Below are 57,671 nucleotides of genomic sequence, written 5' to 3' on the forward strand. Positions count from 1 at the left end.
CTTAGATTTTTGCGCAAGGGCTTTTTTGAAGTTTTTTATGAAAAACACCTCAACAGGTGCTTTTTTACGCGAAACGGGTAAAAAAGCCGCTTTTATGGCTGATTTACCCGTATTTTGATGTGTTTTAGTCGCAAAGGAGATATTCAAGAAAACCTAGCTTTTGCCTGCTAACGCCTTAAAGCTGTCACTTCTACTTACTTAACTACATGCTAAAGAAGCGTGTTTCTTGCTTAATGCTCACTGGCGCACCATTTATGCTGGTTTCAACATTGATATCAATATTTGTCACACTACGAGATAGCTCTGCTGGGTCTACTTCAACACTCACTGGCAAGGTAAAAATTTCCCCACCTTGAATCGTGATCGTATCAGGACCAATCCACTTAGCATTATCAATACCAGTGACACTCAACTTATATTCATTAACGTATTCTGTCTTATTGAGGATCTTCAAGGTGTAAGTGTTTTCGACATTACCATCCATATTCTCTCTATATAACGCATTACGATCTCGGATGACATCCATACGTACAGGTGAAATCGTCGCACTGGCATATATGAATAGTAGGATCATGACTGTCAGTACAACCCCATAACCCACAAGCTTGGGTCTCAGTACTTTTTCTTTGATACCCGCTAACTTATTCTCTGTGGTATAGCTGATTAAGCCTTTTTCATAACCCATACGCTCCATCGTGGTATCACATGCGTCAATACAACCACCACAGTTTATGCACTCATACTGAAGACCGTTACGAATATCGATCCCCGTTGGACACACTTGCACACACAGGTCGCAGTCAATACAGTCACCGAGTCCCATCTCTTTTGGATCTGCTTTACGTGAACGTGGACCACGTGTTTCACCTCTTGTGGCATCATAGCCAACAATAAAAGTATTTTTATCAAACATGGCCGACTGGAATCGCGCGTAAGGACACATATGCAGGCACATGATTTCACGCATCCATCCCGCATTACCGTATGTGGCCATAGTGAAAAATAACACCCAGAAATAAATGCTTCCGTCTGCATTAAGCGTAAACACATCAAGGTACACTTCTCGTGTTGGGACAAAGTAAGAGACAAATGTCATTGCTGTCAGTAATGACACTAGTACCCACGAGGTATGCTTGGCTGTTTTGCGCCAAATTTTGTTGAAGCTCCATGGCATCTTATCTAGCTTGATACGTTTATTTCTTGCGCCTTCAAACTTCTCTTCAAACCAGATAAAGATGAATGTCCATACCGTTTGCGGGCAAGTGTAACCACACCAAACTCGGCCTAAGTAGGTCGTGACAAAAAACAATCCAAATGCCGCTATCATGAATAATGCGGCAAGTAAGGTTAAATCCTGCGGCCAAATAGTAAGACCAAATACATGGAATTTTTGTTCAGCGAGATTAAACCACACAGCTTGGCGGTCTCCCCACGGGATCCAAGGCAAGATAAGGAAGAACAACATGGCAACCCAGCCCATACGGCGGCGAACATTGGTCCATAGACCTTCAACGGCGCGAACATAGATACGATTACGAGGGTTAAAACGATCCGCTTTACTGGCGTCGGGCTGATGAATCTTAATGCGCTTTTGCTTCGCAAAATCATTTGGTTTTGATTCTGTTGTCATTTTACAGCCTTACTACATTAACATTACATAGGAACTAGAATAGTATATACCTTTCTAACATTAACTCGGACAAAAAAATGAGAGGTTGGATAGGTTTAGCTATCATCGCTGGCATAATTTATTATTTCGCCACTGAAACAGATAAGCTCGATGAACCCATTGAATTCATCACAAATATGTTCACTCAGGCCGAACGCAAACTTGACTCAGTGACTGGGACTAAAATCCAGCGAGTTGATAAGCGCATCCCTGCAATCAAGGCAGATTTATCTCGCAGGCTAAATGTTGCTGAACTGGCGGAGTTAGACAATATTCTCAAAAGTAACTATTCATTAGAGGACTTTACTCAAACGTACTGCAGTGAATCTAATGCTCAGCATGAAATCTTCACTCGCGATAATTTACGGTATATCTGTGACCAACTTTAATGGATTTTATGGTTTCAATTGACCTGAGATTCAAATCGGCCTAGCCTTTCTGTCATATTTTGATAGAAGGCTAGATACGATATGACTCAGCAGGTTTCAGATATTTTTGACCCAACACTTTGGGATGTTGTTGAAGGGTTCAACTTTGATGACATCACTTACCACAGAGCAAAAGATCAAGGCACTGTACGCATCGCCATTAATCGCCCTGATTGCTTAAACTCCTTTCGTCCTAAAACCGTTGATGAACTTTACACAGCCTTAGATCATGCCCGTCAGTGGTCAGATGTAGGTTGCGTATTAATTACCGGCAATGGCCCATCTGCAAAAGGACAATACTCGTTCTGTGCAGGTGGCGATCAGCGCATTCGTGGTAAAGACGGTTATAAATACGAAGGTGATGGCGAGCATCAACCAGATGTGGCCAAAATGGGACGTCTTCATATTCTAGAAGTTCAACGTCTCATTCGTTTTATGCCAAAAGTGGTTATTGCAGTTGTACCAGGTTGGGCTGTTGGCGGTGGCCATAGCTTACATGTTGTTTGCGATTTAACGCTTGCTTCAAAAGAACATGCAATTTTCAAGCAAACTGACCCTGATGTTGGTAGCTTTGACTCTGGTTATGGTAGTGCTTACTTAGCCAAAATGATTGGCCAAAAGCGCGCGCGTGAAATTTTCTTCCTCGGTTTTAACTACAGTGCTGAAGAAGCCTTTGATATGGGTATGGTCAACCGTGCCATTCCACATGCTGAGCTTGAAACAGAAGCGTTAGCTTGGGCTAAAGAAATTAACAGCAAGTCTCCAACAGCAATGCGAATGCTAAAGTATGGCTTTAATTTGCCAGATGATGGTCTTGTGGGTCAGCAGTTATTCGCGGGTGAAGCAACGCGTTTAGCTTACGGTACTGATGAAGCACAAGAAGGCCGTGATGCATTCTTAGAAAAGCGCGACCAAGACTTTGGTAAGTTCCCTTGGCACTATTAGTTAGTGCGCTTTAGTTAGTGCGCTTTAGTTAGTGCGCTTTAGTTAGTGCGTTTTAGTTAGCGCAAATAGTTCGCCTTTCATCTTATTCAATGGTGTGTGATTAACTTAGCGTCAATAACAAAGCAAAAGCCTATCTCGCGATAGGCTTCTTTGTTTGTGCAGCTAATTATCAATGCTTACTAGCTGTACAGCTCTGTGTTTTGCAATGGTTCGCTTGAGCCGATTAACCTTATCGACAATATCCTCATAATAAGACTTTACAATCCAAATGATAATAATTATCATTTTCATAAGTTAACCATTTGGAGAATTCATTATGAAAAAGACAATATCATTTGCACTACTACACTTTGGCGTTGCATTTAGCATCACTTACTTATTAACTGGCAGCTTAGTGATTGGTGGCGCAGTGGCACTTATTGAACCTGCAATCAATACTGTGGTTTTTTACTTCCATGAAAAAGCGTGGAAGCGAGCGGAATCTAAACAAGTTCAACTCGCTGTGTAATATCAGTCTTTTTTAGGTGTTTGAACTAAACCAAGCTTATCTGCCAGTGGTCCAATAGCACCACCTTGAATGAATACAGAAAAGATCATGATAAAGAACACCATATGAACGATATTAATTGCATCAGGAACACCAGCTGCTGCTGGGATCAAGGCAAATACAATTGGAGTCGCTCCTTTTAAACCGATCATAGAAATGAACAATCGCTTACGCCAACTCGCTTTCGGGAAAGGTAAATAACAAAGCTGTACAGCCAAAGGTCTAGCCACCACAATGAGTAATATCGCCGGGATGAGCGATGCCCAAAATACTGTCATCAGCATCTGCGGGAAGATCTGCAATCCGAGAACAATGAACATCAACGCCTGAGCCAACCAAGACAAACTATTAAAGAAGTGAAGGTTGACCTGCTGCCCACGCTTAATAAAGTTACCAATCACCACACCTGCTATATAAGAAGCCAAGAGTATATTACCGCCTAAAAACTCAGCCCCATAAGTGGCAATAATAAAACTTGCAAGCACAAATACCGGGATTAAGCCGTATTCTGACAAGCTAATACTGTTCAGTAACCACACCGCTATACGAGCAACAATAAGGCCGACAACAATCGCCACAATGACTTGGGTAAATAAGGTAATAGAAAGTGATGACAGAGAAACAGATTGAGAAGACGATAACACCATCTCTGTCAGTACAATCACCATGAGCATCGCGACAGGGTCATTGGTGGCCGACTCAAACTCCAATATAGTATCGGTCTCTTCTTTAAGCTTTAGCTTTTTAGACTCAAGAATAGAGAACACCGCTGCTGCATCTGTGGAAGACACCACCGCAGCAAATAAGAGGCACAACAAGAAGTTAAAGTCGAGTAGCACATATAAAATGCCGGCAAAGATAATGGTCGTAAATACCACACCGAATGAAGCCAACATGCCACCTTCTTTGTAGGCGACTTTAATCTTATCGGTAGAAGTATTTAATCCCCCCACAAACACAATGACATTTAGAGCAAGACCACCTATCCACGCTGTTTGTGCTAAATCATCATAAACGAAATCAAATTCGCCATTACCTAACGCTAAACCCACTCCCATAAAAATGAGCAGTGAAGGGATACCAAGCGTACGAGAGGGGTGATGAAGCAAAATGCCAATTACGATCAATGCAGCCATGCAAATCATAATTAATTCCGTGGTCATAGCATCTCCTATAAATGTCTAATGTAATTATGCTCTAGCGGATACACTCCATTCGAATGAATTAATAAAAATTAAGTGGGTTAAATTGAAATATGTAAAACAAGGTTAGCTTCTATTAAAAGAGTTTTATCGTTAAATCGAAAAAACCTTCACTGTCATAAAACCTTCATAAAAAAATTATGTTGTAACATCTCCATGCAATATACACCAAAACCGTGACCCCAAAGTTAATTTAGACTTAACTTAAACTTAACCCCAGTACAAACCCCGAGCTCACATCCAACTGCATTAGCCCAAAACACCAAGTTCTCAGCGCGTTTAGCCACCAGCAGCAGCCTTAAGGTTTCGACTAAAAACACATAACAAACTTATCGTGAAATTATGTTCACAAACAATTAATAAACAATAACTTAACATTGTTTCAAACGGAGAAAGCAGCACGATTTTTCCCTACGCCGGCACTGTAATTTTACTGTCATATTCTTCTGACTTAATGCGCTTGCCTCAATCAAGGCACTGACATTTTTGTTGAACGAACATTGAACATTAACCCGATATTGAACACTCACTTTAAAAGAGTAGGAATCACAATGAAAAAGATCATTGGCTTATTAACTGCAGTTGGCATGATGACTGCGCCCGTTGTTAACGCTGGCACAGTGACCGTTTCAGGTTCAACCTCAGTTGCACATGTAATGGAAGTATTAGCCGAGAACTATCAGCAAACTGCCGGTAAATCTGTAGAAGTACAAAGTACAGGTTCATCTGCTGGTATTCGTGCAGCAAAAGACGGTACAAGCATGATTGGTATGTCTTCACGTAATGTAAAAGAAAACGAGCTAAACGCTAGCACTAAAGAAGTTGTGATTGCGCGTGACGGTATTGCTGCTGCGGTTAATAAAGCAAACCCAGTTACAAACCTGACTCAAGAACAAATTTCTAAAATTTACCGTGGTGAGATTACAAACTGGAGTGAAGTAGGCGGTGAAGCACGTCCAATCGTTGTCGTGACTCGCGAAAATGGTTCTGGTACTCGTGGTGCATTTGAAGAAATCATGCAACTACAGCGCACAGTTAATGGCCACAAGGTCACAGCTATTATCCCTAGCGCGCAAGTAGGTAACGGTAACGGTATGATCAAAACTATCGTGGCAAACAACCCTTATGCCATTGGTTATATCTCACTAGGTTCAGTTGATGACTCTCTACGTGCATTGTCTGTAAACGGTGTAGAAGCAACAGATAGCAACATTGCTGCTGGCGACTACCAAATTGCACGTCCATTCATTGCATTAATCAATGATGACGCGCCAGAGTCTGCACAAACTTTCCTTGAATACATCATGTCAAATGATGGCCAGCACATTGTGGCTGAAGAAGGCTACATCCGCGTTCAATAACGCTGAAGTCCCTAGCTAATCGGCAAGAAGGCTGTGCGCCTTCTTGCTCGTATTTATTTATAAGAGGTTATCAATGGAAGCGGCAAGTCATATAGCAGTCGGCAGCGCGCCACTCAAACCAGCCAAGAAAATGGATTGGATTGAATTACTGTTTCATGGATTATTTTTTGTCAGCGCCATGGTCGGCGTTGTCTCAGTTATCACCATTGGTTGGTTTGTTTTCTACGAAGGCTTACCAGCATTTAAAGAAGCAGGGGTGATTAACTTTGTCACAGGCAAGGAATGGCTGCCGCCAGCATTGTATGGCATTTTCTCAATGATCATCGCCTCACTAATTTCTACTGCAGGTGCAGTATTGATTGGTGTACCGGTGGCAATTTTAACAGCAGTATTCCTCGCGGAAATTGCACCTAAATGGCTAGCAGACATTGTTAGACCTGCGGTGGAACTGTTAGCAGGTATTCCTTCTGTGGTTTACGGTTTCTTTGGCTTAATTGTCATCGTACCGGCCATTGAGTCTATCTTTAATATTCCAGCAGGTAACACATTACTGGCGGGAATTATCGTGTTGGCGATTATGATTTTGCCAACCGTTATCACGATTTCAGAAACCTCAATTAGAGCGCTTACCCCTAGTTATAAAGCAGGGGCATTAGCTTTAGGCGCTTCGCATATATACAGTATTTTTAACGTGTTATTACCTGCTGCCAAAAGCGGTATTTACACAGGTGTGGCCTTGGGTGTCGCACGCGCCATCGGTGAAACCATGGCAATCATCATGGTCATGGGTAACGCCCCAGCAATGCCAAACTCATTGCTTGAACCCGCACGTTCATTAACCGCTAACATCGCAATGGAAATGTCTTACGCAACAGGCATTCACGCAAACGCACTTTATGCCACTGGCATCGTACTACTGGTATTTATTGTGTTATTGAACAGCGGACTTTTATACCTCAACCGTAAAAGAGGCCAAGCATAATGAGCCTATCTAATCAACAAACCAGACAACGCAAAGACACCGCGCTATTAGCGGGTGTATGGGGTGCAGCAGCCATTACCATCGTATTTTTACTGTGGGTTGTTTGGCACATTCTATCTAACGGCTTAGCGCATGTAACTTGGGAGTTCATTACTGGTGCCTATACTCGCATTGGTGAAGCTTCTGGTATTTGGGCAATGATAGTATCAACCGTGTATATGGTTGCGCTGTCATTATCGATTGCCGCGCCCATTGGCATCATGACCGCCATTTACTTAACTGAGTACGCTAAGCCAGGCAGTAAGCTGGTCACGGCTATCCGTTTCTGTATTGAATCGCTCGCAGGTATTCCGTCGATTGTTTATGGCTTATTCGGTATGACCTTCTTTGTCACCGTATTAGGCTTAGGCTTCTCTATCCTGTCAGGTGCGTTAACACTGTCAATGCTGATTCTACCCGTAATTATTCGTACTACAGAAGAAGCATTGCTAGCAGTACCCATGGCCTTCCGTGAAGGTGGCTATGCACTGGGTAGTTCAAAAATCTATACCATCTGGCGTCTCATTTTACCGAACGCCTTACCGGGTATTGTTACCTCTATCATTTTAAGTACAGGCCGCGTGATTGGAGAGTCAGCCCCTGTATTTTTAACGGCAGGTATGGTGACACAAATTCCACAAAGCGTACTGGACTCAGGTCGTACCTTAACCGTTCACTTGTACAAACTGACTCAAGAATTATTTACCCAGCATGAATGGGATCAAGCTTATGCCACCGCCACTATCTTGATCGTACTGGTATTAGCGTTAAACCTCACAACCAAAATTATTGCAGCTCGCTTAGATAAGCACTCACATTAAGGCATTGAACATGAACAAGCTTGAAGTTAACAATCTCAACCTTTTTTACGGTGAAACCCACGCGTTAAAAAATATCTCAATGCCGATCCCTGCTCGCCAAGTGACTGCATTGATTGGCCCATCAGGTTGTGGCAAGTCGACCCTGTTACGCACACTCAACCGCATGAATGATTTAGTCGCGGGTGTAAAAATTGATGGTCAAGTGACCTTTGAGAACGAAGATATTTACGCAGACATTGATGTCAAACAACTCAGAATGCGTGTGGGCATGGTATTTCAAAAGCCAAATCCATTCCCAATGAGTATCTATGAAAACGTCGCCTTTGGTTTAAAAGCCCAAGGTGAAAAAGATAAGAAAGTCATCAACCAGACTGTCGAAGAGTCACTACGTGGCGCGGCACTGTGGGATGAAGTCAAAGACAGATTACACACGCCAGCGTTAGGTTTATCAGGCGGTCAGCAGCAACGCTTATGTATTGCCCGCGCCATTGCCATGAAGCCAGAAGTGATCTTAATGGATGAGCCAACAAGTGCACTCGATCCAATCGCTACTCATAAGATTGAAGAGTTGATGGATGAACTGCGCAAAAAGTTCACCATTGTCATTGTGACCCACTCAATGAATCAGGCTAAACGTATTTCAGACAAAACCGCGTTTTTCTGGATGGGCGAACTGGTTGAACATGCTGATACACACACCCTATTCCACCACCCAGTAGATAGCCGTACACAAGGTTATGTCAGTGGTGAATTTGGATAAAGCATAACGGAATGCTATAAGGTCATGGACGACCAACGTCTCCTCGCCCCCTGTGCTTCAGCCCCTCCTTCACATCTTTCCCCTCAATCACTCATACTTTATCACTTGGCTTCAAATGCCCGATAGTTTCAGCCCAACACCTACAGGCCTATATCAATAGCTCAGCTTAAACGCACCTTGCTGATTAAACTCTTTCCAGTGTTGTATAGGGGTAGACTCAATGCAAGTATTGAATGCCATAGGCGTAAATCACCGTGTTTGTTTCAGCGAAGGCCATATTGAGCTGAAGCTAAAGTGGCAATGTTAGAGTGTGGTTTGAGGGTAAATTCGATACTAGGAGAGGGTGTAATGTGGAAGCGCCAAAGGTTTGAATTTCGCTATTGACGCCAAAGTCTCTTGTTATAAGCCATCTTTAGCACCATGCGTAAACAGTAAAAATTTAGGGGCGTATCCTGTGAATGTTACATAACCTGATATGTAGCCCATTATCAAAATCACAGCTGTGAATAACCAAATAAAATGGTCATAGGGTTCTGTGAAAGCAATGAAGATAATCATAGGGACAAGTAAAAGGGTCGATATAAAAATAAAGCCAGATAACACTCTAAATGGGGTTCTGGCTTTTGCTAATTGTTCCCTCGAAATACTCATACTTTCCTTGGCTTATAACGCCTCAATCAGAGGCAAAAAATAGTTGGTTAAAATTAGCGACGCAGGAGCAAAACCAACTGTTTTTTGTCCTGCTGAATTGACTTGTTAGCTTTCGTTGTGCTGAACAATAAACCGTGCTCTTTCATAAAGTTCATCAAAAGTTATTATCTCAGGATTAATTGTATTCTTACGAAACAATTCAAATGATCTAAGCTGGTCTTTGTTTACACCATGCTCACCTGAGAATTCCTCTAGACTACCAATAACTAAGAATGACTTAGGTTGATAATTAAATATCTCTTCGCCTGTTGGATTACCTGTTTTATCTTCTAAGCTAATTTTATTCGACAAACTATCAATTGCTGAAGCCACTGTACCTTGAACTTGAGCAACAGCACCAGCGAGTTCTTTAGATGGTGCCCAACAACCAGCCCTATAGGGCTTTGTATCGAGTAACTTTGTTGTATGTATTTTAATTTCCACAAAGCACAGATTAGAAATAATACCTTTAGTTTTCATTAAGGCATCAACTCGCTTACCGTGTTCCGTAACACTATGCCCTTGAACAACCTGCTCCAATTTTTTATCGTCTAACCCAGACAAAAACAAATAGCCCAAACCATAGCCGAAAATCCATTCATTTTTTCAAAATACTTTTGCCATAACCCTTCATCTTTAGTTTTCTTTATGGCTTTGAGCTCTGAGAAATATTGAGGATCATTTAATAGCCGCTTGAACACTTCAATCTGTTTTTTACGGTAACCGACAGATACAATATCTTTAGTTGTTACTTCTGAGCGAAGCACTTCAGTAAAAAGTTCATGATTATCTTCTAATAAACTTTTGGCCTGTGAATCCGACAAAACAATTTTGTTTAATTCTTCGTCTGTTATGTTTACTGAACCACGGCTTTTAAAGTTTATTGATTGAATGTTTCTTATGAACTCAACTAGCTTTCCAATTTCATCACCTACAAATGAAAAGCTAGCATTATGTGGTTTGTCAGTAGCTACACTGTAACCTTGGATGCTTAAAACGAATATGCCTTTTGTATCTTCAAAGAATTTAGCTGTAATGTATGACTTGGCATCGGTTTTATGACGGATTACAACTTCGCCTTTTATAGTTCCAAACGCGTAAGAATCTGGAGAATCAATTACTTTTGATGCGATTCTAACTTTTCTATCACCATTAAATTGGTTCAGGCTTGGACTGATATATGTCTTTCCTTCGATCGGGTTTTCATAATTATCCATAACTAGATTTAAGACTCCATATTCGAAAGAAACCTAACATTTGTATATTGCGTATGCACACTTAATGGGATTAATACACATGCGCGTTAATTCTAAAGACATTGAAATATGCGCACGGTTAACTATCTGTATTTCATTAAGTTAACAGAGAATATGCCAACACACCATCTGGTATATTGCTCAGAGCGTGACAACTTGTAGAACTCATATTTTCAATATTGATTAACGTCGTGGCGTTTATTAAATCATATTTTTTCTTATTTAACGTCGTGGCGCTTCGCCCACACCCGACGAAAGGGAAACAACAGCATTTCCCTTTTCGCTGATTTTCATAATAGCCTTGCCGTTCCCGCGAAGTGCTTATCCTCATGCTACAGAGTTAATTCACTAGCGCCTCATAATCGCCATCTGATGTATATGGATTTACGAATGTCGCGTTGGCATGGATGCCAAGGAGCGACCATGGCTCATCTGAAGCTATGTCGGCGTCGATAGGTAGGACACCTGAATGTCATGAAGTGCATGGATGCACGAGAATGACCTGCCTCCATCACGTGAATTAACTCAACGCATTCGGGCACTTCCAAGGGAATAAGTTGAACCTGCAGGCGCATCTTTAATAGCTAAGTAAACTACCTTTCGTTGTTCTCAATTGATGAGAAATTAAATTGAAGTTGCAGCCTACAATTATTCCCCGTTCCAAGTTGCTGAAATACGCAGATGAAAATACCGTATAACCATCATGGATGATGGTTAAAGCTCAGGGGCACATGGATGTGCCATCTGAGCTGTTAGGTATTTTTATTGGAGTATGAAGCTTATTCGCTTTGAAAGAATAACTTGGTTGGGGCGCTGAGGGATTGTTAAGGGAGGCAAGCGGTTCCTCCCTTGGCTCGGGTGTGGGCGAAGCGCCACGACTTTATTTATTACAAATAGGCCAAACTCAGTTTGGCAGAAAAATAACTCACACCATCATGACAACAATAAACCATATATAAATAATAAGCTTCTTGTTCGGGTATGGGTTGAAAACCCACGATGTTCTTTACCGTATACTAATACCCAAACAGAATTTGGAAAGAATACAAGCAGAGCTAACTTGATGGGAAAAACGGCTTCACAATACGCCACTTCGCATTGCCACAACGATCAGACACAACACCCCAATAAAAACAGCGCCGCGCCAGAAATACCCTTTACTAAAGTTACCACCATCCTCGTTATTGGGCGTATTTTTATCATCTGATTTGAGACCATTTTGCTGCATTTTGTTATGCATATATGCCGCAATCATCAAGGTCAGTAATGGCACAAGTACGATGAAAATAACCAGCTTCACAATATCACCTTTTTTGGGAAGTCATTTAAGCTAACATAATTAGCTCGCTTTGCTTGATTCGACAAGTAGCAATGCCACACTGCCTGAGCTTACTCACAACTTAGCGATAAATTAGCCAACAAGTCGTTGCAAAAATAATCTTGAAAGATCAACAGCCCCTAATAACTCAACCTTTGTGCATCTTGCTCACTAAAGTCTTTAACCGCTTTTCGCGCTAAATAACGAAACGGGCCGGCTTTGATGATCTCTTCAAAGGGTTGAATCGCAAATGCCCAAAAAATGGAGGCATCAAAATACAAAATTAGTAATGCACAAAGCGGGATAGAAACCACCCATTGGCCTGTGAAGTTAATTTTAAATACTGAAGTGGTGTATCCCATTGCCCTGAGCACATGACCATGCACAGTGTTATAACCACGCACTAATGGCAACAGAATATATATTGGGGCAATGACCGCCAGCGCTTGATAGGTTTCTGGCGTCATCTCAGGGTAAATGTCTGCCACCCAAAAGCTCAGGATCCAGAAGAACATCATAGTGAGCACTGATATCACCACCGCCAACTGGATGCTGACATTCACATTGTCTTCTAGATCTTGCAGCTGCCGAGAACCAATAGCTTGGCTAATACTGATTGCCGAAGAGTGCGCCCATGCCGTAATAAACTGACCGCCAGCACGCATCCATGGCAGCATTAGCGTAATCGCAACGTACGCATTAATGGATAATTGCGAATACAGCAATTGATACACGCTCACCCCAATCGACAACATGGTGACATTGACAGCCACAGGGAAGATTTCAATGGCGTGTTTACGCATATTGGCCAGAAAACTAGTTGGACTCTCAGTGGCAGTATTGATCCGCAGCGACAACAAGGCAGATTGATTTTCTAACTTAAGAACACACACACCTAAGAAGATGAAGCGTACGGCAATGGCCACAATGCTACCAACTGCGGCGCCAACCACGCCAAGTTGAGGTGTCAGCGACACGTCACCAATTGTCAGGCCATAGATAAATGCATAGGACAACGCCGCATTAATCGGTAACTCAATTAAGTAGCCTTTAAAGGCAATTTTGGTTTGGCCAAGGCTATTAAATAAGGCGATCAGCACTTGCGTGACGGCATTAAACAGCACCACGTATTTAGCCACGGCTAAATAACGTAACACTTGCTGCTGCAATGCTTCATCAGCCGTAATTAACGCCACGATGTCAGATTCAAATAACAGCAGTATCAACCAAAATCCGGCCGCGACCACAAAGTTAATTGCCATCGCAGACCAACAAGCCTGTGTGAGCGCCTGTTGGCTTTGGGAGCCTACGGCACGACTCATCACCAATTGCGAGCCATTGGCTAATGCCATTTGAATGCCCATGATAAAAGCAACAATGGTGGTGGCGATCCCCATCGCAGCAAGCGACACTTCACCTAATGGCGAAACCAACAAGGTATCTATCATCAACATTGACTGCATTAACAACGCATTCAACGCTAACGGCCAAGCAAGTGCAATGTTCCGACGAACATACTTACTGTGCCAATATTGGCTGAAAAAGTTGTCTTGCTTAATCATGTTATTTCACTCTTGTTGGTATGGTGAATGTTCATTTTCTCTCTAATCTATTCAAAGATCAGGCTGAATTCCTGTAGTCACCCGGAGCATTATGTTGCAATAAATACCCATTTAATCATACCGTTAACTCGTCGGTTTTAATATGCGAAAAAGCCTGAGACAGGCTCAGGCTTATATCACTAACCGCTAATCAACCGACTCATCTGGGTATCAACACTAGCTAATATGCATTGCACCGCTAAAGGTGATTGTTTCGCCATTGATACTGATGCTGGTTTGCGTGTCTTGGGTTACGCCAGCTTTATTGCATACCAATACCTGCACCTGCTTACCGCAAGTGAGTTTTAACGCGACAGCTGAAGCCTCATCGTTATGGGTAAGCACAGTCACACTTGCCACTTGACCACGGGCATCGGTACTCGCCTCAATTGCTTCATTGAAGTAGCCATGGGTTTCGTACACGGTCGCAAATAGATGATCTTTCCCTTGCTGACGCAAGATAATTGCCGGTTCGCTGCGCAGGTTAAAGTCAGGGTCATTTGCGCCTGTACGGGCAAAAATCACTTCACTTCCAGCTACTGCACTGCTCACCATAGAGTAATAGCTTTGGCCATGTAACCAGCTGACTAAACTGCCCGCTTCCACTTTGCCACTTGCCACATTCCACAGGTGTTGGTAACCCGCTTTGTCGCCCAATGGTTTTAGCTTGCTCTCGGTTTGGTATTCAAAATCAGTGCGAATAATCTGACCACTGTGGTGCATCACATAATCATAAGTGTGCTGTTGTTGGCTGCTTAAACGGAATAGGTCTAAAACAACTGGCTTGGCAATACCTTCAATATTGAACATCAACACACTGCGTTGTTGATCAACACCTGGGTAATAGTCACGCACAAATGCGCTCATACCTTGCTGGCTTTCGCCTGCAACAAAGAAGTGTGCTTCACCCCAGCGGGCTTCAGCTGTGGCTGTGTCGCCCGCATTTTGGCTTTGTTGATCTACCACAACGGTATTATGTGCAACCGTTTGCTTAGCATAACTTTTGTTTTCAGGAATATAGCGACCACCAAACTTTGGCTCGACATTCACCCAGCGACCAAAACCATAGTCATGAGTCACTTCTTGGCCATGGTTAAACAGACTTAAATGCAAACCATCAAAGTGACCATGATCTAACGCAGAGTGTAATTTGTGGTCACTGCCGTGCTGACCATACCAAAGCAATGCCATGCTATCGTCTTGGTTAGAATCACGGTGACGTAGAATAGAGATACCACCGCGGTCGCCATCTGCGCCGTCGGTATGTTGTAAACTACCCCAGTTAAATCCTGCTAGTTCACCCGCATTAGCCACGCCATCAGACAATGCTGCGCCTGAACCATGTACCCATACTTTATCTTGGTGCACAGCCATCGACATTAAGTTGTCATCTTTCGCATAACGCTTGAAGCACACACTTGTGGCAATCAACACGCCTTCGTCTTTAATGTCCATGGTTTTCGATGAATCATTTAGCGCAGGTAATACACCATTTGGAAACGCAGTCGACATCACTGCATAAGTGGTGGTTTTAATCACCTGATCTTTCAGCTCATAAATACCAATGTCTGGCTGACGACGCTCAATGGCCTCAGCAAACAAGTAGATTGGGCGTAATGAGAAGCGATGGTAATAAGGGCCTTCCATGTAATAACCATCAGGCGAGAACAATTGTGTCAGCTGAGCAATGAAGCCACCAGAAACACTGTCGCCTTTTAGGCCATACAAGGCTTTATCAACACTGGCTTGGTCATTAATGGCATAGCCACAAATACCCACACCAGCCACAGCCCATAAGCCATGGTTATGCACAATGTCGAAGTCGTGGGCATAAGTGTCCACAAACAGGTCGATCATTGGACGGAATAAGTCGCTTTCAATTAGATTGATTTCAGCATCTGTCAACTTATGGCGAATGCACGAATAGGCGCACGACGCATATAGCATCCACATATTTTCGTTTAGCGTTTGGTGGAAAATACGCCCTGGTGGGTTTGAATCACGGCTGGTGTTCAGCTCAAAGCTGGTATACACCTTGGCATATTCAACCAACATGGTTTTAGCATACTCAAGATAACGCTCATCTTCGGTAATAAGGTATAAACGACCCGCTAAATCCAAATGAATATAGTTTTGCTTGTGACGGTTATGCTCATAACCGCCCGCTTCACCGTGACCCGGAATTTCGATGCCAATCGGTAAGTAGGCTTCAAGTGCAGCCACTTCTGTGGCAATTGAGCGGCCCATCAAGCTGTCAGTATTTAGGTGAGTACGTAATTGAGCTGCTTCTTCAAAGCTCATTAATAAAGGCTGATAGCTCATGATTAACCTCTTTGTTCAACAGCAAAGTAACCTTGCCATTGGAATGTTTGATTATCGAATGTGACACTGTTGCTGGTTTCTGCAGTAACACCGACTTGGTTGCTCACCATAACGATTAAGCTAAAGTCATTGGCAACAACTTCAATCACAGAACCTTGTTCATTGCTACCAATGACCTTAACCGCTGTAATTTGACCGCGGGCCTCTGTGCTCGCTTCAATGGCTTCATTAAAGTAACCGTGGGTTTCTAATACGTTAGCAAATAAAGTGTCTTTTGCTTGGCGGCGCAGTACCAGACCAGGCTCACTGCGTAAATTGAATGATGGATCATTTGCACCTGAGCGAGTAAAGAACATTTCATCATCAGCACAACTTGCGCTTAACCAAGTGTAATAACTATTGCCTTGTAACCAGCTCACTAAAGAGGTGTTGGCTTCATTAGCCACTTTACCTTGACCGACATTCCACAAGTGTTGGTAACCAAAGTTGTCACCTAAGGTGTCTAGCTCACCATGGGTTTGATAGTCAAAGTTAGTGCGAACAATCTGACCTTCATAGTGAATCGCGTAATCATACTGATGGGCTTGTTCACTGACTAAACGGAACAAATCAACCAGAATCGGTTTTGCTAGCGATTCATGCTTAACCAACAATAAGCTACGTTGCTGATCAACGCCGTCATAGAAGTCACGACAGAACGCGCTAACGCCTTGAATATCTTTATCATCGCCACTAAAGAAGTGTGGTTCACCATGGCGGCTGTCAGCTAATTTCACATCAAAGTTGTTTTGACATAACTGGTCTACTGCGACTGCGTTGTGGGCAATAGTTTGGCGCGCGTATGACTTGTTTTCATCAAGGTAACGTCCACCAAATTTAGGCTCAACGTTCACCCAGCGGCCAAAACCATACTCACGAAGCACTTCTTGACCGTTATTGAAAAAACTAATGCCTAGGGTATCAAAGTGACCATGACCCATACCGTGCTGACCATAGTTCATCACTAGCTGGTTAACATCGCCATTGTCAGATTGCATGCGGATAAAGGCTTGTGCACCACGATCGCCATTCGGGCCTTCGTTTAGCTCGACACTCGGCCAACATGGATTTAGCTCAGCTTGGTTATTTTCAAAGGCTTCTGATAACGCTTGGCCACAACCATTTAGCCAAACAGTATCTTGGATTTTTGCCATGCCAAGAATATCGTCATCGATACCATAGTGCTTAGCGTATAAGCCTAGTGCGACCACGACACCCGCATCACAAATATCCATTGTTAGCGAAGCATCATTTAACGCAGGGAATACGCCATTTGGATAAGCTGTTGCGAGCATAGCTTTAATGGTTTTACCAATGACCTGACCATTGAAGTTAAAGATATCTAGCTCAGGGCGGTGACGGTGAATCGCTTCAGCAAATAGACATAATGGACGAATAGCATATCTATGGTAGTAAGGGCCTTCCATATAATAGCCAGATGGCGCGAACAACTTACTGATCTGTGCAAGGAAGCCACCTTCAATGTCGTCGCCTTTCAGGCCGTGAATCGACATTTCAACGTATTCAGGCTTATCAAGCGCAATACCACACATTGCCACAGCGGCAACAGCCCAAATACCGTGGTTATGGATACGGTCAAAATCAAAGCTATATTGGTCAGTGAACATGTCGAGCATTGGCTGGAATAAACCATCAATGATGGTTTGTTGCTGCTCAGCTGATAAGTAATGACGAATGCAGCTATAACCTAAGCTGACATTTAATAAGAACACATGCTCATTAAGAATTTGGTGGAACAAGCGACCCGGAGGGTTGGTATTTAGCTGTTCGTGGAAACCAAGTTTCAGGTATTTATCGGCATAAGCCAATAAAAGGTCAGCGGCATATTTAGCATATTTTTCTTCACCGGTGACAAGGAAAAGGCGACCTGCTTGGTTGATGTATTGATAGTTTTGTTTATGACGGTTGTGAGCATAACCGCCAGCCTCACTATGACCCGGTACCTCTACACCCAGAGCAATAAAGGCATCGGTATCGGCAATTAACTTAGCTAAGCTTTTGCCCATTAAGCTATTTTTACCTAGCTCGTTGGCAATAGATGCGATTTCAGACTCTTCAAAAAGTACCGCTTTTATGGCTTGCGACATGTTTACCTCAAAACTGGAAACGAAAACTTACTCTAAAATAATACAAATAAAACAAAATTACAGTAAATATCGAATAATAATAGAGCTAGATCACTTTCATTTTTTGCTAATTCAGCCAACTTCTGCAATATTTAAAATCATGAAATATCGGTTAAAAAAATTTTAACCTTACAAATCAGCAAGATGCGAAATCTGGCTATATCGTATGACAAAACTAATTAGAAGCAGATCACAGATATGCGAGATTTGTATTACAAATTAATATAGAATATGAGTAAACTAAGGTCATGTTAGTTTACGACTGTTTCAATTGCACAGTGAGCAAGTGTTCAATTGCAACAAAATAATTAAATACGGCATCAAAGCCTAGCAGTTTCAATAGTAAAGCCGAACGCAAAGGAGATGAGAATGAACCCATTTTATGAAGATGATAAAACGCCATGGGAAGAATTAGGTGATGGCTTATACCGCAAAATCATTGGCTATACGCCTGACTTAATGGCAGTTTTTGTCAAGTTTGATAAAGGTGCTATTGGCCACCCACATACTCATGATATCCATGATCAGATTGGTTATGTTGCCGCTGGTAGTTTTGAAGCTGAAATTGATGGCGTGAAAAAAGTACTTAAAGCCGGTGACGCATATATTGCACCTAAAAATGTATTACATGGCGCAGTCGCACTTGAGCAAGACAGCATTTTAATCGATATGTTTAACCCTGCTCGTCAAGACTTCCTGTAACACTGGAGAGAAGCTGATATGTCAACATTAACCGTCGCAGTTATCGGCGAGTGCATGATCGAGCTGCAACAACATAACGATGTTTTGGTGCAGAGCTTTGGTGGCGACACCTTGAATACTGCTGTGTATTTGTCACGTTTAAACCAAGATAAATCAATGCGTATCAGCTACTTTACTGCCTTAGGTAAAGACCCATTCAGCCAGAATATGCTACAGCACTGGCAAGATGAAGGCATTGACACACAACATGTGTTGCAGATGGACAATAAGTTACCTGGGTTATACGCCATTGAGGTGGATGACACAGGTGAGCGTCAGTTCCATTACTGGCGCAACGACTCTGCTGCAAAGTATTGTTTTGAGCATGCGCCAGAGCAATGGTTAGCCACGCTCAGTCAATACGATGTGCTGTATTTATCAGGCATCACTTTGGCCATTCTCACCGACGAGAGTCGTGAAGTACTTTTCGAAACCTTAGCTAAGTGTCGTGCCAATGGCAGCAAAGTTATTTTTGATAATAACTTCCGCCCACATTTATGGCAGTCACACGCTCAGGCAAAGTCAGCCTATTTAACCATGCTCGGCCTCACTGATATAGGTTTACTGACCTTTGAAGATGAACAAGCCGTATTTGGTGACACGCAAATTCAAACCTGTATCGATCGCAGTTTAGCTGCAGGCTTAACTGAAGTTGTCATTAAACGTGGTGCACAAGAGTGCATGGTAATTACAGCTGAACAACAGCTAAGCATCCCAGCAACCTTGGTCGAAAATGTCGTGGATACCACTTCAGCGGGAGACTCGTTTGCCGCAGGTTATATGGCAATGCGACTTCGCGGACAATCATACTCGCAAGCTGCTGAGGCAGGCCATCTTCTAGCTGGCACAGTGATTCAATATAAAGGGGCAATTATTGACATTAGCTTAATGCCAACCATTACGCCTGTTGTTAAACAAGCAAGTTAAGCCTTTGTATCACAGAACCGCTAAGTACAAATTAAGTCCAAATTTAGATGTAAAAGGAACCAAAATGAGCACGCTAAACGACAAACTAAAACAGCTTAAGGTTATCCCTGTGATTGCCATAAAAAATGCCGATGATGCGGTAAAGCTCAGCCAAGTTTTAGTTGAAAACGGTATGCCATGTGCAGAAATCACGTTCCGCACGCCCGCTGCAGCCCAAGCGATTGCCAACATGCGTGCAGCTTATCCAGACATGTTAATTGGCGCAGGTACAGTATTAGATTCAGCAACAGTTGATGCTGCTATCGATGCTGGCGTTGACTTCATTGTGAGCCCAGGCTTTAACCCGAATACGGTTAAATATTGTCAACAACGCGGCATGCCGATTATTCCTGGCATTAATAGCCCATCGTTAGTTGAACAAGCGTTAGAAATGGGTCTGGATACAGTGAAGTTTTTCCCAGCCGAGCCATCTGGTGGCTTACCTATGCTTAAAGCATTAACCGCTGTTTACCCTATATCGGTGATGCCGACAGGTGGAATTTCACCAAGCAATATCAACGACTACCTTAAGCAAGATGCCGTTGTGGCCTGTGGTGGAACGTGGATGGTGCCTGGCAATCTGATTGATAACCAGCAATGGGACGAAATCGGTAAGCTAGTACGTGAAGCGGTGGCTTCACTAAGTTAATACAACAGTTAAGCTGTTTTAATTCAAGAGCAACTCTCAACGAGTTGCTCTTACATATCTAAACAGAGATACCACAACCTTATTTATAACAATAAGCTCATTTTAATGGGCACTGCAATGCCAAATGATTCTCGCTCCCCGAAATGGAATTTAGGGATTTTTTAGTGATTATCTATCGCTGTTTTAGCACGAGTATCGCCTTGTGCCACTCAGTTATCACGTAAACGTCCAACCTAATAAAGCTTCATCGGTTTAAACAAAGAGAAATAGTATCAGTTACGAATTATCTGTTTGAACGGCCCTTTGGCTTTTCCAAAAATCTGCACCCACAATGCCATCAATAACTCAGCGGTCGCTACCGCATCTACAGAGGCACTATGTCCATGATATTCAGGTAAACCATAGCGTTGACGCACTGCTGCTAGCCGATAATCCCCTTGTTCCGTCTCACGATTAAGTGTCATTGATTTTTCTATCGCTAAGGTATCAACCCAAAGCAGAGGCATAGGCGGTAAGCCGTATTTCTTCTTAATATAGTGATCAATAAATTGCTGCTCTACTTGTTTGCCATGCACTAACAAAATTTTACCCCGCATTTGTTCGAACAAATGGGTCATGACAGTATCAAGCTTTCGGGCATTGTTGAGCATTTGCGGCACAATATGGTTAATGACCACAGTTTCAGGGCGAACAACACCTTTTATGTAAGTATGTTCAACACTATTTAAGTCAATACTCTTACCCACCATAGTGACATAGCCGACACTCAGAATATGGTCCTTCTGTGCATCTAAACCACTGGTCTCAATGTCCATCGACAAATACGTTTGTCGCTCAACGGCATCATTAAGCTCAGGTAAGGGCTCTAATAACAGCAACTTCAATACTTCTGGCATGTCAGGATGCGCAGCAAGGTAGGCGCTGCGCGCTCTAGCAAGCCTAGATAATGGGTGAAAATAGTGTAATAACTGAGTCAGCATTTATCACTCGCTAAAGCGCAGCTTGGCGGCTTCTTGTAGGTTGCTGATGATACGAAAAGCATCTTTCAAATGCTTACGCTCAAATGAACTAATGGCACTGGGCTCAATATGATTATTAGGCTGTAAGCCTTGACGCAGCGCATTAAGTTGATGGTTATAGCGCACTTGCGTTAAAAACAAAAAGGCTTCAATGGTGTCTTTATAATCTTCTTCGCTTAACAAGCCTTTGGTCACTGCATATTTAAACCTATCTTGAGTACCGGTTTGATTACAGCCAACGGCTAGTCCATAAATCCTAGCTAAATCAACAATCAAGGTCAGTGCATATTTTTTAATGTTCAATACCCGAGTGTTATTACCACTTTTTTCTAACACCAGTTTGTTGAAGATCCCTAACGGTGGCTGCACACGGATAGCATCATTCACTAATGAAGGTAAGAATTGGCTTTCCTCAGCAATTAATTGATGCAGATGGTCCTGCAACTGCTGTGAAAACTGATTATTGCCATGGATACTGCGCACTTCAAGGAACACGCTCACATTCATCAGCATGCCATATTGTGGATTAGACACCCATTTCTGATAAAACTGTTTCCAAACGCTCAGTGTTTGGCACCACTTTGCATTTGACGCCATGTAATGACCTGAGCAATTATCAAAACCGCATTTATCCATGCCGTCGGTAACAAATTTGCTCAGTTGGCTAAAGTAAACTTTGTCGGCTTCAGTAGCAGTATCACTGAGGATAATGGCACTGTCTTGATCTGACATCATATGGATTTCATGGCGTGCGTGAGACCCTGCAACAATCCAATCATAATCACACGGTGGTTCACCAAACTCTTGCTCTGCCATTTGTATCAAGCGGCGGTTATAAGCATCCATGATCATTGCCATCACCTGACCAATAATATCTGCATTGACATTGCCTTCAACCAGCGCCTCAAAAATAGCCTGACGCTCGGAGGTCAGCGAAGGTAACTCCTCAAGGGTGTTGGTATATTTGACTTTTTCAATCAAAAAAATCGCTTGCATACGGTGCTTTTGCACGAGGTTTGAGGTGGTTAACAAACCTAAAACCTCATCACCTCTCACAACTGGTAAGCTGCGAATACCATATTGCATCATCAATGACGCCGCTTTTAAAATCAGATCGTCGGGGTCAATGGTCAGCACTGGCGTGGTCATCACATTCTTAATGGGCTGGTGAATATCTAACCCATCAGCAATCACTCGCTTGGTCATATCCCGATCGGTGATTAAGCCAACAATTTTACCTTGTTGTTTAATGACTGCTGTGGAGCTTCTACAAGCATTACGCATTTCTTTTGCAACATCTTGCACACTCATATCGATATCAACAGTGGCCACCAAACCATTGGCGACCTCAGATACCTTTTTAAGAAATAAGCCCTTTTCCTTATTCGACCAAACCACATTTAGCGCCGAGCGCAAACGTAACTGTGCGCCCGCTGCGACACTCTCATTAAATTGAGGGTACTTTTGAGTCAGCTTTAACAGCTTGGCGTGGGGGATCAAATACAGCAGCGTATTTTCAATTGCGGTCGCGGTGTAACCATCTAATACCTTTTTCAATGGCGCGAGAAAGGTAAAACCAAAGATATCTTCAGGGCCAAGCTTAGAACGTAACACACCATCTGGCTTACGTTGCTCCATTGAGCCGGTACGCACAATATAGAGATACTTTTCACTTGAGTCTTCGCTGAAATGGATCTGCTCACCTCTACCTAAATAAGTGATGCTAATACAGGCAGCCACCTCTTTGAGCACATCGGCAGGCAGTTGATCAAAAGGGTCAATTTGACCGATAAAATCAACAATATTGGGAATTAAGGATTCATCCATGATGGCAACTCACAGCAAAAGTTTTATTTGTATGATTTATATCATAGCCTATTTTATAGCAAAAAAGGCAGAGCTAGATCTCATACAATTTAAGCAACTCACACACTCCATTTTATATTCTGGCCAGCATGAGAATAACGCCAACAAAAAAGCCAACCTCATCAGGTTGGCTTATGGATTCTATGTGGGTTTCCCCTATAGATTGAGATACTTACTTAATGGCTTCTAACTCATGATCACTGGCAGTCAATAACTCCAAACTTGCCTGACGGGCTTTTTCGGCATTACCAGCCATGATGGCCTCATAGATATCTCTATGCTCTTCAATACATGTGGTACCACGCTTTGATGCATGGTGGAAAAAGCTTTTGAACATGGTTGAAAGTACATTGGCAAACGGTAAGAAGAAGCTATTACCGGTTGAGATGAAAATCAACTTGTGAAATTCGAGGTCAACATCAACCCATTCATCCTGATCAAAGCCTTTGGCAATACTGTCCATTTTTTGGAATAGCTCTGATAACATCATGCGCTGTTCTACCGAAGCATTACGGGCTGCAGCCGCACATGCTTCAGGCTCAATAGCCTTACGCAGCTCCAAGAACTCCACGTAAAGATACTCGGTCTTTTCCATGTCGATGAGCCAATCAAGCAATTGAGAATCAAGATAGTTCCAATATTCTTGAGTACGAACACGGGTACCCACTTTTGGTTTAGACTCGAGTAAACCTTTAGAGGTGAGCAACTTAATAGCCTCACGAAGTGCTGTGCGACTCACACCGAATTGAGTGCAAAGGTCCATTTCTCCTGGGATAATTTCCCCTTGAGGAAGCTCGCCTAAAATAATGCTGCGAGCCATTTCACATGCAACTTGCACATGTAAGCTGCGTTTCTCCCCGCCAATCGGCGTAAATTTTGTGCTCATACGGTGAATACCCAGTTAAGATTAACTTGTTAATTAATACAAAAGACCCTGTTTGCACAAAGTTTACACAGCCAAAGAGATGTAAATTCCTTGAGTTTGTAACCTACCTGATACCGAAATTTTGCAAAAACCGGCACTAGCTTGCGACTTAAATTCTGGTTTCTACCAGTATAAATACAAACGCTTTTATTTTTTACATCAATAAGTAAGCGCCTGCCAATCAGGTTAGCACGCTTTAGGTTAGCTTGTCTCTTGCTCTCATCTTTTTTAAAAGCATAAACCACTTTCCCGATGGTTTATGAGCTGGCATAGCTATTTATACCAGTAATAATATTTATGAACTTATAATAGCCCGAAAAATAGTTCAAAACCTACTTTCAGCTCACACTTATTCTCTATGGCGATACATTGTTTCTCATGCTGTTAAAAAAAAAGCGCTGCCAGCTTAACTCTATTGAGTGGCTAGACAGCACTTTTCGGTGAGGTTATATAAGCTTACCAGCTATATTTGTAGCCAATCTCAACTGCATTATCACGCTTACCGTACCAATCATAACCACCGTTATTGTCATACATGTGGCTATTCTTCAGCATCTCAGTTTTCACCTTGTACTTCGCATAAATGGTGTTTTTCTTAGCGTATGGGAAACGATAGTTCACGGCAAACTCATGCTCCCAACTGTGTTGCTTATTGTTGTTGTAGACGTGCTGCTCTTCGCCGTTGCTGTTTAGGTTAGAAGAGATTTTGCTGTAATGAATCAAGTTATACACAAAGCGGAAGTCACTCCAGCGGTAAGTTAACCACATGTCGTAACGCATCTCTTTGTTCTTGTCATCACGGTAGTAGCTATCTTCCGGATTATCTTTGATCGTTAAACGGTCAAGGTGTTGGCTATAGCGAGCGCGGAACTTCACTTGCCATTCACTATTGAATTTATAACCGTAGTAACCACCAAACCGAACACTGTTGGAGGTTTCTTTGGTTTGATAATCCAATACTGGACCAGCTTGATGCTCTCTATTATCACCCCAACGGAATTCATAGTCCGTTTTAAACGTTAGCTCATACTGTTCAGGGGCGAAACCTACTTCTGTTTCAGGCTTGCTGCGGTCATATTCCCACACCTGTTCAACACCGAACTTAAAGCCATTGCGCATACGGTGACCAAACTCCACTTTAGGTCGGTCGGTACGGCCATCAAGGGTTTTATGCTCCCATTTTATTGCAACACTACTTTTACCAGGGCGAAGGTAGTCATCATCACTGGCCACAGAGTTAAAACTTAACGCGCCTAATACGGCAACTGCTAGGTACTTTTTCATGTATTTATTCCTTGTTAATTCTTAAGTTGGTCAGTCATTATTCAGCTGATTCAGGGCCAACATCAGCTTCAGTGAGGATCACTAAGCCCGATGCACCTTTATCAGCGACATTGCCGCCAGCTGTTGCTAGGAATAATTTGCTACCTTCGGCAGATTCAGTTAACTCGGCTTCACCATTACCTAATAGGTCACGTTCGCCAGCTACTTCGTCGTAGTTACCATTAGAAGTCAGATCGGTTACTGCGAAAACGTTACCAGACCAAGTCGATTCGGTGCTGATAAGACAATCATCACGTACGCCTTTATCACTCGATGTCACACCATCAACACCATTGGCAACTAAGTTGTCATTTAAATGCACAACTGAATCATCAGTACAGGCTCCAGACTTACCAAAGATAAAGCCTTGCTTTGCACTCACAATAGTGTTGTTAGCTACCGTAGATGGCGCTTTATCTAAAGTGTCAATTTCTTTATCTAATACTGAAATCGCGCCAACTTCATTACCCGTTTTAGAGCGAGAGTGGTTGTACACATAGTTGTTAGTCACAGTGTGACCTTTAGAAATAATACGAATACCAGCTTCATACTTACCGCTATCATCACCCGCACCATCATTAATCATAATGTTGCTGTCAGCGGTGTTGTTTACACCGGCTTCAAGAGACACAAAACCGTTTGAGCTGATGAAAGTATTTTTCTCAATGGTATTGCCACTGGTACGCACATAGATCATACGGCGAGACGCATTCACGTCAGTGAATAGGTTTTCACTGATAGTAGTGTTTGTCACATAGTCAGTTTTAGATGAGCTTGAAGTACCTAAACGGATACCAAAAGCATCGTTAGTCCCACTGAAGGTGTTGCCCACAGCGAACTTATCGAAATGGTTATGGCTAATCACCACATCTTTATGCGAAGAACTCGTACCTTGCACTGTGATGATTGAGCCTTTTTCATTTGGCTTATTGGCAAATAGGTTATGGATGATTTGCGTACCTTCACCACGGACCATGATCCAATCAGTGTGGTCACCATCATGACCATTTGACGCTAGGTTTTCACCATCAATAGTCAATTGTGATAACACAACACCTGCTGGCTTACTTTCAACAGTATCGTATTCAGTACCCATAGAACTTGAGGTACCGACATTGATTAATGTTGTGACCGAGCTGTCTTTACACGTTGGTACGACATCTTGGAATGTGATGTTGTGAAGTTGCATGTTGTCATTAGAGATAACAATACAGGTATCGCCACCAGTAATGGTTGCAGCATCACCAAACTCTGAACCTTCCTGACCATCATAATCGGCATCACCACCAATTAAGATAACCGGTAATTCGTTATCTAATACTAGCGTGCCCATGTCAGCAAAGCTCACGGTATTGTCTAGCATGATAACCAGACTACCATCTTCATTTACGTCAGTTGTGTTATCGATAAAGCTTCTTAAATCAGCGATATCACCACTAAACACAGCATCTGGCTCAAGTTCACCTACTGGCGGCTCAGGCGGATCGACTGGCTCTTCTCCACCGCTACCGGGTTTATCATAAAAATCACATGCTGATAGCGTTGTTACAGCGAATACAGCACTAATAAATAATGATAATTTATTAAGTTTCATACAACGTCCTTAGTCTTTATTTTTATATATTTAAAAGTTAATTTTTGATTATTTTTGGATGGTATAGCTCGCACCTACATCCGCCATGGTTAATACTTTCAAGCCCTTTGCACCGACATTAAGGTCAACCGCTTCTAACAAACCATTCTCAGCAACTTTTAACTCTGGTTCTTGGGTGCTTACGCCGTTAAAGCTTGATAAGTCAACATTTTGAAGTTCACCAAAATAGACTTCGTTCTCATAAGTCGGGTTAACTAACTTGGCGACTTCATCATTGCCTTTTACAGCGAGTGTTTTCTTGATTGTGGCGTACGATAGGTTGTTACGGAACTGGGTGTCGACCGCTGCAAACACGGTAGAGACCTTGGTATTGTCATACAGGCTGACACGGTGTTTTTTGTCTGAATACAAGATGTTTTGGCGAGAGTTAATCACAGTGTTGTTTTCAACGATAACCTTGTTTGGTGTTGCCTGCTTGTTTAGACCTTTGCCTTTCACTTCAGTGCTGAGTCGTTCACCATTTTGTACATCTGTGATGCCTGTGTTGATGGCAATACCACCACGCACATTACCCGTACCCATTACCCGTTCAATGTAGTTATTACGAATGATTTGGCCTTCGTCATATAAGCGGATACCACCTGAATAGCGCTTACCGTTACCAATAATCACGTTGTCTTCGACAAGGTTATTCACACCGTGGCGAATCGAAATCATTGATGCACTATTGATCACCGTATTACCACGTAACACGTTTTCGCCTGACTTAAGAGAAACCAGCTCAGTCTCTCCATCACACTCGTAGAAAAGGTTTCCTTCAATGGTTGTTTTAGAAGGGAAAATTGAACTTTTTGAATCACCTACACGAATCGCTTCCCAGCTATTTGAGTTGTATCGAATCGCATCGCTAATTTCGAACTCTTCGTAGCGGTTATGCTTTTGGTCGTAAAATAGGTTGCCTTTAATAAGGTGATTATCGGCTGTCTCATCACCCTTGGCTTTTTGAATACCGATTAACGTGCCGCGTTTGTGTTTACCCTCAAAGGTATTGTTTAGCAGCTGGTTGTTCTTACCGTACAAAGACAACCACAAATATTTTGGATATTCATCTCGCTTACGATCAGGCTCGTAGGCGTATTTGTCGTTAAAGAAAAAGAAGGTTGAATTTTGTAGGGTATTGTTATTACCGCGGAAAGTAATGCCGCCCATTCGCTCAGCAGGACCACCCTCTGAGAACACAACACCATCAATCGTGATGTTATTACCCATTAAATTAAGCTGCACTAAACCCGTAAACCAAGTTTTACCCGGCTCTTTCGCTTTAATAACTACGTTATTAGCAGTAATGCTAAGTCTGCCAAGGTCAGCATATTTACCTGGCTCAATGATTAGCTCAGCACCGTCAGCCAAGTTTAACAGTTGATTTTTTAGCTGAGCACTGTCGACAGCTTTAATAGAGTTCGCTGCAATCACAGATTTATCGTGAGCAACCAAATTTTCAATGGATACTTTATTTACTTGCGTTCCTTCTGGCGCTTTAGCGTACTGATCTGTTGGCGCACATCCAGCCATTAAACCTAAAGTTACTAGTCCTGCAATCAAGCTAATCTTCATCAATCTGCCCTCTTATTTGTGTTATGTTATTTTTTAATTTTTGTAAGATTATATCTGTGATATGGCGCAACTTTTAATAAGCTTTTCTATTAATATTTTGTTTACACATGAAACAAAACGAAATAACCATATAAAAACAACAACTTAAAAAGCTGATAAATTTAACTCAAAATTTTGTGATTCCAATTTTTGATAAGGATCACATTTTAAATTTCATTAAACAAGCAAAAATTTGAATTTATATTGTATTATTTATTAACAATTTTATATACAAAAGTATGGTTAAGATGAGACGAGTTCAACGAAGAATACTTACCTGTGGATTAATCATAATATTGACAGCCTGCGGTGGCAGTTCTGGAGGGCAACCCCAAGAACCTGAACCTGGTGATGACGAATGCCAAACATGTGATTGGAATATTGAGCAGTGGAAATTAACTCTACCTGTTAGTCGCGATGACTTTTACGGCACTGGTGGTGATTCAGCAGCAGAGCTCATCCCAGCAGACTGCAGTGGAAAACAGCGTCTATCAAATGAAACAGAGTTAGACTACTTCTGGGTTGATCATCACGATGAGCGCATGTACTTCCAAGTCAACCTCGGCGATGAGGGTGCGACCACCACTAACTCTTCTTATGTACGGTCTGAGTTAAGAGAGCTATATAATTACCAAACGGAAAACCGCTGCAGTAGCAGTAACCAAAACTGGCAATTTGCCAATCAACACTCGCTTAGCGGTACGCTCAACATTGAGCAATACCCACAGATAAGTGGCATTGATCCGAAAGTGATTGTGGGTCAAATTCATGGCTATCAAATCAAACAAGCATTAATCAAACTGCAGTGGGATGGGCCAAACAAGCCTGTGAGAGCCATTTTCAATGACACATTCTTGCCGAATAACCAAAGCTGCGACCATTGCCAATCCTTTAGCGTTTCATTAGGGACAGTTGACGCCAATAACACTTGGTCTTATGACATAGTTGCCGATCAACAAGCCGTCACCATTAACACCCATATCAATGGTACAACCCAAAGCCAGCGCTTAGCGTGGGGCGAACCTGTATTGGCGAATGACGGCAATTACTACACGCTAGATCCAAGTTGGCTTCAAGAGCGTTATTACTTTAAAGCGGGGATTTACCCTCAAATAAAGCCAGATACCAGTTATCAAAATCAGATATTCACTGTGTACTTTGACCAAATAGCGATTAACCACGAATAACCATTAGCGACTAATAGCCATAAGCAACAAATTAAATAAGCATAAGTACCGCCGCTAACCCAGTGTTAGCGGCTATTAGAAAACAGGTTTTAATCTAGATCCCGTTTTGCAAACAAAACACTGCATGTATGACAAATTACCAAGTTGGTCAACAGTAACAACTTCATGAGAAGAGTCGATCTCGAATTCTCAACCAACAAAAAACCTTTAAAACCCTAACTTAACAAGGGATTATTACGATTCAATCCAATTTCATATGGCACAAGTCGACAAAGATCACGACAAGTATGTTGCTAGCGCACGCCCTTAATTGTATTATTTTATATAAATAATGAACAATAACGATACGCAAAATGAGGGATTAGACTGTGACAACATTGAAATTACGACCTCTTGCTTTCATCATAGGTGCACTCACCTTCTGTCAAACTAGCTTTGCGGCTGAGTTTGTATTTTTAGATGAGCAACAATTACAAAAAAATCGCACGCTCCTACATTCCGCTAAAGCCAGTTCAGGCATGCAGCAGGCCTATGAACGATTGCTTCAGGAAGCCGATACCGCCATGGCGCAGACACCATTTAGTGTTGCTCACAAAGGCATGACACCACCCAGTGGTAATAAGAATGACTACCTCAGTATTAGCCCTTACTGGTGGCCTGATGAAACCAAAGCTGATGGCTTACCTTGGATACGCCATGATGGCAAAACCAACCCTGCATCCAAAACAGAAGAAACTGACTCTCGCCGTATCGGCAACTTTACCCGTTCAACTCGTGCGTTAGCACTGGCCTACTATTTCAGCCAAGACGACAAATATGCCAAACAAGGTGTCGAATTTGTGCGTACTTGGTTTATTAATGAAGCCACCAAAATGAACCCTAATGTCAATTATGGTCAAGGTGTACCTGGTCGAGCAGAAGGCCGACGCGGCGGTATTATTGATACACGCACATTGGTAGATCGTATGCTCGATGCGATTGCGATTCTATCCAATTCACCTTATTGGACCGAACAAGATGAGCAAGCCATTAATCAATGGTACAGCGACTATTTAGACTGGTTAATTGTTGATGATTTATCTGGCGGACCAAAAGGCGAAGCACAAGCGGCTAACAACCATGGCACTTGGTATGACTTTCAAGTCGCAGGAATTTCCTACTTCCTAGGTAACGAGATCCTTACCAAGCAAATGGTGCAAAAAGGCAAAGTGCGTGTTGATACTCAATTTGAAGCCGATGGTTCTCAACCCCATGAAATTGAGCGCACCCGCGCTTACCACTACCATTACTTTAGTTTAGTTCCGCTTGTAGGTATTGCTGAGCTAGGTGAAAAAGTGGGTGTAGATTTGTGGCATTATCAAAGCCCAAAGGGCGGCTCATTGACCCAAGGTATTCAGTTGATGGCGCAATATCATGATCCTCAAATCAAATGGCCTTACTCACAAAAAGACAAGCGTCGCCGAGTAGAACGCATGACCAGCATGTATTTAAAAGCCGGTGATGCGCTGAACAAACCTGAGTGGACGTCTTTAGCTGTAGAGACCGACTTTAGCCAGTTCACCGTAGAAAAGAACCTCGCAGAAGTATGGGAACAGCGCGACATTGAATTGCTATACCGTCAGTAATCATAACGAATACTCAATATCAGGTTGAGTACTCAGCCTGATACTTCACCTTATTGCAAACAGGAGACACTATGTCACACCGTTTATTCACGTTAAGCACTGCATCAAAACTGATGATGAGCCTTGTTTGTCTGGCCACCAGCTCTGCGGTGATAGCCAATAGCGATACCTTAGCAAAGCAGCAGCAAGCCTATAAAGAATCACTTATGAGTCAACTCGACCCTAGCGCGGCCCCTGCACGTAATTTTGATTTGTCCTATTGGAAAATCACACTTCCTCTACCAGATCACAAACCTTCTCGCCAAGGTAGAGTCATGGAAATCATGGCCGATGAACTCAATGACCCGATTCGTCCTTACACCAATCATTTTTGGTTTTATACCGACCCTAAAACAGGGGCGATGGTCATGGCGTCACCGAATACCGCACCCACCACCCAAAACAGCGCCAATGCTCGCTCTGAATTAAGAGCCTTGATTGATAAGGATGACCCTTCAACAAAGTTTGGTGATCCTAAAAACAACTTTGTCATAGATGCACACCCACAAAAACAGCAATATGGCGCCGTAGGTGGCAAACTAGCTGCAACCTTATCAGTTGACTGGGTCAGCACCAGCGGTGACGACAGTAAATTCCCTTCTCACTCAGTTGTTGTCGGGCAAATTCATGGTTCGAGTAAAGTTGAGCCATTAAAAATCTATTACCGTAAGTTACCTAACCATGAACATGGGTCATTGTTTTGGAACTATGAAATCTTCCCTGAAGATATTGATCAGCGTTATGACATTCCCATTGCTATTTGGGGCGCGCCCACTTTAACTAGGCAAGATGCAGACCCTGTTGAAGGTATCAAACTCGGTGAGCTTTTTAGCTATGACGTTGATGTATCAGGCAACATCATGACCCTAACTTTTGTTAAGAACCCAGGCACTGACGCAGCAGAGGTTAAAACCTTTAAAACCGACCTCAGCCAGCCCTACCCAGATCAACCACTTGACCAAGGTTACGCCAACGATTGGATGTACTTTAAAGCTGGGGCATACAACCAATGTAACCAAGGCACTAGCCACCCAACTTGGGGCACGGGTTGTACTAACAATGGCGTAGAAGCAGGTGACTACACCCAAACCAGCTTTTACCAGCTAGAGATTAGCCACTAAATCTGACTAACAAGTTTCTCATCGCACCATGCCAAAGCCGACTACAAAGTCGGCTTTTTATTTTGCCACTCCCAGCTTCACACCATCAACTTTCTATTCAAACCATAAGTTTGATACTAACAACACAATAAGCTCTTGTAAGCGTCGGCAAAATGACCTCTATAACACTAGTTTACATTTCTACATATGAACTCAAAGGCAACCTGTGCTCAACAAACTAACTGCTATGCTTACTTTAAAGCATGCATTACAGCAGGTTTAAGCCTGCGACTGAGCCTAATAACCATTACTTGAACCAGCCTAGCTGCTAAAGATATGGGAAAGCGTCAATAAAGGATAAATTCACGATGAAGCATCATGATAACCAAGATACACTCAGCCGATTTGAAGCCATGGACAGAGCCTTTATCCAGCTGTCTCATTTGGAGTCGGCATTAGGTCAACACCCGGTTATTACCTCCGATCCAAAAGCAAAACAACTCTACGATAACGCGCTGGAAAGTTTAGCGGTGTTATATCAGCGTTTGAGCGTACTTAACAATGAGCAACAACCTGAAGATGATTAGCAGGTCATTGATTAATAGATAGGTTGACCATTGAAGACGCTACGACTTCAACCAGCCACAAGACAAAGCCACAACAACGCCGCACATAAAAAAAGCCACTTGCAAGAACAAGTGGCTTTTAACCGCGTTTAGTTGTTAACGGTTATTCTTTCACAGTGTGTTAATTCGTTGGTTCGACTTCTAATGCATCGTCATCCACCTTGTCATCCACTGCCTTAATCAGCAATAGACCCACAGATAATACGATGGTGCCACACAGTACGAAGATGAGTCGGCCAGTCAATGGGTTCGGCAAGAAGAACATGGCTGTAATCGCGATACCTGCCACTGAAATCAGACTACCTAACATCTTACGTTGCTTGTTATCTAACTTCTTCTGTTCATCACACTCAGACACGAGTGGCGTTGCTAAGTTATCAAAGAACTTATCAACATCCTTTTGGCGCTCATCTGTCAATGGTTTGTAGAATAAGGTTGAGGCGCAGAAGAAGCCTGCTGTAAACACTAAGTGTCCAATCAAACCAATCGCCACTTTAGCCTCTGACCATTCACGCGCTGTCAGTTCGTTGTCTAGGCTGAATGCAGATTGAATGATTTCGGGTGTGATAACAAAGCCAACCACGAATGATACAAAACCACCGACAACCAAGGTTCCCCATGCTGCCCAGTCAGGTGTTTTCTTAATAAAGAAGCCACAGAATGCTGGAATCGTCATTGGGAAGCCAATCAAGGCACCCACATACATCATAGTATCGAACAGACTTAGGCCTTTAAGTGAGTTGATAAACAACGCCACTAAGATAATCGCGATTCCAAAGAAGGTTGAGGTTAACTTAGATACTAGTACCAACTCTTTCTCATTGGCTGTCGGTCTGACAATCGGTTCGTAGAAGTTTTTAACAAAGATACCTGAGTTTTTGTTTAAACCTGAATCCATTGAAGACATAGTGGCAGCAAACATAGCAGCAATCAGCAGTCCCACCATACCAGCAGGCATGTAAGTCTCAACGAAATATAGGTATGCAAAGTCTCCAGACTTATTACCTGCATCTGGGTACGCTAGCGCTAAATCAACACCTTGTCCTGCGATAAACCAGCTAGGCATGAACCAAATCACCGGGCCAATCGTCATCAGTACACAAGCCAAAAGTGCGGCTTTACGTGCGTTTTTAGAGTCTTTAGCAGCAAGGTAACGGTAAGAGTTCAACATATTATTGGTAATACTGAACTGCTTTAAGAAGATAAATACGCCCCACAGTGCAAAGATACTTAAGTAGTTGAGGTCACTACCAACAATGAATGATTCTGTTGGGAAGTTTTCAATAATGTTGCTAACACCGCCGCCATGAATAATCGCTGCAACGGCACAGGTGACCGTCACAGCCATAATCACCAACATCTGTAAGAAATCAGACGCGATAACGGCCCATGAACCACCAGTCACCGACATCACCAATACCACTAAACCCGTTAGGATAATGGTTGTCGTCATATCAAAGCCAAAAATGCCTGATGCAATAATTGCCAGACCATTTAGCCAAATACCTGCAGTAATCACACTGTTTGGCATACCTGTCCAAGTGAAAACTTGTTCGTTGGCTTTACCAAAACGCATCCGAATTGCTTCAATAACTGTCACGACACGTAATTGTCTAAATTTGGGTGCAAAGTAGAGGTAATTCATTAAATAGCCAAAGGCATTGGCTAAGAACAAAATGGCAACGGCAAAACCGTCGGTATAGGCTTTACCAGCAGCACCGGTAAAGGTCCAAGCACTGAATTGGGTCATAAATGCTGTCGCACCCACCATCCACCACAACATGTTCCCGCCCCCGCGGAAGTAGTCACTGGTGTTTGTGGTGAACGATCTGAACATCCAACCAATACCAATCAGGAATAAAAAGTATACCCCTACGACAATCGTGTTTAGTTCCATTGTTCAACCTTAATCTTATACGCTTTAGTCGACTATAATCTAAAAGCCTCTTTTAATTGTACTACAATATAGCAAATGTGTGATCGAACGCATAACACTATTTTCATTAGAGCGTTATCAATCAAATTGAAACTGTGTTCTAAAATAAAGACACTCTAAAGAAAACAAAAATAAACTTTAAAAAACAACACCATAAATAACACCTCACACCTATAACTGTTTAGTTTAATATAGTGTTTTTAAATATAAGATAAAGATAAATGAGGCTAAAATTGAATAAGCGAAATCAACAAACCACCTTAATTGTAGTATTATTTAATAAAAATGATCTGTTTTTGACAAATCAAACTCTTGGGTGCCGTAAAATGGCTTTCATTGACAGCTAATAATTTACTTAAGCAAAACATCACAGCACCTCCATCACCTGAGAGCTTAACGAAAGCAACCTATATATCATGCTCACCTGATAACAGCGCTTTATCAAAGCCACCGATAACGGGTTTCAGCAAATTAAAGGCGAGAATTTATTAGGATACAAGCGGTGTACTAAATCTTTACGACAGTAAAGTACTTTCAGCACAGAAATAGCAACAATCATGTTTGAACGTTACTGGGCTGGTTGATGTGGCAGAAGAGGCCAAGCAAAGCGCTGGCTTATTGAAGGTGTTGCTAAGATAGAGTTGAGAACAATGAGAGTATTAAAGCAATACTCTCTCATACTTAGTCCACAATACAATATTTTCAATCAGCGGTATAACCCATACCGCGCTATGATCATCTTTACTGAGGCGATAAAAGAATAATTCATCATCTTGAATATTGTGCTTACGAATTTCGCGATAAAAGTACATGGCTGAGTCACTCACATTCTCAGGCCGAATGAGGTTCTTTTGTGCCAATTTAACGTGAAATGCTTCAACTTGAATATCGCCTATTTTCTGACGATATTGTTCAAACTCACCACGAACTTTGTACTTAATAGGCGTGGTTAAACAGTCTTGATCCGTCAAACAAGCTGAAAAATAAAACTTCCCTTGTACGGGCTTTTCATAAATCAGCGAGATACCTATATCAGCACGTACCAGAAGTTGATCAGCGACAGGAAAATAGATATCACCATGATAATGGTGCTCTTCAATTTCACTGTTAGGCAAGCCATGGGCAGGGATTAGCTCACGGTTGTATCGAATACGGTTCTCCATAACCTGCCTTAACGCATCAAACTCGTGCATATCTAGCTTGGCTGGCCTTTTATTATCTATCATTGCCAAATTAACCAGATTCTTTCCTTTGCAATCCTCGTTTTCGGCATTGATACAAACCGCCATTGAATAGAGCTGATTATCAGCCATGGCATAGCCGGAAAAATCAGTCACGTTTGATAACGCCTGACCACTTGGCAAGATATGCTGTTGCCACATTGACGCTTGTAAGGATGTTTCAGACTGATGCTGGATCAACGTCAAACTGTCCGTTAAACCTTCAACGGTTATATCAATATTACTGTTTGAGTCGAATTGCGCGGTATGCCGTATCACTTTATGCAAATCACTGACATACCAATAATAACCAAGCACCGCGAGAGCCAATAACAGCCCCAGCGTTTTGACCATCAAGGACACATTCCATAATGCAGACTTAATTGAATCAGCATCATTCACTGCAAGCATAGTGACATGGGAGGTGTTAGATATATTGAGCTGATAGCCGCGTCGAGCCAGGGTTTTTAATTGGATTTCAGAATAAGGCTCAAGCTTTTTACGTAATGTGCTAACACACTGAGTGAGTGAGGTTGGTGCAACCACCCTATCTGGCCAACCTGCGGCTAAAAGCTCCTCTTTAGTAAAAACCTGATCGGGTGCGGCCACAAGGCAGGCAAACACCTCTGCTTCAGAGTAGGTCAACTCTACAGTGAGGTTATGCTTTTTATCGGTCAACACCTTGGCTTCATGGTCAAACTCAAGGTAAGGGGTTACTTTTATCACTAAATTTCAAGCAATTATTAGATTCTATTCAACATACTAGAGCACCAACTTTAAAATTTTTGTGACAATTTTCTCAAACCGTACGCCTCAACGCTAACGTAATAACCACATCGTGATGAGAGTCACATGTCGCTTTTAGTTTCTGCATTTGGCTTTAATGATTAACTCACATGTCGCTTTCTCTCAATAGCGCTTAGCCCACAACATGATGGTTAATGCGTTTATCAAGCAATAAGATCAGCAACATTGGCCAAGCACAGGCAATTAGCATCATTAATTCAACAGGCCAAGACAGCAATGAAATGCCATGGAAAGCGCCGATGCCTTGCTCTACAAACATCAGATTAATCGCGCGAAAAACATCTGTTGGGTTGATCAGCACTAATACATTCACCAAAAACTGTATATTTTCCCCTAAGTCAGCCACCAGCAGAGTAAGAAGCAACAAGTCAAACAACATCACAAACACAAACCACAGTGATAATAAGGCTGCGATAACTCGTGCTTTTTCAGCAAACATCAAACTAGCAAAGTAACTAAACAATACGTAAGTGATTGCCAAGGTAGCACTGGAAAAAATCAATCCTCCAAAAGCAATAACCGTGGCTTGAAATTGATAACTGTCGGTAAATAGCATTAATAGGCTGGCGCATGTACCAAAACTAAAACTGATGGCCGCCACTAACAAACCGGCATGTGTCAGCAATTTACCAAACAGAATATCGATACGTTCAATCGGCAAACTCATTAATAGCAACATGGTGCCAGACTCTTGCTCACCAACAAAAGCATCGTAGCTAAGCATAATAGCGGCCAATGGAATAACAAAAACTGCCAACGTTGATAGGCTGGTAATCACACTATTTAACGGCGGAATAGCCACACTACCGGTGACCACACTGCCGGTGAATGACACACTTAATGTCATTAAGCTAAATAGCCCAAATATCACGATTAGCCAGCGGTTACGGATACTGTCCTTCAGCTCTTTTTCAGCAATAATGCCAATAGCCTGTAGTCTGGACGGTGTTTGCAGTAATTCCATCTTAGGCTCCTAATACTTGTGCTTTGGCTTGCTCAATTAAACTTAAGCCCTCTGTGGCATGGGTTTGCATAGCGGCAATTTTTTTATGATAAATGTCAGTGAGGCTGGGGGAGGTAATCGTAAAATCAAACAACTGACATTCTTGTGTCAGGTATAGCACCACTAAGCTTCGTTGTACTGCACTGCACTTCAACATGCCCGACTGATAAAATGTCGCCAAATAAGGATGTTGCTCTACCAAACTGGGAATGGCTGAAGATCGAATCGTAACAGGTAGGTTCTCCGTTTGAATCAAACTTTCAATGTCACCAAACGCAAGGCAGCGACCTTGACCCATCATCATTAACACATCCAAATGCGGCTCGACTAAGTTCAATTCGTGGGTACAAACAATCACACTGCAGCCGTTATCAGTCAGTTGATTGACCTTGGAATACAAAAACTGCGACGCTTGTGGGTCCAAGCCAACTGTAGGTTCATCAAGTAGCAGTAACTGCGGCTTGGCAAGAATTGCTTGAGCAAAACCAAGACGCTGCTTCATGCCTTTTGAATAGCCTTTTATGGCTTTATCTTTAGCATGTCCCAATCCAAATGCCTCAATAGCATCCGCCACTTCAGCAGGGTTAACGCCCTTTAATTTAGCAAAAAAGCGCAGTACCTCTTCACCGGTCATGTTGTCATAAAAACTGATATTTTCAGGTAAATAACCAATGTTGGCCGACTGTCGACCGTGAACAACAGACTGCCCTAATACTTGCACATCACCCGATGTCGGCTTGCTTAATCCCAACATGATTTTGATTAACGTCGACTTTCCAGCCCCATTATGACCAAGTAACGCCAGGGTTTGCCCCGCAGCCAGTGATAAATCGATATTTTTTAGGGTTTGTAATTCACCATATTGGTGGCACAAATTCTGAATATGGACGGTGTTGTTAACGGGACGATTAAGCGTATTAGTGACTGTGTTGATGCTCATATTATTCACTACCTAGTAAGGGTGGGTTGATCAATGGAAAGCTATCAATCACCCCACTACTTTGATGTTGCTGAAACTGGCTATCTATCCATTTAAGTAATGCCACCACTGGGCTACCCATTAAAAAACTGGCTTCTGGATAAATCCAAAACACTCGGTCTAAACGATCGTTGGCGACGTATCTACTCTGACCAATACCGTCACCATTCACATCCCAGCCTTGGTAATCACTCCAATAATTACCTGATTGTTCATTGCTCCACTCAACTGATGTATCGCCTACATATTTCACCTGAGTTTGATTGGCGATAAATTGATTGCCATACACCTGATTGTTTTCGCCACCTAATGCCATCACGATGCCGACTTCGTTATGGCCAATGTAATTATTTACCACTTGGTTATGCTGCGCACCGTAGATAAACACACCTTTTGCTTGAGTAAATAAATCACTGTTTGCCGCGCTTAGGGCGTTAAGCTGTGACGGATAGGTTTGGTAAATGTGATTAGCGCGAATCACGGCGCGGTTGGTCATATTGAGCAGCACACCAAACTCAGTGGCTTGAGCGACATGATTGGCCACCAGCTCAATATCATTTGAATTCATTAAGGCATAACCACCTTGTACCTGCTTAGCATGATTGGCTTTCGCACGATCTTCTTGGGTATACATGTAGTGGATGCCGTACTGCATAGAGACAAACTGATTACGGTCGACTTGACTACCACTACCAGACTCCAAATACACGCCATCTCTAACATGACGAATTTGATTCTCTGTCACGATAGGGTTTTCAACGCGTAGTAAGTGCACGCCATCGCCTCTATCCAGCATGAATACGTTGCCATCACCCGTAATATGATTGTTGTGAACCACGATATCTCGGGTTTTCTCAGCGTAAATACCAAAGCCAGAACCTTGCAGCTGGTTATACTTAATCACCACTTGCTCAGCATCTGGTTTCACGTTAATGGCCGCATTTTGCTGATATAAATCATTGCCCCAACTCTGAATACGCAAACCACATAGGCTGACATGACTGGCTGTTATTGTGATTGCACTACCTTTAGAGTGCGCATCCAGCATGGCGTGTTCGCCCACTAAATGCATTGACTTATCAATGATAAACTCGCCTTGATACACGCCTTCTTGCAACAAAATGAGGCTGCCTGCGTCGGCATATTTGAGCGCATGCTGTAATGCTTTAGTTGAACTAACTTTCACGTCTGCTTCGCGTTGCTGACATTCATTGGCGAGCACAACACACGGCAATAAGATTGCAAGTGCAATGCTCTTAGCTATGGATTGTGTTCGCTTATAAGTCATTAATGGTTCTCGCTTATCTCTTGTAACTTAAGCTTTATAGCTTGCTTAGATACTTATACTGGGCGCCGATTGTTTTTTATCTTTAGTGACTGCTGAGTAATTCAAGGGTGATTTGGTCAAACTTCAGTACTGCACCACCATATTCTTGGGCAAACTCGGTTGCCGCCTCTTTGGTAGCAAAGGACGCGACGGCGCTGCCCATGACAGCTTTGCGACTGGTGCCATACACATACCAAGCCGATGTAGCATTAATTAAGTGTTCATCATTGGGCGTTTGCCAATCTGTACTGCCAATATCATGCACAAACATGCCTGCTATTTGGCGTTGATTTTCAGGCTGTAAGGCAAAATTAAACATATCTCGGGTAGAACAAAACTTTGGTGACGCTTCAGCGTTTTTTAAAGCGATTTCACCTTTAGGCCCTGGGTACTTGGTGATCATCATGCCGCACATATGGCAACGGTCATGATCGTGAATACCTTCAGGGTGTATATGTTCTGCCGAGGTTTCAGGACTATTGCACGCTGATACCATTAAGCCTAATAGCAAGCTTACAAGTAATTTCTTCATTTATAGATTCGCCTATCTACTGTGATGAGTGATATCCACTCGATAGAAATAGCCATTGCTGCCAACACCCGACTGGAATAAGGCGAAGGCAACAACGCTATGGATTGCTATACCGTCCTAGTTAGATAGCAAAAGTTTGTCCTGCATATAGAATAAACATACGTAGGCACATCATGCCGCCTACTGCACATAAACCGGATAAGTAGAACGCACGTGCTGAGTGACTAAATTGCTTACCTGTTGCAAAGTTCAGCAGCAATGGACCACCAAAACCAAGACCCACAACACCAAACCAGAACACCAATGCCCACACGCCTTCATGGAATGCTGCAAACGCACTTTGTGCACCTGCATTTCCCGTAGCGAGTGACATGATGATCATGAACAGGAATAGTGCTTCAGCAAACATAATTGGCCATTCTGCACCATGCAGAATTTTCATATCTTGGCTGTGCAAGTCTTCTTTAAACAGGCTAACAGCTAACATTTTTGCCGCTGCTGCACCTGCCGATAACCCCGACGCCACAAATAATGCTGGTAACACTGAGGTGTTAATGATCGGGAAGCGCACAAGCGCTGAAATCAGGAAGCCTGTATATGCACATACTGCCAATGCAAGTGTCAGCACCGCGTATTCACATGGACGACGAATACCACGCAACTTGTCAATCACAGGGATTAGCAGCTTTAGAATCGGGAACTTAACCGCAAACTGCTTAATTTCCTCTTCTAAGGCAAATAACGCCATCACCATAGTTAACGGGATATAAGCACACAGTGCGATTACCCCCACAGACATCACGGAATTTAGGTTGTAATAAACCAGTATTCGCCAGAAAAATAGTGGGTTGGTCAAATCAAGCACCAGGCATAACATCCCCAATGCAATCGTGACAAACGACACTAACGACGCCGCTTTCAAGAAAGGTGTGTTAGTTGTTTGTTGTTTATAAAAACGAATAAACAAGGCAACCGCTAATGCACCGCCAGAAATACCGGCAAAGAACAAGTACACGGCAATCGGCCAAGGCCACGCGACCCCTTCAGATAACCCCATTGAAAAATCTAATGCTCCGTCCATTGTTATACTCCCTGTTTAACGATTGGGATGTAACGCAAGCTGGGTTGCGTGCCGAAGTGCGCTTTGATCCTGACCGAGTCTTTTACAGCTAATAACCTGCTGACATAAGATGTTGGGTCGCTGATATCACCAAAGATCAAGGCATCATAGCGACAGGATTGCACACACGCTGGTAACTCACCCTTAGACAATTTACTGTCTAAGCAGAAGTCACAGTTGTCTGCCACATCAGTTTCTTCATTAATAAAACGTGCATTGTATGGACATGCCGCAATACAGTATTTACAGCCTGCACACTTGTCTTTATCCATGGTAACAATGCCGGTCTTCTCATCACGATGAGCAGCACCTGTTGGACAAACCGTTGCGCAAGGTGCGTTCTTACATTGCTGACAAGACACACGTACATATTTACGTTCGCATTCACAGCTGGTTTTACCGCAATGAGGGCAAACCTTTCCTTCAACACCACCGTTTTGCTGCTCTAGCAACATACGCGTTTGGCCCTCAGGTAAGTTATTGGCTTCATTACAGGCCAGCTTACAATCTCCACAACCAACGCATTTATTTTGGTCAAACACCATAGCGTAATGCGGTTGGCTGCCATCAGTTTCCTCTTTGACTGAGCTACACCCCAAAGGGGCAACAATCAAAGAGCCAGCACCTAAGAATTTTAGGAACCTTCGTCTCTCTAAATTTTCACTCACAGCATCCTCCATCTGTCAGTAATACTGACTTTTTGTAACCTTGTTGGTGACTTCTACTCAGATGTCGTCACTTATTGGTTAGCGATAGCTTGCTCAGCTTTTTCAATCGCGTTGTATATTGATGTTTGATTAACGCTGGGATTTTTGCTGTCCAATAACTGCTGCCAATGGACGATGGCTTTATGAAAATCCTTATTCAAAAAGGCATCGGTCGCGATCAGTAACAGGGATTGAACCTCATTTGGATCGAGAGCAAGCGCCTGGGATAAGGTCAAAGTGACCTCCATGCTCATGTCTCGACCATCACGGTAATAGAGCGCATTAGCTTTCATTCCTAACACCTCTGCGTCTTGCTCTATTGCCAGTAATTTGTTTAATGTTTCCACCGATTCGTTATATTTACCGCCTTCGGCATAGGCATGAGCGAGGTTTAATAGCGCCACCTTATTTAATGGAGATTCGCTCACTTCGCGGGCATTCCTGTTGATGTCCGCGGCAATTAAGTAGTCAATGTTTTCGTCGATAAAGCCGTCATTCCACGTGTTTAAGTGGCCAATCTGACTGTAAATAAAGAAAGGAACGAGTAGCAATACCAAGGTAATAAGACTGGTGAACTGTTTGCCCGATGTTGTGGTGAGGGTAAGGAAGCGATTTCCTTCAACATCGGCAGAATCAGCTCTCGCAGCAACGGTCCAAAGGGGCGCGATAAAGCACAGAAGTGTCATCACAATTGCTAAAGTCAGTACATTCATACCTAATTCCTACTCGTTCCAGTGAAGCGATTACTTATGGTAAGAACCCATCATGCCGTCCATACCCATTCCAGATAGCCCCATGCCATGGGCGTTTTCACCTGGCGCTTCCACTTTGACTAATTCAACCTCAAAAATGAGCGTTGAATTTGGGGGAATAATACCTACTTGCCTTTCTCCATAAGCAAGCTCAGCAGGAATAGTTAAACGATACCTGGAGCCTTCTGGCATTAGAGCAATGCCTTCTTTCCAACCATCAATCACGGTCAATAAAGGGAAACGATTAGGTTCATCACGCTCGAATGAGTCATCAAATACCGTGCCGTCGATTAACTGGCCTTTGTAGTGAACGGTCACTACGTCAGACTCAAGCGGTGTTTTACCATCGCCCTTGCTCAGAACTTCATACTGCAAGCCAGAGTCCGTTTGTTTTACGCCTGACTTACTTTGATTATTCGCTAAGAAGGCTTGGCCTTTTTCGAGGTTTTCTGCAGCGATTGCTGCAACACGAGCATCATTGGCAGCATTGAGCATTTCTGCACGGGTATTAAGGTGGGTCAGGATATCTTCATCTGACATTCTTGTTTGGTCTTTCAACGCATCAATTACACCGGTAACAACGGTATCGATTTCCACATCTAGACCCAATTCCACTTGACTATAAACACGACTAGAAATGTATTTACCCACCGACGCGCCAAGTGCATAAGAGGCATTTTCCACCTCTTGTGGTGCTTTTTCTTGTGCACTGGCCATAAAAGAAGCGCCGCATAATACAGCGATACAAGTCATAGAAAATGTGTGTTTTATCATTGATTTCATGTTAATTCTCTCTATCTAATTGCTCTCAATTCGGGATTTTAAATTTATTATTTTTGTTATTAAGGCTTTTCAATGGGGCGATTTGCTAGGCGCCATCCATAAATACCATCGTGCATCCGCATGACATTGGTGTAGCCCAACTTCAAGGCTTCATGTGCTGCGATTTCACTGGCGTTACATAAGCGGTTGGCGCAATAAAACACCATTTGAGTGGCTTTATCTTCGGGTAATAAGTCTTTCCAGTTACTGACGTTTATGAAAGTGGCGCCAGGGATATAACCTTCACCCCATAACTCCAATGTATTGACATCAAAGAACTTAACTTTTGGATCTTTTAGTAGCATGGCAGCCTGACCAATACTGATGTTCATCAGGTCATGCTCATATCGATGGGCGGGTTGCATGTCGCCACCACCACCTGCTGAACACATAAAAGCGCTGGTTGCGAGTACGCTGGCGAGAATGAGTTTGCAGATATTCTTCATGTTTTTTCCTCATCACCTCAGCAAAGTAAATTGCTGAGGTGATCCGTTAGTTTATGACAACTGATTAGTAACCGTTTTGGTCAATAATGTTTTGTGCTTGTGTGACATAAGTCAGTGCAGCGTCAAGACGTTTTTGACTGTAGCGGAAACCGTGAACACCCCAAGAACCATCGGCTTTAATTAAGTCGACTGTCTTCTGTGCTTTTTCAGTGAGTAAGTAAACTTGGGTTTTATCTTCAGTTGATAACTTGGTGACTTCTAACAATTTGTCGATGCGTACAAGCGCTTGTTCTACTTGCTCGTACACTTCTTTAATTGGTTTTTGCCACTTCATCACTTCACCGTAGATTTGCACTTGGTCGGTGTAGTGCAAACCAGTTTCAAGCTCTGATTGGAATTGGCTGTGACAACCTTTGTTCTCTACCACGTCGTGATCAGAGATTGCAGTACGAGCACAAGACCACATCAAGTCAAGGTATGGACGACCGTCTTCATCTTTCGCTACAGTCCAACCTTTACCACCATCAGGACCTTGCGTACGAGGCTCACCTTCAGGTGGGTTAAGGGTTTTACGTAGTGGGTCAACGTCAATCTTCCACATGTGAGACTTACGTACAGCATCGAAACCTGCTTGGTCTGGGAACTGCATCGCCTTGAAGTTCTCACAGCTACCCATGTTAGGCATGTGACAGCTTTGACATGTTTGTTCTGAGTGAGTGTCAGTATTGTTTGCAATCAAGGTTTGCGCTTCGTGACAATCAGTACAGTCTTTTTTCAACTTCGGCTTAGTAAAGCCAGACTGCCAATCACCATCTGTCACTTCATGCGGGTCATGACAAGTCGTACAACGCATGCCTTTCTCGTAGTGCATGGAGCCAAACATTTGCGAACCTTCAGTACCACAAGATGGGCAAAGTGACTTCATTTTCACGCCGAATGCAAGTTCAGGCTTACCTTTCTCAGCAGCGGTTTCTTCCATGGTAGGGTCATACTGGAAGCGTTGGTGACAACGTTCACAATTAGACTGCATACCACCAGTACCACCATCTAAGTGACCACCGGCGCCATGACATTCTTCACAAGCAATACCTTTAGAGATGGTGTGCTCTTGTAGCTTCTTAGGATCGCCTAATGCATCGAAGAACTCTTGCTTGTCTTGGAAGTCAAACTTGAACGTGTGGCACACCTCACAGTAAGAAGACGCTGGTTGGAACAGCATTTCTTTGCGGTATTTAGCCCCGTAAGAACTCATTCCTTGTTGGTGCGAGCCTGAAGCACCGAAATCAGCAATTGTAAGTGGGAAGTCAGGTATGACATCGTTGATTTTTTTCGACATTTCAGGGGTTAACCATTCAGCCCAACCACGGGAGAACTGGTTAGCACCAGCGACCATTTTACCGGTACCGTCACGTAATAAACCGCCTTCAATGTGATAAGTACCACGTACTAACCATGCGTCGATAAAGCCATACTTAGTACGAGGTGTACCAACAGTTGCATAGATTGCATCTGGAGTAATACCGTCCGGTAAGATGGAGGTATCTTTGGTGTCGTACATGGTTTTTTCTAAATCGTTATCCACTTCAGGGTGATCGCCTGGGAAACGAATTGTTTTCGCGTGACGAGAGCGTTTCCACTTCTCATATTGCGCAGCATGACACTCTGCACACTTCTCTGGGCCAACAAAGTTATTTGGGTAATCAAGAATAGATTTTGCACCTAACCGGTACTGAATTGCACGAGGTTTACCATCTAACTTGCTGTATTCTGGACTTAAACCTGTATCTAAATACTCTTCACCACGGTCACTGATGTGGTAATCACCCACAAGATTGCCCGCTTGCTGATATTTAAACATGGGGTGGTTTTCAAATAAGAAGTCAAAAAGCTCGGCTTCTTGAACAATATAGTCTTGTAGCGTTTTTACACCGTTTACGTTTTCCATACCATCGTAATTAGCGATCGCTTGTTTGGCGGTTTTGCCCATTTCTGGGACTGAATTATATTTACCACCAGCAGCGTTCACATTAGCAATGGTACTGAAACAAAATAGCGCGCTTATAGCTACCTTGTATTTCCATTGTTTCATCATTCACTCCTAAACCTGTCATCGAGTTTTATTTTTTTACCTTGAGGAATAACTCATCCTTTTCGTTATTTCTCATTGGATTTTCTTAACGCTAACCGTTCATCAAACGACTAATACAACTGAGCAAGTTCAGTATTCTTCACATTAATCAGCGCAAAAACTTGATGTAGCGCACAGGGATTTTTCAGTTAGATTTCAAAAAATATAAAAAATATAAAATTCAATAAAATCATGGCTAAAACTTTCTTATTTGATGGTTACTTAAAAATAAATATTGCTGTTTTAGATCTAAAAACAGCTAAAACATCGCTTTTATTTTTGAAAAGTTTTGAGGGAATTTTTAACTTGCACAGCATCACAGAAGCGATTTGAAAGCTGATTTATTGTCGGGGGTGAAAATAAAAAGTACGCAGCATTAGCATGCAGTACTACAAAGACTACCGAGATTAACTTAATTAAATGTGGCACTTATTATGGTTGCTGAAATAGGATTACTGTTACTGATCATTGCACTCACATTGGCAATTTCTGTCAGTGTATTCCCTGCAATAACGTATCACGCATATAAAGATAGGCATCAACCCCATCCTCATAATGAGACGGCATTACTGATGCACTTAACGACACTGGCACTCGTCGCTTCAATTGCGCTACTGACAGTGTTGTTTTTAATGAATGACTTCTCTGTGGTATATGTTGCCAATCACTCCAATAGTCAATTGGCCACCATCTTTAAGGTCGCGGCTGTATGGGGAGGGCATGAGGGTTCATTGCTGTTATGGATAGTGTTAATTGCACTGTTTGCTAGCATTGTGATTGAAACAAACAAAGACAAAGCTGAATTTTGTTATTACTTCAGCGTGGCAAGCGCATTGATATTATTTGGCTTCTTATGTTTTCTCATTTTTACATCTAACCCCTTTGCGCGTTTATTGCCAAATATCCCCATTGAAGGGCGGGATTTAAACCCCATTTTGCAAAATATTGGCTTGGTATTTCACCCACCTTTATTGTTCATGGGATATGTCGGCTTAACGATCTGCTTTGCCGGCACAATGGCAACGTTATTCGCCCCAGTAAAACACGCTCACCAACACCTTATGGTGTTGAAGCCTTGGGTAATATTTTCATGGGTGACGCTAACGGGTGGTAATGCTTTTGGTTCGTGGTGGGCCTATAACGAATTGGGTTGGGGAGGCTGGTGGTTCTGGGATCCGGTAGAAAATGCCTCTTTTATTCCTTGGTTGGCGGCTACCGCATATTTGCACAGCATTATCCTCAATGAGCGCTTCAAGCGTTATTACGCCAGCACGTTATTTATCGGTTTGCTTGCGTTTTCTTTATGCTTACTGGGTACATTCTTAGTTCGCTCAGGCGTAGTCCAGTCGGTACACGCGTTTGCTAGCGACCCAAGTAGAGGTATGTCAATTTTAGCGCTTCTACTTAGCTGCACCGTTGTGGGTTTCACTGTCTTTATCTACAAGCTACCACTGTTCATGCAAGCTGCTGCGCTCCCACAACATCGCGCCAGCCCAATCAAAATTAACAAGGTAGACACCAGTACTAGCTTGTGGATGTATTTAGGTATCTTATTGCTTATTGTGGCGGCAATATCAGTGTTAATTGGCACCTGTTATCCGTTGCTTTATCAGGTTGTTGTTGGCCATACCATTTCAGTCGGAGCCCCATTCTTTAACTTCATGTTTGTGCCTATGGTGTTGCTGATAAGCCTATGTATGGGGCTGGTACCTTTATTGCGATTTCGCCGTCAAGCTCACTTTAAAATACACCTGATTACCATGTTGGCGCTAAGTGGTGTCATTGCTTGCGCTTGTTTATGGCTAACGACTGCTGATTGGTTATATTTCTGTGGTTGTTTATCTGCAAGCTGGTTATTCATTTCGTTAAGTTACTGCGTGTGGCAATTTATCCAACGGCCTTCTGGTGCAAAGTTGCGCTTTAGTGCCATGGTCATTGCGCACCTAGGTGTCATGTTCAGCATTATTGGTGCGACGACAGTATCTAACTTTGAGCAGCAAGAATTACTGCGGATGGGCCCAGGCCAAGGCAAAGAAATGGCTGGGTATACCTTTATCTATCGCTCAACTGAAGAGGTAACAGCCAATAGCTACAGCGCTATTCAGGCCAATATAGAAATACAAGACAACAAAGGGAGCACTCTGACTACCCTGACCCCACAAAGACGAACTTTTAACACCAATGCCATGCAGTTATCGGCAGCCTCTGTGCACAGTAGCTTAACGGGTGATTTATATGTCTCGATGGGACAAGCCTTGAGTGAAGACGAATTCCTGATCCGCTTAAGTTACAAACCATTGGTTAACTGGATATGGCTCGGTGCTGGCTTAATGATGTTTGCCGGCACCTTATGCTTAATCTACTTCAGACGAGTATCAATCAGCCAACGCCAAACATTAGCAAGCCCATTAGAAAACACAAATGAGTGTACACCTAGCACGGCAAATCAGGTAAAAGAGGAGTTGATATGATGCTTTACCACAATCACACCTTGTTCAGAGTGATGACTTATTTGGGGCTGATTTTGATAATGGTTTTGTTTAGCTACCATGGTATCGCAAAAGAAAGCGCTCAATACAATCAAGAACAAATTAAAACGCTGGGATTCGATATTGCTAAGTCACTTCGCTGCCCAGCATCCATCAATAAAAGCTTATTTGAGTCGCAAACGGCTATCGCTAATGAGCTAAAAGCTGAAATCTTTTTGCAGCTAGAGCAAGGCCAATCTAAACAACAAATCATTAATTTTATGGTTGAGCGCTATGGCGAAAAAATCCATTACATGCCCAGTTTTTCTGCGGCCACCAGCGTACTGTTTTTATTGCCATTGGCATTACTGATATTTGCAGTCAGCTTTGTTTGCTGGCTACGCAAACGACAGCTCACCACTCAAGCTTATTCCACAGGTGATTCTTATGAATAATCTATTTAAAACCCTAATCATCAGCGTAACGATGCTAGCACCGATGTCAGCCAGCGCAACCCTACCCAGTGAAAAGGTCTACAACACAGGGGAGAACATTGAAAAGCCAATGATCATGTCGCGTTTTATTGAAATGACTCAGGCGCGCAAAGTGAATGAGGTGCCATTTACCGATTTAGAAGGCAACACTGTCAAACTCAGTGACTATCGCGGTAATTTAGTGGTGATGAACCTCTGGGCAACTTGGTGTGCTCCGTGCATTAAGGAAATCCCGATGATGCAAAAAATCAGCGCTGAAAACCAAAATAACAAACTCGTGGTAATGCCTGTTTCGATAGATGAAAAATACGACAAAGTTGAAGCCTTTCTTGGTCGCCATAACTTAGCAGGCTACCCAACCTTGATTGACCCACAGGCCCACATAAATCAAATGCTACCCATTAATGTTGTACCAGCAACTTACGTGTTTGATGGTCAAGGAAATTTAGTAGGGTTTTTGAGGGGCTACCTCGACTGGGGTGACGAACAAGTTCAGCCTTTTTTAGAACAATTGACCCAGAAATATGCAGACCCCATTAATCAGTTTAGCAATGCTCAATCTCGGGAGGTATACGCTAGGTAACCCAGCCTACCTTTTTTATTGCTCCCGCCCAGTACCTCATCATTTAGCTGGGCGGATTTTTCATTCACACAGATTGCTCTCAACTAGCCCTTGTAACCTTTACACTCCCTGCCTACCATTAATCACTTTCTCTATCAGTTGTAACCCCATGGCAAAACCCAACAAAAAAGGTCCGACACGCACAGTTGATATCTATTGTGGCCAATGTAAGACCCAACTGTTCAAGTATCGTAAAGGTGGAAAAGGCGCATTAGTAAAGTGCTTCAAAGAGCGTATTAGTGTTGATTACACCACCAAGGTTGGCCATTGCCCACAATGTGAACAACAGTTTGCCCGTGACACGTTAGTCAGAGGCGCACCAGCATTGAAAATCATTGGAAATAAAGCCGTGATGAAATAAACAGCGGCTAACACTAATCGCAATGAGTCACTGTTTGCATAAAAACACCAATTAAACCAACTGGTCTATTAGGCAGGTGTTCACGTTTTGCTTTTACTTGGTGATCTATGGTTTAACGATGTAAACCTAACCAACAATACCATTTATTTTTAGATCTAAAATATTCTCAAGACCTTGATAAATCAGCTTAACTTAACAAAACAGTTATTGTATTCCACTATCATATTCAACAAATAACTTGTTTGTTTCCATCATCAACATTATGCAGGTTTTGCATCGAATATTGGCGATGAATTAACTAAAAGGTGTCACTATGATAAAAAAATCTCACTTACTACTATTGTTGGCATCATGCCTATTGAGTCACAGCGCACTCGCCACGGAAACCGAAGCCACACTAGAAACAAAAGATGCCATAGGCATAGGTGGGCTGATGATTTGTGATGTTTTTTTCAGTGATCATGAAATGCCCATTCAAGGTGCTATTGTGAAAAAAGCGGTGATGGACCATCAAGCTGCTGGAGTGGAAGATATGATAATGACCCAGGATACCAGCGATGAATTAGAGCGCTACCTCTCTAAGTTTAGGGCTTCAGACAAAGAAAATAAGATGCACTTATGCAATCAAGCCATTGAATACGCAAGAAACAGTAGCTTTACTCACTAGCCCCTAGTCTAACTATTTTATTGATGGATGAACTCTTCCCCTGCTTGTTTTCATCCATCATTTTCAGTTGTCGATAAGCTAACAGCGCTAGAAATACGTCACCCAAAAGAAATAAACGGTAATAGTGCAACTCATCATAATCACAAACCAACGCATGTAATGCTGAGGGATCCGCATCGAAACACCTGCAGATAAGTAACCACCAATGAGTGTACCAAGTAATACAACGACACCTTCAAACCACGCAATTGCATCATTTACCACGAACAACACAATTGCCACTAATGAAACCGCCGATGAAATCACTAACTTGATACCATTCATGGTATTGATATTGGTGTAACCGGCTAATGCCAAATAGCTTAGACCAATAATCCCAAGGCCAGCATTAAAAAAGCCACCATAGATACAAATGGCCAACAATACTAGCGCCAGCAACCCAGCGCCTACTTGAGAAGCATATTTATTTTGTTTAGATAATTGCTTTGCTATGCGGTTGATATGACCACCAAACATAAATAATAAGGTGGCAAACAATAACAACCAAGGAATTGCCTGTTTAAAGGTAGCTTCAGACGCCCATAACAGTAAAAAAGCACCTAAGGCGCCACCTATTACACTGGTAATAATGATGACTTTGATTTGCTTGCCGTGGCCTTTTAGCTCCTTTCTAAACGCATAAGCCCCGCTAAGGTAGCCAAAAAAAGAAGCGAAAGTATTGGTCGCATTAGCCATGATAGGTGGCACACCAACAAACATTAGCGCTGGAAAAGTCACAAAACTACCGCCACCCGCGACAGAGTTCAGCACGCCACCCAATACACCAGCAAAAAAGAGTAGTACAACCTCAAATATCATGATTATTCCTAAAAAGAGTAAATAGAATGAAAGCTATTCATTTCACCATAATTTCAAGGAGATACTATGCATAATGCAGCTTAAGGTTAAATTAATCTCAATGACTAAGCTCAACCTAATTGGTTAACCTCTTGATAATATATAGATTAAATCATTGATTGTGTTTGCTATTTACTCATCTATCAAGGTGCTTTTTGATGTGTGCACTATACACAGCTTTGTATCAGTGATGCGATATTATGAGTCGCTGACAATTAAAAATGAAGAGGGAGATAAGCTTAAATCAAGCACTAAAATATGAATAACGTGCTGAGTCTATTATTCATAACAACTAATAGACTCAACTAGTTAAAACCGACGTTATCCTTTGTATTTAACAGAACAACCATAAGGCGGAGTGAGCTTCTTGGTTACTTCTTTACCTGCCAATAATGCTGTCATTGCTTGAGCAACATAATTATCCGCTTTGGCAATATCGGCTGGGTTTGCTGATTTAATACTATCAATACCACCAGCATATCTTAGCGTGCCAGCAGGATCGATGATGTACATGTGAGGTGTCGTTTTCGCGCCATATAACTTGCCAACCTCACCTTCTGCATCGAACAACACATGAGCCGGCGCAGCATTACGCGTTGCGGTTAATTCATCAGATTTAGCGGCATCAATGTGACCCTGCTTACCCTCTGCAGAAGAAATAATAGATAGCCACACAATTCCTTTGTCAGCATATTCACGCTGCATGCTAGGTATATTGTCGCTATCGTAATGTTTCTGAACATAAGGGCAAAGGTGATTCGTCCATTCAAGTACCACATACTTACCCTGATAATCAGATAATTGTACTTTCTGTCCTTTTGAGTTAACTAAGCTGAAATCAGGTGCAGCTTGATCAACTTTAACTGCGGCCACGGCATTGCCAACCACTCCTTGTAAAAAAACACCCAGTAACAAAACAGCGACTGACATAAATTTTTTGCTAATCATTATTCACTTCCTTTTTTGCTGTGTTAATTGCCCCGACAACGGTTTCAGGGGTTAAGATTTGTGGCAATACTTGCTCATAATCATTACCGGCATACATAACATATAGCGGTACACCTGAGCGTTGGAACTGCTTTAAGTAATTAAAAATTGTATCGTTTTTATTGGTCCAATCACCCACCAAGTAATGAACATTGTGTTGTGCTAACGCATCTTTCACTTGAGGAGTACTAAAAGCAACCTGCTCATTCACTTTGCAGGTAATACACCAATCTGCTGTCATATTGACCAGCACAAGCTGATTTTTATTGCGCAATTGCGCCAACTTTTCAGGGGAAAATGATTCATGTGTGCTGTTGGTGTTAACTGCTGTCGCATTGGTGCTATTAAGTAAACTCGTCACCAGTAAAACAATAGCCAATATTAAAGCTAGCAAGCCATAAACCTGTTTAATTTTGCTACTTAACCAGATTAACAGTGCAAAACCAACCAAAGACATAAGCAAACCAAACTGCTCTAGCGCGCCGGTTTGGCCGAGATAAACCCATACCAACCAAACCACAGTGGCCAACATGGGGAACACTAATAACTGCTTAAAAGTGTCCATCCATGCCCCGGGCTTAGGCAGCAATTTGGCAAAGCGATTTGATACAAAAAGCAGCGTTAGTGGCAAAGCAAAACCCATTGCCAACGCTGTGAAAATTAAATAGGTCGTTAATGGTGGGCTCACAAGTGCAACACCCAAGGCGGCAGCCATAAACGGTGCGGTGCAAGGTGAAGCAACCACAACAGCCAACACGCCAGTAAAGAACTGACTCCCAAAGCCATTACCCGCAATTAGCGATTGCCCTAAGCCAGCTAGCCTGGCACCTGATGGCGCAACATCCATTAAGATAAGCGCAATAAACACAAACAAATAGGCTAAAAAGGCAATAACAGCGGGTTCCTGCATGTGGAAACCCCAGCCAACGGCTTCTCCACTGGCCTTTAATGCAATAATCACACTGGCAAATACATTAAAACAAACCAAAACACCTAAGCCATAACCAAGTTTTTGGCTGAGACTCATCTGTGCATGACCTAATGACATTGCTTTAAATGACAATACAGGTAAAACACAAGGCATGATGTTTAATACTAAACCGCCGATAAATGCCATTAATAACAACATCAACAGCGTATGACTGGTTTCAATTTGGGTGTCATTTAAACTCGCGGTGATGTAATAACCTGACTGACCATCGGTCATCAAAAATGCTAATTCATCCGCGTCAGCAGTAAAGTAATCTGACAAGCCAATCACTTGATGATTGACGTTCCCTTCATTAATAACGGTTTGTTTTTCATTATGCTGCACAATATCGGAGCGCAAAGGCAACAGCTGCCACTCTGATTGATAAGGAGGTTGGTATGACAAAGTGAGGTGTTGCTCGGTGACTTCAAATTTTGCCGTTAACTGCGTTTCATTTGGCAATTGCTCACGTGTTTGCGCAAACAAGGAGGCATGGGCTGATAATTGCTTCGCCTGTACTACTGGCAAGGTAATACTTAAATCTGCCCAACCGGGAATACAGTCCTCTTTACACACTAGCCATGACAGCGAAACATTTATCTCTACTTGTTTATCAGCAGCCTGAGAGTGAGCAAACTCAACGGGCACCATTAACAGCACTTGGCCTTCATAACCATAATTAACTAAGTGTGCGACGGGGATCTGTTGCGGTATTGGCCAGAGAATGTCGCCAAAGGTTAAATTGGCCGATGCACTCCAATCCACACTTGGAGCTTCTCCTGAATCACCCGGGTTTTGCCAGTACGTGTGCCAGTGCTCTTCTGGCGAGAGTAATACACCTATCCAATTAGTTTTTTCTGGCGATAGCTGTTGATGCTCAGCTACCAGCGCCACTTCAATATGATCACCTATAGCTGTGGATTGAGCCCAAACCAAGTTGACAGGCAACCAAAACAGACTGAGCATAAAAGCAGTTATTCTTAGTATATTCATTATGTTGTTTAGCTTTCTATTATGTAAATAGGGTTTGATTGCAAAATGTTCAATACTAGATATATCACAGGCTATTTTTTAAGGTAAATAATTATGTATGTGAATGTAAATTCAACGGCAAGTGGGCAAATGAGACAGCAAAGTAGAGGGTAAAGCTAACTGGCTTAATACTGAGTTTCCTCTGATGATTGAAAAGCAATACAACATTCATAAGTGATAAATACGCCAAGCATAAATCAGGAGGGGAGTCTCGGCGGCATTAACCAATTAACTAAACCAGATTAGCTAAATCAGAGTGATAGTCTAAACATATTACTTAAGTGAGTTTTATACCCCATAAAAAAACGTTAAAACAGGTATATCACTTGCGTGTTATTGGCGTCGTCCACTACACTTTTTTATGATTGTACTGCAGGAGCGTCAAGTGAACATACCCAGCATAGGTTTTAATCATCAACAGTCTGATGATGAAGAGTTAGAAATCATCGATTTAGCCTCAATAAACCAAAGAAGCCAAAGAAATCACATTGACCATAATCCACAAAAGCCCCATAAAGTGACCTTTTTCATGCTCATATATATTGAGCAAGGTCACGGTGTGCATATGATTGATTTTAATCGCTACCCATTTAAACCGGGTTCAATCTTGATAGTACAACGCGATCAAGTTCATGCCTTTGATTTTTCATCTAACCCCCAAGGCAAAGTGCTTATTTTTACTCAGGCTTTTTTAGATCAAGTGCATGCGAATATGCGCCTACCTAAATACACTCCTACACACCTTAATCAACAGCATTCACCTCAGTTTGAATTAGACAACGCCACTTTCCAGCGAGCCAATATATTAATCAAGCAAATCCAATTAGAAATAACTCACTCACAACCCGACTCATTGGTGATCATGTATTTATTTTCGGCACTGGCATTAATTTTACATCGCGTCCGTCCCGAGGCTAAACACGACAAAATTTCGCAAGCTCACAGCATAAAGCTGGCACAGTTTTATCAATTAATGCAGCAAAACTTTCGGCACACTCGCGATGCTAGCTGGTATTCCAACCAACTCAATATCACCTATAAAACCCTCAACCATATATGTAAATTGGCTACTGGCTTAACAGCAAAACAAATGATTGATGCTTTTACCGTAATAGAAATCAAACGCCATATGGTAATAAGCCAAAAACCTTCACAACAAATTGCCTATGATTTTGGGTTTGATGATGCCAGCAACTTTGTTAAGTACTTTAAAAATCAGACAAACACCACACCAAGCCAGTTTCTAAAGCAAGTGTAATGAGTATTTAAAATGTAGCTAAAGTTCGATATGTACCATTTTTACTCTTAAATACACTCTGCCAACACAATTGTGTAAGCCCTAATATTGTTGCCACGCAAACAGAGGGCAAGACAATGACAACATCCAACCGACTCAAGCACATTCTTATCACAGCGAGTTTATTAAGCCTAATGGCATGTTCATCTACCAGTGAGGAAACCACTATGTCTGATCCAACACAATCAATGACTAACTTACAAAAAGCCGTAGCGGTTATTTCAAGCATCGAAACGGGCGATAAAACGGCCATAGCCTATATCAACCCTGAGAATTACACCCAACATAATTTAGCCGTAGCAGATGGGCTTGCTGGATTTGGTGCGGTATTACACCAATTACCTGAAGGTAGCGCTAAAGCTCGAGTAACAAGAGCATTTCAAGATGGTGATTACACTGTTACACACACTGAATATAACTTTTTTGGCCCCAAAGTCGGTTTTGATGTGTTTCGTTTTGAAGATGGTAAAATTGTCGAACACTGGGATAATTTGCAAGCCATCGCCCCATTAAATCCAAGCGGCAGAAGCCAACTTGATGGTGCAACTGAAGTTACAGATTTAGATAAAACCGACGCGAATAAAGCTATTGTTACCGATTTTGTTGAAACAATTTTAATGAATGGCGATATGAGTAAAATTGGCCAATTTATTGATA

The 57,671-nt window shown here is 42.5% G+C and carries 50 protein-coding genes (1 of these 50 running past the window's edge); 21 read left to right on the forward strand and 29 right to left on the reverse strand.

Going from position 1 to position 57,671, the window contains the following annotated elements; translation table 11 throughout:
- Window positions 1-202: 202 nt before the first annotated feature.
- Window positions 203-1,630 (reverse strand): cytochrome c oxidase accessory protein CcoG, encoded by a 1,428-nt coding sequence (gene ccoG / locus ACHUGF_RS14205; RefSeq protein ID WP_394132181.1) that lies wholly within the window; start codon window positions 1,628-1,630, stop codon window positions 203-205.
- Window positions 1,631-1,707: 77 nt separating this feature from the next.
- Here ccoG and ACHUGF_RS14210 point away from each other — a divergent pair, with 77 nt between their 5' ends.
- The 3 genes from ACHUGF_RS14210 (at window position 1,708) to ACHUGF_RS14220 (ending at window position 3,550) form a co-directional block, all read left to right on the forward strand.
- A complete protein-coding gene (locus tag ACHUGF_RS14210) occupies window positions 1,708-2,058 on the forward strand; it encodes a hypothetical protein (protein ID WP_394132182.1) in 351 nt (116 codons plus the stop codon).
- Between the two features lie 81 nt (window positions 2,059-2,139).
- Window positions 2,140-3,042 carry a 1,4-dihydroxy-2-naphthoyl-CoA synthase gene (locus ACHUGF_RS14215; protein ID WP_394132184.1) on the forward strand — a complete coding sequence of 301 codons (903 nt, stop codon included), beginning with the start codon at window positions 2,140-2,142 and terminating at the stop codon, window positions 3,040-3,042.
- Window positions 3,043-3,358: 316 nt separating this feature from the next.
- Entirely contained in the window at window positions 3,359-3,550 is a 192-nt protein-coding gene (locus tag ACHUGF_RS14220) for a DUF2061 domain-containing protein (RefSeq protein ID WP_394132186.1), read from the forward strand.
- Window positions 3,551-3,552: 2 nt separating this feature from the next.
- Here the strand turns inward: ACHUGF_RS14220 and ACHUGF_RS14225 are convergent, their stop codons facing one another.
- Window positions 3,553-4,752, reverse strand: a complete 1,200-nt coding sequence (locus ACHUGF_RS14225; protein WP_394132188.1) for a potassium/proton antiporter — start codon at window positions 4,750-4,752, stop codon at window positions 3,553-3,555.
- 590 nt (window positions 4,753-5,342) lie between these two features.
- Between ACHUGF_RS14225 and ACHUGF_RS14230 the strand changes: the two genes are divergently transcribed.
- The 4 genes from ACHUGF_RS14230 (at window position 5,343) to pstB (ending at window position 8,754) form a co-directional block, all read left to right on the forward strand.
- Window positions 5,343-6,152, forward strand: a complete 810-nt coding sequence (locus ACHUGF_RS14230) for a phosphate ABC transporter substrate-binding protein (RefSeq protein WP_394132190.1) — start codon at window positions 5,343-5,345, stop codon at window positions 6,150-6,152.
- Window positions 6,153-6,225: 73 nt separating this feature from the next.
- Window positions 6,226-7,134, forward strand: coding sequence for a phosphate ABC transporter permease subunit PstC (gene pstC, locus ACHUGF_RS14235; protein ID WP_394132192.1), 909 nt, complete (start codon window positions 6,226-6,228; stop codon window positions 7,132-7,134).
- On the forward strand, window positions 7,134-7,994 hold the full coding sequence (pstA, locus tag ACHUGF_RS14240) for a phosphate ABC transporter permease PstA (protein WP_394132194.1): 861 nt from the start codon (window positions 7,134-7,136) through the stop codon (window positions 7,992-7,994). The genes pstC and pstA overlap by 1 nt, the downstream gene beginning before the upstream one ends.
- A 10-nt stretch (window positions 7,995-8,004) precedes the next feature.
- A complete protein-coding gene (pstB, locus tag ACHUGF_RS14245; protein WP_394132196.1) occupies window positions 8,005-8,754 on the forward strand; it encodes a phosphate ABC transporter ATP-binding protein PstB in 750 nt (249 codons plus the stop codon).
- Window positions 8,755-9,510: 756 nt separating this feature from the next.
- On the opposite strand, the gene ACHUGF_RS14250 is transcribed toward pstB, so the two are convergent.
- From ACHUGF_RS14250 to ACHUGF_RS14275, 6 genes are all read right to left on the reverse strand, one after another.
- Window positions 9,511-10,008: a Shedu immune nuclease family protein gene (locus tag ACHUGF_RS14250; protein WP_394132198.1), complete on the reverse strand. Its 498-nt coding sequence runs from the start codon at window positions 10,006-10,008 to the stop codon at window positions 9,511-9,513.
- Window positions 9,996-10,661, reverse strand: coding sequence for a hypothetical protein (locus tag ACHUGF_RS14255; protein ID WP_394132200.1), 666 nt, complete (start codon window positions 10,659-10,661; stop codon window positions 9,996-9,998). Before ACHUGF_RS14255 ends, ACHUGF_RS14250 begins: the two co-directional genes overlap by 13 nt.
- Window positions 10,662-11,778: 1,117 nt before the next feature.
- On the reverse strand, window positions 11,779-12,000 hold the full coding sequence (locus ACHUGF_RS14260) for a hypothetical protein (protein ID WP_394132202.1): 222 nt from the start codon (window positions 11,998-12,000) through the stop codon (window positions 11,779-11,781).
- A 158-nt stretch (window positions 12,001-12,158) separates the two neighbouring features.
- The gene (locus ACHUGF_RS14265; RefSeq protein WP_394132204.1) at window positions 12,159-13,580 is read right to left on the reverse strand and encodes an MATE family efflux transporter; all 1,422 of its coding nucleotides are present in this window, start codon (window positions 13,578-13,580) and stop codon (window positions 12,159-12,161) included.
- Window positions 13,581-13,796: 216 nt separating this feature from the next.
- The gene (locus ACHUGF_RS14270) at window positions 13,797-15,941 is read right to left on the reverse strand and encodes a heparinase II/III domain-containing protein (RefSeq protein ID WP_394132206.1); all 2,145 of its coding nucleotides are present in this window, start codon (window positions 15,939-15,941) and stop codon (window positions 13,797-13,799) included.
- A 2-nt stretch (window positions 15,942-15,943) separates the two neighbouring features.
- Entirely contained in the window at window positions 15,944-18,088 is a 2,145-nt protein-coding gene (locus tag ACHUGF_RS14275; protein ID WP_394132208.1) for a heparinase II/III domain-containing protein, read from the reverse strand.
- A 408-nt stretch (window positions 18,089-18,496) separates the two neighbouring features.
- Between ACHUGF_RS14275 and ACHUGF_RS14280 the strand changes: the two genes are divergently transcribed.
- The 3 genes from ACHUGF_RS14280 to ACHUGF_RS14290 all read left to right on the forward strand — a co-directional run bounded on the left by ACHUGF_RS14280 (window position 18,497) and on the right by ACHUGF_RS14290 (window position 20,483).
- Window positions 18,497-18,829 (forward strand): cupin domain-containing protein, encoded by a 333-nt coding sequence (locus ACHUGF_RS14280; protein WP_394132210.1) that lies wholly within the window; start codon window positions 18,497-18,499, stop codon window positions 18,827-18,829.
- Between the two features lie 18 nt (window positions 18,830-18,847).
- A complete protein-coding gene (gene kdgK / locus ACHUGF_RS14285) occupies window positions 18,848-19,795 on the forward strand; it encodes a 2-dehydro-3-deoxygluconokinase (protein WP_394132212.1) in 948 nt (315 codons plus the stop codon).
- Between the two features lie 64 nt (window positions 19,796-19,859).
- Window positions 19,860-20,483, forward strand: coding sequence for a bifunctional 4-hydroxy-2-oxoglutarate aldolase/2-dehydro-3-deoxy-phosphogluconate aldolase (locus ACHUGF_RS14290; RefSeq protein WP_394132214.1), 624 nt, complete (start codon window positions 19,860-19,862; stop codon window positions 20,481-20,483).
- Between the two features lie 272 nt (window positions 20,484-20,755).
- Here ACHUGF_RS14290 and ACHUGF_RS14295 read toward each other — a convergent pair whose 3' ends face one another.
- From ACHUGF_RS14295 to ACHUGF_RS14320, 6 genes are all read right to left on the reverse strand, one after another.
- The gene (locus ACHUGF_RS14295; RefSeq protein ID WP_394132216.1) at window positions 20,756-21,463 is read right to left on the reverse strand and encodes a 3'-5' exonuclease; all 708 of its coding nucleotides are present in this window, start codon (window positions 21,461-21,463) and stop codon (window positions 20,756-20,758) included.
- A gap of 3 nt (window positions 21,464-21,466) precedes the next feature.
- A complete protein-coding gene (locus ACHUGF_RS14300) occupies window positions 21,467-23,329 on the reverse strand; it encodes a putative nucleotidyltransferase substrate binding domain-containing protein (RefSeq protein ID WP_394132218.1) in 1,863 nt (620 codons plus the stop codon).
- A gap of 211 nt (window positions 23,330-23,540) precedes the next feature.
- On the reverse strand, window positions 23,541-24,254 hold the full coding sequence (locus tag ACHUGF_RS14305) for a FadR/GntR family transcriptional regulator (RefSeq protein ID WP_394132220.1): 714 nt from the start codon (window positions 24,252-24,254) through the stop codon (window positions 23,541-23,543).
- Between the two features lie 495 nt (window positions 24,255-24,749).
- Window positions 24,750-25,577 carry an oligogalacturonate-specific porin KdgM family protein gene (locus ACHUGF_RS14310; protein ID WP_394132221.1) on the reverse strand — a complete coding sequence of 276 codons (828 nt, stop codon included), beginning with the start codon at window positions 25,575-25,577 and terminating at the stop codon, window positions 24,750-24,752.
- Between the two features lie 37 nt (window positions 25,578-25,614).
- A complete protein-coding gene (locus ACHUGF_RS14315; RefSeq protein WP_394132223.1) occupies window positions 25,615-27,210 on the reverse strand; it encodes a chondroitinase-B domain-containing protein in 1,596 nt (531 codons plus the stop codon).
- Between the two features lie 48 nt (window positions 27,211-27,258).
- On the reverse strand, window positions 27,259-28,824 hold the full coding sequence (locus ACHUGF_RS14320) for a polysaccharide lyase 6 family protein (protein WP_394132225.1): 1,566 nt from the start codon (window positions 28,822-28,824) through the stop codon (window positions 27,259-27,261).
- A gap of 287 nt (window positions 28,825-29,111) precedes the next feature.
- On the opposite strand from ACHUGF_RS14320, the gene ACHUGF_RS14325 reads away from it, so the two are divergent.
- The 4 genes from ACHUGF_RS14325 (at window position 29,112) to ACHUGF_RS14340 (ending at window position 33,401) form a co-directional block, all read left to right on the forward strand.
- Entirely contained in the window at window positions 29,112-30,050 is a 939-nt protein-coding gene (locus tag ACHUGF_RS14325; RefSeq protein ID WP_394132227.1) for a polysaccharide lyase family 7 protein, read from the forward strand.
- 368 nt (window positions 30,051-30,418) lie between these two features.
- A complete protein-coding gene (locus tag ACHUGF_RS14330) occupies window positions 30,419-31,675 on the forward strand; it encodes an alginate lyase family protein (RefSeq protein WP_394132229.1) in 1,257 nt (418 codons plus the stop codon).
- 71 nt (window positions 31,676-31,746) lie between these two features.
- A complete protein-coding gene (locus ACHUGF_RS14335) occupies window positions 31,747-32,835 on the forward strand; it encodes a polysaccharide lyase family 7 protein (protein ID WP_394132231.1) in 1,089 nt (362 codons plus the stop codon).
- Window positions 32,836-33,182: 347 nt separating this feature from the next.
- Window positions 33,183-33,401: a hypothetical protein gene (locus tag ACHUGF_RS14340; protein WP_394132232.1), complete on the forward strand. Its 219-nt coding sequence runs from the start codon at window positions 33,183-33,185 to the stop codon at window positions 33,399-33,401.
- Window positions 33,402-33,561: 160 nt separating this feature from the next.
- Here ACHUGF_RS14340 and ACHUGF_RS14345 read toward each other — a convergent pair whose 3' ends face one another.
- The 12 genes from ACHUGF_RS14345 to ACHUGF_RS14400 form a co-directional block, all read right to left on the reverse strand.
- Window positions 33,562-35,337: a sodium:solute symporter family transporter gene (locus tag ACHUGF_RS14345; protein ID WP_394132234.1), complete on the reverse strand. Its 1,776-nt coding sequence runs from the start codon at window positions 35,335-35,337 to the stop codon at window positions 33,562-33,564.
- Window positions 35,338-36,035: 698 nt separating this feature from the next.
- The gene (locus ACHUGF_RS14350) at window positions 36,036-37,322 is read right to left on the reverse strand and encodes a winged helix-turn-helix domain-containing protein (protein ID WP_394132236.1); all 1,287 of its coding nucleotides are present in this window, start codon (window positions 37,320-37,322) and stop codon (window positions 36,036-36,038) included.
- A gap of 193 nt (window positions 37,323-37,515) precedes the next feature.
- Window positions 37,516-38,367, reverse strand: coding sequence for an ABC transporter permease (locus tag ACHUGF_RS14355; protein ID WP_394132237.1), 852 nt, complete (start codon window positions 38,365-38,367; stop codon window positions 37,516-37,518).
- Window position 38,368: 1 nt separating this feature from the next.
- Window positions 38,369-39,346, reverse strand: a complete 978-nt coding sequence (locus ACHUGF_RS14360; RefSeq protein WP_394132238.1) for an ABC transporter ATP-binding protein — start codon at window positions 39,344-39,346, stop codon at window positions 38,369-38,371.
- A 1-nt stretch (window position 39,347) separates the two neighbouring features.
- Window positions 39,348-40,673: a nitrous oxide reductase family maturation protein NosD gene (gene nosD / locus ACHUGF_RS14365; protein ID WP_394132240.1), complete on the reverse strand. Its 1,326-nt coding sequence runs from the start codon at window positions 40,671-40,673 to the stop codon at window positions 39,348-39,350.
- Window positions 40,674-40,755: 82 nt separating this feature from the next.
- A complete protein-coding gene (locus ACHUGF_RS14370) occupies window positions 40,756-41,244 on the reverse strand; it encodes a nitrous oxide reductase accessory protein NosL (protein ID WP_394132242.1) in 489 nt (162 codons plus the stop codon).
- Window positions 41,245-41,365: 121 nt separating this feature from the next.
- On the reverse strand, window positions 41,366-42,325 hold the full coding sequence (gene nrfD, locus ACHUGF_RS14375) for an NrfD/PsrC family molybdoenzyme membrane anchor subunit (protein ID WP_394132243.1): 960 nt from the start codon (window positions 42,323-42,325) through the stop codon (window positions 41,366-41,368).
- Between the two features lie 2 nt (window positions 42,326-42,327).
- Entirely contained in the window at window positions 42,328-43,032 is a 705-nt protein-coding gene (locus ACHUGF_RS14380; RefSeq protein WP_394132244.1) for a 4Fe-4S dicluster domain-containing protein, read from the reverse strand.
- A 71-nt stretch (window positions 43,033-43,103) separates the two neighbouring features.
- Window positions 43,104-43,784, reverse strand: coding sequence for a tetratricopeptide repeat protein (locus ACHUGF_RS14385; protein ID WP_394132245.1), 681 nt, complete (start codon window positions 43,782-43,784; stop codon window positions 43,104-43,106).
- A gap of 30 nt (window positions 43,785-43,814) precedes the next feature.
- A complete protein-coding gene (locus ACHUGF_RS14390; RefSeq protein WP_394132246.1) occupies window positions 43,815-44,606 on the reverse strand; it encodes an FKBP-type peptidyl-prolyl cis-trans isomerase in 792 nt (263 codons plus the stop codon).
- 59 nt (window positions 44,607-44,665) lie between these two features.
- Window positions 44,666-45,091 (reverse strand): rhodanese-like domain-containing protein, encoded by a 426-nt coding sequence (locus ACHUGF_RS14395; RefSeq protein ID WP_394132247.1) that lies wholly within the window; start codon window positions 45,089-45,091, stop codon window positions 44,666-44,668.
- 64 nt (window positions 45,092-45,155) lie between these two features.
- Window positions 45,156-47,180, reverse strand: a complete 2,025-nt coding sequence (locus tag ACHUGF_RS14400; protein ID WP_394132248.1) for a multiheme c-type cytochrome — start codon at window positions 47,178-47,180, stop codon at window positions 45,156-45,158.
- Window positions 47,181-47,653: 473 nt separating this feature from the next.
- Between ACHUGF_RS14400 and ACHUGF_RS14405 the strand changes: the two genes are divergently transcribed.
- The 5 genes from ACHUGF_RS14405 (at window position 47,654) to ACHUGF_RS14425 (ending at window position 51,831) form a co-directional block, all read left to right on the forward strand.
- Complete coding sequence (locus ACHUGF_RS14405) at window positions 47,654-49,690, forward strand: heme lyase CcmF/NrfE family subunit (RefSeq protein ID WP_394132250.1); 2,037 nt, start codon at window positions 47,654-47,656, stop codon at window positions 49,688-49,690.
- A complete protein-coding gene (locus ACHUGF_RS14410; protein ID WP_394132251.1) occupies window positions 49,687-50,142 on the forward strand; it encodes a cytochrome c-type biogenesis protein in 456 nt (151 codons plus the stop codon). Before ACHUGF_RS14405 ends, ACHUGF_RS14410 begins: the two co-directional genes overlap by 4 nt.
- Complete coding sequence (locus ACHUGF_RS14415) at window positions 50,135-50,764, forward strand: TlpA family protein disulfide reductase (RefSeq protein WP_394132253.1); 630 nt, start codon at window positions 50,135-50,137, stop codon at window positions 50,762-50,764. The genes ACHUGF_RS14410 and ACHUGF_RS14415 overlap by 8 nt, the downstream gene beginning before the upstream one ends.
- A 148-nt stretch (window positions 50,765-50,912) precedes the next feature.
- Complete coding sequence (locus ACHUGF_RS14420) at window positions 50,913-51,164, forward strand: hypothetical protein (protein WP_394132254.1); 252 nt, start codon at window positions 50,913-50,915, stop codon at window positions 51,162-51,164.
- Between the two features lie 313 nt (window positions 51,165-51,477).
- The gene (locus tag ACHUGF_RS14425) at window positions 51,478-51,831 is read left to right on the forward strand and encodes a hypothetical protein (protein ID WP_394132255.1); all 354 of its coding nucleotides are present in this window, start codon (window positions 51,478-51,480) and stop codon (window positions 51,829-51,831) included.
- A gap of 87 nt (window positions 51,832-51,918) precedes the next feature.
- Here the strand turns inward: ACHUGF_RS14425 and ACHUGF_RS14430 are convergent, their stop codons facing one another.
- From ACHUGF_RS14430 to ACHUGF_RS14440, 3 genes are all read right to left on the reverse strand, one after another.
- Complete coding sequence (locus ACHUGF_RS14430) at window positions 51,919-52,689, reverse strand: sulfite exporter TauE/SafE family protein (protein ID WP_394132257.1); 771 nt, start codon at window positions 52,687-52,689, stop codon at window positions 51,919-51,921.
- 360 nt (window positions 52,690-53,049) lie between these two features.
- Window positions 53,050-53,676 (reverse strand): redoxin domain-containing protein, encoded by a 627-nt coding sequence (locus tag ACHUGF_RS14435; protein ID WP_394132258.1) that lies wholly within the window; start codon window positions 53,674-53,676, stop codon window positions 53,050-53,052.
- Entirely contained in the window at window positions 53,669-55,651 is a 1,983-nt protein-coding gene (locus tag ACHUGF_RS14440) for a protein-disulfide reductase DsbD family protein (protein WP_394132260.1), read from the reverse strand. The genes ACHUGF_RS14435 and ACHUGF_RS14440 overlap by 8 nt, the downstream gene beginning before the upstream one ends.
- Window positions 55,652-56,102: 451 nt before the next feature.
- Here ACHUGF_RS14440 and ACHUGF_RS14445 point away from each other — a divergent pair, with 451 nt between their 5' ends.
- Window positions 56,103-56,975, forward strand: a complete 873-nt coding sequence (locus tag ACHUGF_RS14445; protein ID WP_394132262.1) for an AraC family transcriptional regulator — start codon at window positions 56,103-56,105, stop codon at window positions 56,973-56,975.
- A gap of 116 nt (window positions 56,976-57,091) precedes the next feature.
- Window positions 57,092-57,671, forward strand: partial view of a nuclear transport factor 2 family protein gene (locus ACHUGF_RS14450; protein WP_394132264.1) — the 5' portion only. It continues 302 nt past the right edge of the window; 580 of the gene's 882 nt are visible here — the first part of the coding sequence; it begins with the start codon at window positions 57,092-57,094; its stop codon lies off the right edge, out of view.

It is taken from the genome of Shewanella maritima (assembly GCF_043643735.1).
Taxonomy (GTDB): domain Bacteria; phylum Pseudomonadota; class Gammaproteobacteria; order Enterobacterales; family Shewanellaceae; genus Shewanella; species Shewanella maritima_A.

Coding starts and splice junctions, on each gene's coding strand:
- ccoG (WP_394132181.1), bottom strand. CDS start 1,630: ATGACAACAGAATCAAAACCAAATGATTTTGCGAAGCAAAAGCGCATT.
- ACHUGF_RS14210 (WP_394132182.1), top strand. CDS start 1,708: ATGAGAGGTTGGATAGGTTTAGCTATCATCGCTGGCATAATTTATTAT.
- ACHUGF_RS14215 (WP_394132184.1), top strand. CDS start 2,140: ATGACTCAGCAGGTTTCAGATATTTTTGACCCAACACTTTGGGATGTT.
- ACHUGF_RS14220 (WP_394132186.1), top strand. CDS start 3,359: ATGAAAAAGACAATATCATTTGCACTACTACACTTTGGCGTTGCATTT.
- ACHUGF_RS14225 (WP_394132188.1), bottom strand. CDS start 4,752: ATGACCACGGAATTAATTATGATTTGCATGGCTGCATTGATCGTAATT.
- ACHUGF_RS14230 (WP_394132190.1), top strand. CDS start 5,343: ATGAAAAAGATCATTGGCTTATTAACTGCAGTTGGCATGATGACTGCG.
- pstC (WP_394132192.1), top strand. CDS start 6,226: ATGGAAGCGGCAAGTCATATAGCAGTCGGCAGCGCGCCACTCAAACCA.
- pstA (WP_394132194.1), top strand. CDS start 7,134: ATGAGCCTATCTAATCAACAAACCAGACAACGCAAAGACACCGCGCTA.
- pstB (WP_394132196.1), top strand. CDS start 8,005: ATGAACAAGCTTGAAGTTAACAATCTCAACCTTTTTTACGGTGAAACC.
- ACHUGF_RS14255 (WP_394132200.1), bottom strand. CDS start 10,661: ATGGATAATTATGAAAACCCGATCGAAGGAAAGACATATATCAGTCCA.
- ACHUGF_RS14265 (WP_394132204.1), bottom strand. CDS start 13,580: ATGATTAAGCAAGACAACTTTTTCAGCCAATATTGGCACAGTAAGTAT.
- ACHUGF_RS14270 (WP_394132206.1), bottom strand. CDS start 15,941: ATGAGCTATCAGCCTTTATTAATGAGCTTTGAAGAAGCAGCTCAATTA.
- ACHUGF_RS14275 (WP_394132208.1), bottom strand. CDS start 18,088: ATGTCGCAAGCCATAAAAGCGGTACTTTTTGAAGAGTCTGAAATCGCA.
- ACHUGF_RS14280 (WP_394132210.1), top strand. CDS start 18,497: ATGAACCCATTTTATGAAGATGATAAAACGCCATGGGAAGAATTAGGT.
- kdgK (WP_394132212.1), top strand. CDS start 18,848: ATGTCAACATTAACCGTCGCAGTTATCGGCGAGTGCATGATCGAGCTG.
- ACHUGF_RS14290 (WP_394132214.1), top strand. CDS start 19,860: ATGAGCACGCTAAACGACAAACTAAAACAGCTTAAGGTTATCCCTGTG.
- ACHUGF_RS14295 (WP_394132216.1), bottom strand. CDS start 21,463: ATGCTGACTCAGTTATTACACTATTTTCACCCATTATCTAGGCTTGCT.
- ACHUGF_RS14300 (WP_394132218.1), bottom strand. CDS start 23,329: ATGGATGAATCCTTAATTCCCAATATTGTTGATTTTATCGGTCAAATT.
- ACHUGF_RS14305 (WP_394132220.1), bottom strand. CDS start 24,254: ATGAGCACAAAATTTACGCCGATTGGCGGGGAGAAACGCAGCTTACAT.
- ACHUGF_RS14310 (WP_394132221.1), bottom strand. CDS start 25,577: ATGAAAAAGTACCTAGCAGTTGCCGTATTAGGCGCGTTAAGTTTTAAC.
- ACHUGF_RS14315 (WP_394132223.1), bottom strand. CDS start 27,210: ATGAAACTTAATAAATTATCATTATTTATTAGTGCTGTATTCGCTGTA.
- ACHUGF_RS14320 (WP_394132225.1), bottom strand. CDS start 28,824: ATGAAGATTAGCTTGATTGCAGGACTAGTAACTTTAGGTTTAATGGCT.
- ACHUGF_RS14325 (WP_394132227.1), top strand. CDS start 29,112: ATGAGACGAGTTCAACGAAGAATACTTACCTGTGGATTAATCATAATA.
- ACHUGF_RS14335 (WP_394132231.1), top strand. CDS start 31,747: ATGTCACACCGTTTATTCACGTTAAGCACTGCATCAAAACTGATGATG.
- ACHUGF_RS14340 (WP_394132232.1), top strand. CDS start 33,183: ATGAAGCATCATGATAACCAAGATACACTCAGCCGATTTGAAGCCATG.
- ACHUGF_RS14345 (WP_394132234.1), bottom strand. CDS start 35,337: ATGGAACTAAACACGATTGTCGTAGGGGTATACTTTTTATTCCTGATT.
- ACHUGF_RS14355 (WP_394132237.1), bottom strand. CDS start 38,367: ATGGAATTACTGCAAACACCGTCCAGACTACAGGCTATTGGCATTATT.
- ACHUGF_RS14360 (WP_394132238.1), bottom strand. CDS start 39,346: ATGAGCATCAACACAGTCACTAATACGCTTAATCGTCCCGTTAACAAC.
- nosD (WP_394132240.1), bottom strand. CDS start 40,673: ATGACTTATAAGCGAACACAATCCATAGCTAAGAGCATTGCACTTGCA.
- ACHUGF_RS14370 (WP_394132242.1), bottom strand. CDS start 41,244: ATGAAGAAATTACTTGTAAGCTTGCTATTAGGCTTAATGGTATCAGCG.
- nrfD (WP_394132243.1), bottom strand. CDS start 42,325: ATGGACGGAGCATTAGATTTTTCAATGGGGTTATCTGAAGGGGTCGCG.
- ACHUGF_RS14385 (WP_394132245.1), bottom strand. CDS start 43,784: ATGAATGTACTGACTTTAGCAATTGTGATGACACTTCTGTGCTTTATC.
- ACHUGF_RS14390 (WP_394132246.1), bottom strand. CDS start 44,606: ATGAAATCAATGATAAAACACACATTTTCTATGACTTGTATCGCTGTA.
- ACHUGF_RS14395 (WP_394132247.1), bottom strand. CDS start 45,091: ATGAAGAATATCTGCAAACTCATTCTCGCCAGCGTACTCGCAACCAGC.
- ACHUGF_RS14400 (WP_394132248.1), bottom strand. CDS start 47,180: ATGAAACAATGGAAATACAAGGTAGCTATAAGCGCGCTATTTTGTTTC.
- ACHUGF_RS14405 (WP_394132250.1), top strand. CDS start 47,654: ATGGTTGCTGAAATAGGATTACTGTTACTGATCATTGCACTCACATTG.
- ACHUGF_RS14410 (WP_394132251.1), top strand. CDS start 49,687: ATGATGCTTTACCACAATCACACCTTGTTCAGAGTGATGACTTATTTG.
- ACHUGF_RS14415 (WP_394132253.1), top strand. CDS start 50,135: ATGAATAATCTATTTAAAACCCTAATCATCAGCGTAACGATGCTAGCA.
- ACHUGF_RS14420 (WP_394132254.1), top strand. CDS start 50,913: ATGGCAAAACCCAACAAAAAAGGTCCGACACGCACAGTTGATATCTAT.
- ACHUGF_RS14425 (WP_394132255.1), top strand. CDS start 51,478: ATGATAAAAAAATCTCACTTACTACTATTGTTGGCATCATGCCTATTG.
- ACHUGF_RS14430 (WP_394132257.1), bottom strand. CDS start 52,689: ATGATATTTGAGGTTGTACTACTCTTTTTTGCTGGTGTATTGGGTGGC.
- ACHUGF_RS14435 (WP_394132258.1), bottom strand. CDS start 53,676: ATGATTAGCAAAAAATTTATGTCAGTCGCTGTTTTGTTACTGGGTGTT.
- ACHUGF_RS14440 (WP_394132260.1), bottom strand. CDS start 55,651: ATGCTCAGTCTGTTTTGGTTGCCTGTCAACTTGGTTTGGGCTCAATCC.